This is a genomic window from Corynebacterium coyleae, assembly GCF_030408635.1.
GTDB classification, from domain to species: Bacteria; Actinomycetota; Actinomycetes; order Mycobacteriales; family Mycobacteriaceae; genus Corynebacterium; species Corynebacterium coyleae.
In genome coordinates this window covers 230687-287610 of sequence record NZ_CP047198.1, presented here as the reverse complement: position 1 = coordinate 287610, position 56924 = coordinate 230687, and the positions used below count along the sequence as shown (strand labels likewise).

55 protein-coding genes (1 of these 55 cut by a window edge) are annotated in these 56924 nt (G+C 61.9%); 20 read left to right on the top strand and 35 right to left on the bottom strand.

Annotated features, from left to right (window positions below; genetic code table 11):
• Positions 1-107 precede the first annotated feature (107 nt).
• The gene (locus CCOY_RS01305) at positions 108-926 is read right to left on the bottom strand and encodes a DedA family protein (RefSeq protein ID WP_092101336.1); all 819 of its coding nucleotides are present in this window, start codon (positions 924-926) and stop codon (positions 108-110) included.
• Positions 927-1026: 100 nt separating this feature from the next.
• On the opposite strand from CCOY_RS01305, the gene CCOY_RS01300 reads away from it, so the two are divergent.
• Entirely contained in the window at positions 1027-1341 is a 315-nt protein-coding gene (locus CCOY_RS01300) for a FitA-like ribbon-helix-helix domain-containing protein (RefSeq protein ID WP_092101334.1), read from the top strand.
• Positions 1338-1760 carry a type II toxin-antitoxin system VapC family toxin gene (locus CCOY_RS01295; RefSeq protein WP_092101332.1) on the top strand — a complete coding sequence of 141 codons (423 nt, stop codon included), beginning with the start codon at positions 1338-1340 and terminating at the stop codon, positions 1758-1760. Before CCOY_RS01300 ends, CCOY_RS01295 begins: the two co-directional genes overlap by 4 nt.
• Here the strand turns inward: CCOY_RS01295 and CCOY_RS01290 are convergent.
• From CCOY_RS01290 to CCOY_RS01245, 10 genes are all read right to left on the bottom strand, one after another.
• On the bottom strand, positions 1757-3136 hold the full coding sequence (locus CCOY_RS01290; protein WP_092101330.1) for a protoporphyrinogen oxidase: 1380 nt from the start codon (positions 3134-3136) through the stop codon (positions 1757-1759). The two genes, CCOY_RS01295 and CCOY_RS01290, sit on opposite strands and share 4 nt — an antisense overlap.
• Complete coding sequence (gene hemE, locus CCOY_RS01285; protein WP_092101328.1) at positions 3136-4185, bottom strand: uroporphyrinogen decarboxylase; 1050 nt, start codon at positions 4183-4185, stop codon at positions 3136-3138. The genes CCOY_RS01290 and hemE overlap by 1 nt, the downstream gene beginning before the upstream one ends.
• 26 nt (positions 4186-4211) lie before the next feature.
• Complete coding sequence (locus CCOY_RS01280; RefSeq protein ID WP_092101326.1) at positions 4212-6737, bottom strand: heavy metal translocating P-type ATPase; 2526 nt, start codon at positions 6735-6737, stop codon at positions 4212-4214.
• Positions 6738-7259 (bottom strand): hypothetical protein, encoded by a 522-nt coding sequence (locus CCOY_RS01275; protein ID WP_092101324.1) that lies wholly within the window; start codon positions 7257-7259, stop codon positions 6738-6740.
• 7 nt (positions 7260-7266) lie between these two features.
• A complete protein-coding gene (locus CCOY_RS01270; RefSeq protein ID WP_092101322.1) occupies positions 7267-7881 on the bottom strand; it encodes a hypothetical protein in 615 nt (204 codons plus the stop codon).
• Positions 7874-8875 carry a porphobilinogen synthase gene (gene hemB / locus CCOY_RS01265; RefSeq protein ID WP_425284111.1) on the bottom strand — a complete coding sequence of 334 codons (1002 nt, stop codon included), beginning with the start codon at positions 8873-8875 and terminating at the stop codon, positions 7874-7876. Before hemB ends, CCOY_RS01270 begins: the two co-directional genes overlap by 8 nt.
• 42 nt (positions 8876-8917) lie before the next feature.
• The gene (locus CCOY_RS01260) at positions 8918-10618 is read right to left on the bottom strand and encodes a bifunctional uroporphyrinogen-III C-methyltransferase/uroporphyrinogen-III synthase (RefSeq protein ID WP_070482066.1); all 1701 of its coding nucleotides are present in this window, start codon (positions 10616-10618) and stop codon (positions 8918-8920) included.
• 132 nt (positions 10619-10750) lie between these two features.
• Positions 10751-11632 carry a hydroxymethylbilane synthase gene (hemC, locus tag CCOY_RS01255; protein WP_092101318.1) on the bottom strand — a complete coding sequence of 294 codons (882 nt, stop codon included), beginning with the start codon at positions 11630-11632 and terminating at the stop codon, positions 10751-10753.
• Positions 11633-12958, bottom strand: a complete 1326-nt coding sequence (locus CCOY_RS01250; RefSeq protein ID WP_092101316.1) for a glutamyl-tRNA reductase — start codon at positions 12956-12958, stop codon at positions 11633-11635.
• 45 nt (positions 12959-13003) lie between these two features.
• Positions 13004-13240 carry a glutaredoxin family protein gene (locus CCOY_RS01245; protein ID WP_070772414.1) on the bottom strand — a complete coding sequence of 79 codons (237 nt, stop codon included), beginning with the start codon at positions 13238-13240 and terminating at the stop codon, positions 13004-13006.
• Positions 13241-13325: 85 nt separating this feature from the next.
• Here CCOY_RS01245 and CCOY_RS01240 point away from each other — a divergent pair, with 85 nt between their 5' ends.
• Together CCOY_RS01240 and CCOY_RS01235 are read left to right on the top strand one after the other, a co-directional pair.
• Positions 13326-14360 carry an HAD family hydrolase gene (locus tag CCOY_RS01240; protein ID WP_092101314.1) on the top strand — a complete coding sequence of 345 codons (1035 nt, stop codon included), beginning with the start codon at positions 13326-13328 and terminating at the stop codon, positions 14358-14360.
• Positions 14353-14859: a GNAT family N-acetyltransferase gene (locus CCOY_RS01235; RefSeq protein WP_070482060.1), complete on the top strand. Its 507-nt coding sequence runs from the start codon at positions 14353-14355 to the stop codon at positions 14857-14859. The genes CCOY_RS01240 and CCOY_RS01235 overlap by 8 nt, the downstream gene beginning before the upstream one ends.
• A gap of 85 nt (positions 14860-14944) precedes the next feature.
• On the opposite strand, the gene CCOY_RS01230 is transcribed toward CCOY_RS01235, so the two are convergent.
• Genes CCOY_RS01230 through CCOY_RS01220 form a run of 3 tightly spaced genes read right to left on the bottom strand, consistent with a single transcriptional unit; the run spans position 14945 to position 18143 of the window.
• Positions 14945-16519 (bottom strand): tripartite tricarboxylate transporter permease, encoded by a 1575-nt coding sequence (locus CCOY_RS01230; RefSeq protein ID WP_092101312.1) that lies wholly within the window; start codon positions 16517-16519, stop codon positions 14945-14947.
• The gene (locus CCOY_RS01225; RefSeq protein WP_092101310.1) at positions 16519-17160 is read right to left on the bottom strand and encodes a tripartite tricarboxylate transporter TctB family protein; all 642 of its coding nucleotides are present in this window, start codon (positions 17158-17160) and stop codon (positions 16519-16521) included. The genes CCOY_RS01230 and CCOY_RS01225 overlap by 1 nt, the downstream gene beginning before the upstream one ends.
• 2 nt (positions 17161-17162) lie before the next feature.
• Positions 17163-18143, bottom strand: coding sequence for a Bug family tripartite tricarboxylate transporter substrate binding protein (locus CCOY_RS01220; RefSeq protein WP_070839242.1), 981 nt, complete (start codon positions 18141-18143; stop codon positions 17163-17165).
• A gap of 205 nt (positions 18144-18348) precedes the next feature.
• On the opposite strand from CCOY_RS01220, the gene tcuA reads away from it, so the two are divergent.
• Both tcuA and CCOY_RS01210 read left to right on the top strand, forming a co-directional pair.
• A complete protein-coding gene (tcuA, locus tag CCOY_RS01215) occupies positions 18349-19836 on the top strand; it encodes an FAD-dependent tricarballylate dehydrogenase TcuA (RefSeq protein ID WP_092101308.1) in 1488 nt (495 codons plus the stop codon).
• 68 nt (positions 19837-19904) lie between these two features.
• Positions 19905-20549, top strand: a complete 645-nt coding sequence (locus CCOY_RS01210; protein ID WP_070839255.1) for a GntR family transcriptional regulator — start codon at positions 19905-19907, stop codon at positions 20547-20549.
• Positions 20550-20585: 36 nt separating this feature from the next.
• Here the strand turns inward: CCOY_RS01210 and CCOY_RS01205 are convergent, their stop codons facing one another.
• The 7 genes from CCOY_RS01205 to CCOY_RS01175 all read right to left on the bottom strand — a co-directional run bounded on the left by CCOY_RS01205 (position 20586) and on the right by CCOY_RS01175 (position 26809).
• On the bottom strand, positions 20586-21053 hold the full coding sequence (locus CCOY_RS01205) for an ASCH domain-containing protein (RefSeq protein WP_092101306.1): 468 nt from the start codon (positions 21051-21053) through the stop codon (positions 20586-20588).
• Between the two features lie 293 nt (positions 21054-21346).
• On the bottom strand, positions 21347-22663 hold the full coding sequence (locus tag CCOY_RS01200) for a hypothetical protein (protein ID WP_092101304.1): 1317 nt from the start codon (positions 22661-22663) through the stop codon (positions 21347-21349).
• An 851-nt stretch (positions 22664-23514) separates the two neighbouring features.
• Entirely contained in the window at positions 23515-23616 is a 102-nt protein-coding gene (locus tag CCOY_RS01195; protein ID WP_003855542.1) for a 30S ribosomal protein bS22, read from the bottom strand.
• Positions 23617-23827: 211 nt separating this feature from the next.
• Positions 23828-24019 carry a helix-turn-helix domain-containing protein gene (locus CCOY_RS01190; protein ID WP_070421497.1) on the bottom strand — a complete coding sequence of 64 codons (192 nt, stop codon included), beginning with the start codon at positions 24017-24019 and terminating at the stop codon, positions 23828-23830.
• Between the two features lie 181 nt (positions 24020-24200).
• Positions 24201-25013 carry a pyrroline-5-carboxylate reductase gene (gene proC / locus CCOY_RS01185; RefSeq protein WP_070421580.1) on the bottom strand — a complete coding sequence of 271 codons (813 nt, stop codon included), beginning with the start codon at positions 25011-25013 and terminating at the stop codon, positions 24201-24203.
• A gap of 11 nt (positions 25014-25024) precedes the next feature.
• Positions 25025-25855, bottom strand: coding sequence for a hypothetical protein (locus CCOY_RS01180; protein ID WP_092101300.1), 831 nt, complete (start codon positions 25853-25855; stop codon positions 25025-25027).
• Positions 25856-26809, bottom strand: coding sequence for a Ppx/GppA family phosphatase (locus tag CCOY_RS01175; RefSeq protein ID WP_070421581.1), 954 nt, complete (start codon positions 26807-26809; stop codon positions 25856-25858).
• A 33-nt stretch (positions 26810-26842) separates the two neighbouring features.
• Here CCOY_RS01175 and CCOY_RS01170 point away from each other — a divergent pair, with 33 nt between their 5' ends.
• A complete protein-coding gene (locus tag CCOY_RS01170) occupies positions 26843-27742 on the top strand; it encodes a DUF3109 family protein (RefSeq protein WP_092101298.1) in 900 nt (299 codons plus the stop codon).
• Here CCOY_RS01170 and CCOY_RS01165 read toward each other — a convergent pair.
• From CCOY_RS01165 to CCOY_RS01155, 3 genes are read right to left on the bottom strand one after another with little or no spacing between them, the layout of a single operon-like run.
• Positions 27724-28413: a response regulator gene (locus CCOY_RS01165; protein ID WP_070453179.1), complete on the bottom strand. Its 690-nt coding sequence runs from the start codon at positions 28411-28413 to the stop codon at positions 27724-27726. The two genes, CCOY_RS01170 and CCOY_RS01165, sit on opposite strands and share 19 nt — an antisense overlap.
• Entirely contained in the window at positions 28410-29594 is a 1185-nt protein-coding gene (locus tag CCOY_RS01160; protein WP_208856577.1) for a sensor histidine kinase, read from the bottom strand. The genes CCOY_RS01165 and CCOY_RS01160 overlap by 4 nt, the downstream gene beginning before the upstream one ends.
• A 10-nt stretch (positions 29595-29604) precedes the next feature.
• Positions 29605-30351 (bottom strand): phosphoglyceromutase, encoded by a 747-nt coding sequence (locus CCOY_RS01155; protein ID WP_070421582.1) that lies wholly within the window; start codon positions 30349-30351, stop codon positions 29605-29607.
• A gap of 40 nt (positions 30352-30391) precedes the next feature.
• On the opposite strand from CCOY_RS01155, the gene CCOY_RS01150 reads away from it, so the two are divergent.
• Complete coding sequence (locus CCOY_RS01150) at positions 30392-31492, top strand: chymotrypsin family serine protease (protein WP_143028447.1); 1101 nt, start codon at positions 30392-30394, stop codon at positions 31490-31492.
• Here the strand turns inward: CCOY_RS01150 and mshA are convergent.
• Positions 31489-32751, bottom strand: coding sequence for a D-inositol-3-phosphate glycosyltransferase (gene mshA, locus CCOY_RS01145; RefSeq protein ID WP_092101294.1), 1263 nt, complete (start codon positions 32749-32751; stop codon positions 31489-31491). The two genes, CCOY_RS01150 and mshA, sit on opposite strands and share 4 nt — an antisense overlap.
• A 23-nt stretch (positions 32752-32774) precedes the next feature.
• Positions 32775-33767 (bottom strand): MinD/ParA family ATP-binding protein, encoded by a 993-nt coding sequence (locus CCOY_RS01140; protein WP_244268665.1) that lies wholly within the window; start codon positions 33765-33767, stop codon positions 32775-32777.
• 48 nt (positions 33768-33815) lie between these two features.
• On the opposite strand from CCOY_RS01140, the gene CCOY_RS01135 reads away from it, so the two are divergent.
• Together CCOY_RS01135 and CCOY_RS01130 are read left to right on the top strand one after the other, a co-directional pair.
• Entirely contained in the window at positions 33816-35609 is a 1794-nt protein-coding gene (locus CCOY_RS01135) for a long-chain-fatty-acid--CoA ligase (RefSeq protein WP_342027946.1), read from the top strand.
• Between the two features lie 24 nt (positions 35610-35633).
• On the top strand, positions 35634-37355 hold the full coding sequence (locus CCOY_RS01130) for a long-chain-fatty-acid--CoA ligase (RefSeq protein WP_092102922.1): 1722 nt from the start codon (positions 35634-35636) through the stop codon (positions 37353-37355).
• A 156-nt stretch (positions 37356-37511) separates the two neighbouring features.
• Here the strand turns inward: CCOY_RS01130 and CCOY_RS01125 are convergent, their stop codons facing one another.
• Positions 37512-38513 (bottom strand): UDP-N-acetylmuramate dehydrogenase, encoded by a 1002-nt coding sequence (locus CCOY_RS01125; RefSeq protein WP_092101290.1) that lies wholly within the window; start codon positions 38511-38513, stop codon positions 37512-37514.
• A gap of 24 nt (positions 38514-38537) precedes the next feature.
• On the opposite strand from CCOY_RS01125, the gene CCOY_RS01120 reads away from it, so the two are divergent.
• The 3 genes from CCOY_RS01120 to CCOY_RS01110 are packed head-to-tail and all read left to right on the top strand — an operon-like array spanning position 38538 to position 40610.
• Entirely contained in the window at positions 38538-39029 is a 492-nt protein-coding gene (locus tag CCOY_RS01120; protein WP_070421584.1) for a DUF2505 domain-containing protein, read from the top strand.
• Positions 39029-39841 (top strand): class I SAM-dependent methyltransferase, encoded by an 813-nt coding sequence (locus CCOY_RS01115; RefSeq protein WP_092101288.1) that lies wholly within the window; start codon positions 39029-39031, stop codon positions 39839-39841. The genes CCOY_RS01120 and CCOY_RS01115 overlap by 1 nt, the downstream gene beginning before the upstream one ends.
• Positions 39842-39851: 10 nt before the next feature.
• Complete coding sequence (locus CCOY_RS01110; RefSeq protein ID WP_092101286.1) at positions 39852-40610, top strand: LmeA family phospholipid-binding protein; 759 nt, start codon at positions 39852-39854, stop codon at positions 40608-40610.
• Between the two features lie 52 nt (positions 40611-40662).
• On the opposite strand, the gene CCOY_RS01105 is transcribed toward CCOY_RS01110, so the two are convergent.
• The 7 genes from CCOY_RS01105 to CCOY_RS01075 all read right to left on the bottom strand — a co-directional run bounded on the left by CCOY_RS01105 (position 40663) and on the right by CCOY_RS01075 (position 46921).
• Positions 40663-40977, bottom strand: coding sequence for a DUF2516 family protein (locus tag CCOY_RS01105; RefSeq protein WP_083284891.1), 315 nt, complete (start codon positions 40975-40977; stop codon positions 40663-40665).
• 11 nt (positions 40978-40988) lie between these two features.
• Positions 40989-41492: a CGLAU_01105 family protein gene (locus CCOY_RS01100; RefSeq protein ID WP_070614793.1), complete on the bottom strand. Its 504-nt coding sequence runs from the start codon at positions 41490-41492 to the stop codon at positions 40989-40991.
• Between the two features lie 15 nt (positions 41493-41507).
• Positions 41508-42785, bottom strand: coding sequence for a DUF445 domain-containing protein (locus CCOY_RS01095; protein ID WP_244268664.1), 1278 nt, complete (start codon positions 42783-42785; stop codon positions 41508-41510).
• A gap of 84 nt (positions 42786-42869) precedes the next feature.
• Positions 42870-43238: a hypothetical protein gene (locus CCOY_RS01090; RefSeq protein ID WP_092101284.1), complete on the bottom strand. Its 369-nt coding sequence runs from the start codon at positions 43236-43238 to the stop codon at positions 42870-42872.
• A gap of 66 nt (positions 43239-43304) precedes the next feature.
• On the bottom strand, positions 43305-44054 hold the full coding sequence (locus CCOY_RS01085; protein ID WP_070421512.1) for a succinate dehydrogenase/fumarate reductase iron-sulfur subunit: 750 nt from the start codon (positions 44052-44054) through the stop codon (positions 43305-43307).
• A complete protein-coding gene (locus CCOY_RS01080) occupies positions 44054-46126 on the bottom strand; it encodes a fumarate reductase/succinate dehydrogenase flavoprotein subunit (protein WP_070482939.1) in 2073 nt (690 codons plus the stop codon). Before CCOY_RS01080 ends, CCOY_RS01085 begins: the two co-directional genes overlap by 1 nt.
• A gap of 21 nt (positions 46127-46147) precedes the next feature.
• Positions 46148-46921, bottom strand: coding sequence for a succinate dehydrogenase cytochrome b subunit (locus tag CCOY_RS01075; protein WP_070421514.1), 774 nt, complete (start codon positions 46919-46921; stop codon positions 46148-46150).
• 257 nt (positions 46922-47178) lie between these two features.
• On the opposite strand from CCOY_RS01075, the gene CCOY_RS01070 reads away from it, so the two are divergent.
• Positions 47179-47643 (top strand): SRPBCC family protein, encoded by a 465-nt coding sequence (locus tag CCOY_RS01070; protein WP_070421515.1) that lies wholly within the window; start codon positions 47179-47181, stop codon positions 47641-47643.
• A 250-nt stretch (positions 47644-47893) separates the two neighbouring features.
• Here CCOY_RS01070 and lpdA read toward each other — a convergent pair whose 3' ends face one another.
• Positions 47894-49306 carry a dihydrolipoyl dehydrogenase gene (gene lpdA, locus CCOY_RS01065; RefSeq protein WP_070453155.1) on the bottom strand — a complete coding sequence of 471 codons (1413 nt, stop codon included), beginning with the start codon at positions 49304-49306 and terminating at the stop codon, positions 47894-47896.
• 78 nt (positions 49307-49384) lie between these two features.
• Here lpdA and CCOY_RS01060 point away from each other — a divergent pair, with 78 nt between their 5' ends.
• The 6 genes from CCOY_RS01060 to CCOY_RS01035 all read left to right on the top strand — a co-directional run.
• Complete coding sequence (locus tag CCOY_RS01060; RefSeq protein ID WP_143028446.1) at positions 49385-50851, top strand: alpha/beta hydrolase; 1467 nt, start codon at positions 49385-49387, stop codon at positions 50849-50851.
• A gap of 304 nt (positions 50852-51155) precedes the next feature.
• A complete protein-coding gene (locus CCOY_RS01055; RefSeq protein ID WP_070482945.1) occupies positions 51156-52265 on the top strand; it encodes an alpha/beta hydrolase in 1110 nt (369 codons plus the stop codon).
• 28 nt (positions 52266-52293) lie between these two features.
• Positions 52294-53517 (top strand): M1 family metallopeptidase, encoded by a 1224-nt coding sequence (locus CCOY_RS01050; protein ID WP_092101278.1) that lies wholly within the window; start codon positions 52294-52296, stop codon positions 53515-53517.
• Positions 53514-54695: a polysaccharide biosynthesis protein gene (locus tag CCOY_RS01045; RefSeq protein ID WP_092101276.1), complete on the top strand. Its 1182-nt coding sequence runs from the start codon at positions 53514-53516 to the stop codon at positions 54693-54695. Before CCOY_RS01050 ends, CCOY_RS01045 begins: the two co-directional genes overlap by 4 nt.
• Positions 54696-54701: 6 nt before the next feature.
• Positions 54702-55682 (top strand): dTDP-glucose 4,6-dehydratase, encoded by a 981-nt coding sequence (rfbB, locus tag CCOY_RS01040; RefSeq protein ID WP_092101274.1) that lies wholly within the window; start codon positions 54702-54704, stop codon positions 55680-55682.
• Positions 55682-56924, top strand: partial view of a sugar nucleotide-binding protein gene (locus tag CCOY_RS01035; protein ID WP_092101272.1) — the 5' portion only. 53 nt of this gene lie beyond the right edge of the window; 1243 of the gene's 1296 nt are visible here — the first part of the coding sequence; it begins with the start codon at positions 55682-55684; the stop codon falls past the right edge of the window. The genes rfbB and CCOY_RS01035 overlap by 1 nt, the downstream gene beginning before the upstream one ends.

Below are 56924 nucleotides of genomic sequence, written 5' to 3'. Positions count from 1 at the left end.
ACAGGCAAGAAGATTCACTTTCCCCAGGGAAGACGGCAACCAGAACGAAAATAGTTCCACGCCCCAACCGGGAGCGTGGAACTATTTTGCGTTGGCGACCATTTTCGCTACTTGCCTGCCTCGAGCTCGTTGCCCACGGCCTCGACGGCGCGCCCTTTCTTCTTCGACTGGTTGCGGAAGATACCGAAAAACACCACGACCAACAGCGCAATTGCAACCCAGTTGGCCACCTTGGCGTACTGGTCCAGGACCTCCACGACCGGCTCACCGATCCACCAGCCCAGTCCAAGGTAGAGGAACGACCAGAGGGTTTTGGAGATGAAGTTCAGCACCATGAACTTCCACAACGGCATACCCGAGATGCCCATGAACACGAACACCACAAATGCGATCGGCAACGGAATGGGCACGTACGCCAGGAAGATACCGATCCAGCCGAGCTTGATCGCCCACCCTTCCACGCGCGCGATGTTCTTCGCCGCGCGTTTCGAGTTCGCCGCCTGCACGTCCAGGATGCCGCGACCCCAGAGTTTGCCGGCCCACCAGTAGATCCAGTCGAACTTGATATTCACCAAGGACCCGATGAGCAGGTAGATCAGCCAGTGGGGCGCCTCCCCCACCGCGGCGAGCGCACCGGTGGAGGCGGCGCCGACGCGCGAGCCGGTCAGTGCCAGCAGGACCGGTGGGTGCAGCCCGAGCAGCCATGCACGCAGCGGGATCATCGCCAGGCCGAAGATACCGACGAAGCCAAACCAGGCAAGGCACCAGTAGTCGGCTTTGGTGGGTTTGCCGTTCCAGGGCAGGCCTTCTTCTTCCCACCATTCCTTCTCGGCGGGTTCGGTGGGTGCCGCGGCATCAGCAGCGCCGGCAGCTTCGGCGGCTTCGGCAAATTCGGCGGTGTCGCGCTCGTTGGCGTGTTGTTCCATAGGTGATCAACCTAGCGGAGAACCCACATTTGCCCCTAGCCACACATCGCCCATCGGTGCTAGCATTTTGACAGCATAATTTGGATCGTAAGGAGGCAGCATGGGCGCTATCCAAAAAAGCAAAGCGACGCGCATCACGCGTCGGGCTGAGACCACGGTCGCTGAAAAGCCAGAGAAGACCGTAACGTTGACTATCCGTGGCGTCGACGAGAGAGTGCGCCACAAGATCAAACTTCAGGCCAGTATGAATGGACGGTCTATGGAGGCAGAGGTACGTCATATTCTGGAAGAAGCAGTCCGACCTGTAAAGGCTGGCTTGGAGCTTTTCGAGCTCTCCCAAGAGGTGGGAGGTATGGATGACCTCGCCGGTGTTATGGATGAAGCGGTCACCGCCCGTCGCGGTGGTCAGTCATGATCATCCTTGATACGAACGTTGTTTCAGAGCTTTGCCGGAAGGCTCCGCACGAAAACGTCAAACGATGGGCAGCCACCACAGACCCGAAGCAGTGCATTACTTCCATTACAGTCGGCGAGATTGTCCGAGGCGTTCGGAGTTTGCCGTCAGGTGCCCGACGGAACGAAATTCAGCACGTTGTCTTCTGGCAATTGTCTAATTTCGAGCAGCGCAACGGTGTCCTTGCTTTTGATACAGACGCTGCCTGGGCATTCGGCGAAATCGTCGTGGAGCGAAAAAGGATGGGTCGCCCGATCCATGACGCCGATGCGATGATCGCCGCGATTTGTCGCGCCCACGATGCCTCGCTTGCCACCCGTAACCTCAAGGATTTTGAGGGCACGGGTGTGGAGGTCATCGACCCCTGGGAGGATGCCTAAAGCAGTTGCTTGGCGACGACGCGCGCGTCCGCCACTACCGCCGGCACCCCCACGCCGCTCGCCCAGGCGCCGGTGACTGAGATGCCGTCAACCTTGTCGATGATGTTTCGGACGTTGGCCACGGTGGCGAGGTGGTGTTCGTCGAAACGCGGCAAGCCACCGAACCAGCGCTGGACGAAGATTTCTTCCAAGCCGGCCTCGCGGCCGTCGAAGCCGGTGATGGTTTTCAGGTCGTCGAGCGCCCAGTCCACCAGGTCGTCTTCGGTGGCGGTCAGGGCGATGTTGTCGCCGAAGCGGCCGAAGCTTGCGCGCACGATGGCGCCGCCACGTTCGGCGAGATGCGGCCACTTGCGGGAGGAGAAGGTGAACGCCTTGGCCTTCACGTCGTCGGCACCGGTGGCGACGAGGACGCCGGAGTTCTGCGGTAGGCCTTCGTCGGTGGCAAACCGCATGCCGACCACCGCCGAGTTGGCCAGCTTCACCGACTGCAGTTCCTGCGCTGCCTCCGGCGCGACTTCCTTGAGCAGCAGTGCCGCGGTCGGTGCGGGTACGGCGAGGATGACGTGGTCGTAGACGGTGTCCTCGCCGCCTTTGAGGCGGAAGCCGTTGCCTTCGCGGCGAATCTCCGAGATGAACGCGTCGATGTAGATGTCCGCCCCGGACTGCTCCGCGAGGGCTTCGTAGAGTTCGTGGTAGCCGTCGCGGAACGTGTTAAAGACCGCCCCCTGGCCGGTTGGCAGCTCCGCGCGGGAGCGCTCCAGGTTGGCCACGGCGGTAGACAGGTGCACCTTGCCGTCGCCGGCTTCAGCGAGGCGATCGAGTTCTTCTGCCAGTTGCGGGATGGTGGCGCGAACGCCCAGGTCATCGGCGGTACAGGAGTAGACCCCACCAAGCAGAGACGACAGGATGACGTCGACGACTTCGTCGCCGTAGCGCTCGCGCACAAGTTTGCCGACGTTCATGTCGCCGTCGGTGTCCCAGGTGAAACCTTCGCGGTTAGCTTCGTCGTCGATACGCGCTGCGGTTTCGGCGCTGACCAAGTGCGCAACCGTTTCGGAGGTAGACGGGATACCCATCACGCCGCCGGTAGGCAGACCGCGGGCCTCGCCATTGGACCAGATCAGGGAGCGCAACCCGGACGGCTCGACGAGCGAATCACCAAGACCCAACTCGGTGAAGAACTCGACTGCGTCCTTGCGGCGTGCGAGGAATGCCTCGGCGCCCATATCGGTCGGGCCAGCCTCGAACGCGACGGTGTAGAGCTTGCCGCCGATGCGGTCAGTGGCTTCGTAAACGTCGGCTTTCGCATCAGCATTACGAAGCTCGAACGCTGCAGTCAGACCGGCAAGGCCTGCGCCGATAATGGCGATGTTCATTAAATCTCCTCGTGGATGATGCGTACGGCCTCAGTGATGGCGTCCGCATCGGTGGTCGGCAGGACGCCGTGGCCCAGGTTGAAGATGTGTCCGGTGGCATCCCCCGCTTCGACCGCGCGGGCGGCCTCGTTCTTGATGCGGGCGATCTCCTCGCGCACGACATCGGTGCCGGCGAACAGCAGCGCCGGGTCCAGGTTGCCCTGCAGCACGCGCGGGGAGGCGAAACGCTTAGCGGCGGTGTCCAGCGGCACGCGCCAGTCCACACCCATCACCTCGCTGCCTGCCTCAGACATGGCGCCGAGCAGCTCGCCGGTGGCCACACCGAAGTGGATGCGCGGGATCTCTCCCGCCACTGAATCCAGGATTTCAACCGAGTACGGCAGGACAAACTCGCGGTAGTCGGCTTCGGTGAGGAAGCCTGCCCAGGAGTCGAAGAGTTGCATCGCGTCGATGCCGGCCTCGACCTGCGTGCGGAGGAACTCGGTGATCGTTGGCACGAGGCGACGCATGAGCGCGTGCCAGGTTTCCGGATCGCCGTGCATCATCGCCTTGGTCTTCTCGTGGTTCTTGCTCGGCCCGCCTTCGATGAGGTAGCTGGCCAGAGTGAACGGCGCGCCTACGAAGCCGATGAGTGCCTGGGTGTCGGTCAGTTCGTCGAGAATAATGCGGATCCCCTCGGCGACTTCCTCCACGGTGTGGTCCAGGATCGGCAGGTTGTCTACGTCCGCACGGGAGCGAATCGGAGCGTCCAGCACCGGGCCCGTACCCGGCACGATCTCCACCCCAACACCCGCTGCCTTCAGCGGCACCACAATGTCAGAGAACAAGATCGCCGCGTCCATGTCGTGGCGGCGCACCGGCTGCAGCGTGATCTCCGCGAGCAGTTCCGGCATGAAGCACGAATCCAGCATTGCAATGCCTTCTCGCACCTTGCGGTACTCCGGCAAGGAACGGCCGGCTTGGCGCATGAACCACACCGGGGTGCGGGACGGAGTGCGGCCATAGGCGGCCTCAAGGAACGGAGCGTTAACAAGGTCGCGTCTAGTCATAGTGCCTTAGCCTACCTGCGAAAAGCCTAGATCTTGAACCGGCGTGCCCGGCGCGACTTCGCCTCGATGAACAGGGAGCTGCCCAGCATGAGCAGTGTCGCACCGACGGGTGGCAGCGCTCCAGCTGCGGCGAGGACGACTGCGGTGGCGTTATACGCAACGGCGAAGGCGAGGTTGCTGTTGGCGATGCGTTTAACGCGTTGGGCGTGCTCGATGAGTTGGGGCACGGACATGACGTCTTCGCGGATGAGAACGACTTCGGCGTCGTCGCTCCAGCGTGGCTCTTTGGTGCCGGCGAGGTCGTCTTCGGCGAACAGGATGCCGGAGTCGGCCACACGCAGCGTGGGCAGGACGGAGGCGTCGCCAACCATGGCAACGTTGGAACCTTGTGTGTGCAGTGCACGCACAGCATGGGGTTTGTCCAGCCCGTGAATGCCGGCAAGCACTTGAGAGATGCCGAGGAAGTCAGCGAACCGGCGCGCCACCGGGTAGGTGTCGCGGGTGAGCATGACGGTTTCCACACCCATGGATTCCAGGCGGTCGATGGCCTGGATGGCGTCGTCTTTAGCGGGGTCGTACAGCGTGATCACGCCGCGGTCACGTCCACCCCACCGCACGACGACGGGTGTGCCGCCAGTCGTGGCGGCGACGGAGAGTTTGCCGTGGAGTTGCGACAGGTTCGTCGGGCGCCACAGCGATGCCGCAAACGTTTCGGAGCGTGCGTTTTCACCAGTGCCCCACGTTGCGGTAATTGGTCCACCGAACTCGCCGTCGGGTGAGAAGGTGTCACCGTTGGCTTCGATCCAGTCTGGGATGCGTGGGTCGCCGGAGCGGGCGTCGCGTGCTCCTCGTGCTGCTTTCACGATTGCTTTGGAGGCCGGGTGGTCCGAGTCGGCAGACAGGACGCCGGCGATGCGCAGCACCAGTTCAGTGCTTTCGCCACGTACTGCGGTGACGGTTTCCACATGCATTTCCGGTTTGACCAGGGTGCCCACACGGTTGAAGACGACCATGTCGGTGTCGGCCAGGGTGCGAAGCGCGTTGCCGTCGCGCACAAGCATGCCGTGGCGCACGGCGGAGTCGAGGCCTTGGCGCATGGCGAGTGCAGGTGAGATGGCCAAACTCACGGGTGCGACGACGACCAGGATGGCCAGCGACGTCGCAGCGGCCGTGTTGATGTTGCCGTTAAACAGCAGCCAGAGTCCGAAGTTGAGCACCGCGATGACATAGGCGGTTGGGATCAGCAGGCCCGCGGAGCGAGTCGAGACCATGGTGGCTGCGTTTTGGTGACGTGAGGCGTCGTCAAGCCAGCGCTGCACCGCCGCAAGCAGTGTGGTGTGGCCGACGCGCGCGGCGCGGACTTTGATCTCGCCCGAGGCGAGCACCGAGCCGGCGGTGACGATCGAGCCGACTTTGAGGATTTGGTCGCGGTGCGTATCGACGAGCTCCCCACCAATCCGGCCGGAACCACCAACCACTTCCCCATCGACTGGGATGATGTGGCCTGCGGTGAGCGTGACGTCGTCGCCACGCCTGATCTCTGTTGCAGGCAACGCTTCGGGGCTGGGTGTGCCGCGTTTGTCGCGGTGATCCACGTTGTAGACGTCCTCGGCGCCGGGCCTGCGGGATTCGAGTTCCTCGCGCAGATCGGTGCGCACCTGCATGGAGAAGTACCTGCCGAATAGCAGCAGCGTGGTCACGGTGCAGGACACTTCGAAATACAGCTCGGGGCTGTCTGACATGCGCAGTGGCATCCAGCTGCCGGTGGTGGTGTAGCCGATGTCGCCGACGCTGGTAAACAGCAGCATGGCAAACGACCACACATAGGAGGCCAGGATGGCGATCGAACTCGCACCGTCTAGCGCCGAAATACCGCGACGCACGCCGCCTGCCATGGCGCGGTGGAACGGGGATGCGCACCACAGCGCCACCGGGGTGGCCAGCGCGAAGCACACCCACTGCCAGCCCGGGAAGTCCAGCGACGGGATGTAGGTGAGTAGCAGCACCGGGATGGTCAGCAGCACCGCCACCACAAGGCGCGTCGGTGTGACTAGGTCGCGGGCGGTAAACAGCACGTCGCCTTCACGGCGGGAGCGGCGCGACACCGGGCGCACGAACCCTTGTGCACGGGCGAGCAGGTTCGCCTCTTCGTTACGACGATGCTTCGCCCGGCGCGGCATCGGGTGTTCCTGCCAGTAGCGGCCGTGTGCGCGACGCTGCAGGGTCGAGTCGGTCACGGTTGCGGTGACGCCGAAGCTTTCGATGGTGTCGGTGAGCTCCACAAGCGGCGTACTTGCCGGTGCGGTGACCCACGCCATCTTCGTCGGGTACACCAAGCGCGCCGACACACCTGGCAGCGCCTCAAGTGCTTCGGCGATGTCGGTCAGTTGGGGCCCGTCCTCAATGCCCTCCAGCTCGAAGGCGTAGGAGGCGTTGGGGCGGACAAGTTCCCCGTCCAGGTCCCACGTCGCAGTGCCCGGGTCAATGCCTGCTTGGCGTGCGGCGTGGCGGGCTTCCTCGATGCAATTGTCCAGGTGTTCGTGGTTGCTCACTTACGCAACTCCCCTCCACAGGTCGCCACTTCGCGTATCGACGAACACATTCGCCGCCGGCCGGAACATCCCAAACAGGGCTGCGACAAGCAGGATAACCACCACGATGGAGGCCCAGCCAGCCACGCCGATGAAGAAGCCGGCAACGTTGAGGAACACAGTTGCCCCAATGCCTGCGGCTGCAATCCTTCGCGCAGTCTTCGACCCTTTATGGAAGTAGGCCGCACTCATCGACAGCAGGATGGCCAAGGCGATGTTGCCCCACGCCAAGATGCGCAGATTGAACCGGAAACGTTCGATCAATGCTTCGTCGGCACCTTCGATCATCCAGGTATCCGGCAGCCGGTCAGGCACGCCCTTGACCAGGGTCATCAGCCCGATGACGATCATCAACACCGCACTGGCAACCACCAGGTAGTAGGCGGTACGTAGCGGTCGGGGCCACTGCTCGGTGGCCTCGCCGCTGTACCTACGGTTCTTGTCATTCGGGTCTGAGACCATCGTGGGGAACATGCCTGCCATTGGGGACCTACTGTTCCTTCTCTGTCTTGGCTGCGTCTTTCTTCGACGCATCCTTCTTGGGCGCTACCCAGTTCACGGCGTCTTTGTCCGTGGAGTAGATGATGCCCAGAATGCCGGCCACACCCAGAATGATTTGGACGACACCGTCGATGCCGTAGAACACCACCGGTATGGCGGTGGAGGCGGGCTGCATCATGAACAGCGTGATCATGCGGAGGGCGAAGAACACCCCGAAGATCTGCAGCAGCCGGTACGCGTTGCCAGCCTGGGAGCTTTTGTTCCGCACGGCGCGCAGCGCGAACACGAACAACAGCAGCACACCCAACTGGATGAGTGTCATGAGGATCAGGGATCCGTAGACGCCCATGTTGACTAGGCCGTCCGAGATTTCCTCGCCACGCTGCTTAGCTTGTTGCTTGGCGGCGTCCCGCAGCGCGGACGGGTCGACGAACGCGAATACGACGGAGAGAATCTGGTGGATTAACTCGCCTGCGATCATCACTGCCCAGCACCGCAGCATCAACTGCACGGCCTCCGGCGGGCCGCCCGGCGTCTTCTTGTCCACGGCGCTGGCGTCGACGTGGCTGGGACTCTTCGGGTTGAGTGGCGGGAGGCTAACCATTGAGCTGCTTTGCTGCTTCGATGGCGTAGTAGGTCAGAATCTGGTCCGCACCAGCGCGTTTAATGGATACCAGCGACTCCATCATGGTCTCTTCGAAGTCGATCCAACCGTTCACGCCTGCTGCCTTGAGCATCGCGTACTCGCCGGATACCTGGTAGGCCGCCACCGGCACTGGTGACATTTCTGCCACCTTGGCCAGCACGTCAAGGTACGGCAAGGCCGGCTTGACCATGACAATATCTGCGCCTTCGGCGATGTCCAGTTCGGTCTCCAGAAGGGACTCGCGCACGTTTGCGGGATCCTGCTGGTAGGTGCGGCGATCGCCCTTCAGCGACGAGCCGACAGCATCGCGGAACGGACCAAAGAACTTGGAGGCATACTTCGCGGAGTACGCCATGATGATGACGTCCTCAAAGCCCTCGCGGTCGAGTGCCTTACGGATCTCGCCGATCTGGCCGTCCATCATGCCGGACGGGCTGACCATGTGCGCGCCAGCGCGCGCCTGGGACAGGGCGAGGTCGCAGTAGATTTCAACCGTCTTGTCGTTGTCCACGATTTCGTTGCCGTGTGCACCGGTACGCAGCACACCACAGTGGCCGTGATCGGTGAACTCATCAAGGCACGTATCGGAGATGATGACCAGGTCGTCGCCGAATTCGTCGCGAAGCGCCTTGATCCCGCGGTTCAAAATGCCATCTTCCGAAACACCGATGGAGCCTGTGGCGTCCTTATCCGCTTCAAGCGGCACACCAAACAGGTCGATCGCCCGCACACCAGCCTCAAGCGCCTCGTGGCAAATTGCCTTCAGGGAATCCTCGGTGTGCTGGTACACCCCCGGCATGGAGGCAATCTCGCGCGGCGCATCAAGGCCGTCTGCGATAAACAGCGGGAGGATGAAGTCGGCCGGGTGCAGCCTCGTCTCCGCCGTCAGGGTGCGCAATGCGGGGTTCTGCCGCAAGCGCCGTGGTCGTCGGGTGAGCTCAAAATCTGCCATGCGCCACATCTTAGAACGTCACCCGACACGACCCCAGCCGTGCTAGTTGCTCGCTGCCGACTTCCGGCGCTTCTTGCGCGGCGGCGGCAACTGCCCAGCCGCACGCAGGCCAGCAACGTGCTCTGCCAAGGCGTCAATGAGCGACGGGATATCGGCGACCTCCGGGACGACGTCCACACGCAAGCCCTGCTCGCGGGCTTCTGTCTCAGTCACCGGGCCAATGCAGGCGATGATGGTGCGCGCGTGCGGCTTGCCGGCAATACCCACAAGGTTCTTCACCGTCGACGGGGAGGTGAAGCACACGGCGTCGAACCCGCCGGTCTTGATCATGTCGCGCGTCTCCGGCGGTGGCGGAGCAGCACGCACGGTGCGGTAGGCGACAACATCGTCGACCTCCCACCCCTTGGCCTCCAGGCCATCGACCAGGACGTCGGAGCCCAGGTCCGCGCGTGGCAGCAGCACGCGGCCAACCGGGTCAATGTCCTCGACGTACTCCGGGAAGATCTCCGCCAGACCAGCAGCGTTCTGCTTCGTGCGGTGCGGGATCAACTCCGGGTACATACCACGGGCACGCAGTGCATCAGCGGTCTTCTGCCCCACCGCACCCAGGTGCACGCCGGCAAACGAGCGGGCGTCCAGACCAAGCTCCTCGAACTTGTCCCACACCGCATCAACGGCATTAACAGAGGTAAACAGCACCCAGCGGTAACGGCCTTCCACGATGCCCTTGATCGCACGGTCCATCTGCGCAGGGTTGCGTGGCGGCTCAAGCGAAATCGTTGGTACCGACTGCGGGATTGCCCCGTACTGCGTCAGCCGTGCGTTCATCGGTCCGGCCTGCTCCTTGGCACGCGGCACAAGCACTCGCCAGCCATACAACGGCCGGTTTTCCCACCAGGAGTACTTCGAGCGGTCGTCCGCAACAGTGCCAAGCGTAACGACGAGCGCACCCGACAGATCCGCATCCAACTTGCCCACCGTCTGCAACGTGGCATCAAACGTGCGCTGCAGACGCGTCGTTCCGTTCGTCGTAATCGTCACCGGAGTGGCGCCTTGGAAACCGCGCTCCATAAGCGCTTCTGCCATCTCCGCGAGGTGCTCCTGGGTGGCCTGGAACACCAACGGTTGCGGCGCAGACGCCAACTGATCCCAGTCCACCGGACCGTTGGTCAGGTCAGCCTCGGTATAGGTCGAACCCAGTGCAATACCAGCGAAGGACGGCACCGTCGACGGCAAGGACATGCCCGGCACCACGTGGAACTCCAGGCCAGCGTCTGCAACGGCGGAGATCTCCTCCATCACAGCATCACGGGTCAGCGGGTTGCCGGCGACCAGACGGATCACGTCACCGTCGCCTGCCTCGCCGTCCTCGATGGACTTCGCTGCCGCCTCGAGCGCCTCGCGCAGCTTCGGCACAATGCCCTCGCCTGCCAGGTCGCACTCCTGGAGCTCCGCCGCCGTCGGATCTTCCGGCTTCGGCGGCTTACGGCGCGCACCCGCCGCCTTCGCGTCGGCGCACATCTGCTCGTAGACGGCTTTCGCCTCGTCGAGCTTGGCCTGTGGCACTGGCAATGCTGAGCCAACGAAGTTTCTGACCCCCGCCGACACTTCCGGATCGACGAGTGCGATAGCGTTAGCTTCCATCACCTCGCGGGCACGGACCGTGAGCAGTTCAGGGTTGCCCGGTCCGGCACCCACGAAGATCACCTTCCCCGGCTGGGGGGTGTGAGAGGGCAATGTCATAGAGGAATCTCTTCTAGGCACAAATAACATCCCCCACGCAGACGGATCCACTTAAGCGACCCGTTGCGCGGAGGGGTGTGAACGTATGGTATTTACACCATAAAAGGGATATGCCCCAGAACAAAACCACCGCTACTTCATAACGTCAGCGGCACCGCGTTCAAGCAACGCCTCAGCAGTGCGTCGACCGATCTCTTCCGGGTCCGTACCCTGGACATTTTCCACGAGGGAACGGGACCCATCCAGCGCAAACACGCCGGCACGCAGCTCGATGCCGTTCTCCGTCGCACGCGCGGTTGCCGCCACCGGCGCGGTGCAGCCGGCCTCGAGTACGGCAAGTACGGTGCGCTCGGCGCGGGCCTCGACGGTTGCGGTGTCGTCGATAAGTTTCGCGATTGCTTCGCGGCCAGCCGCATCGTCGACACGGCACTCGACCGCAAGCGCACCCTGGGCGGGCGCCGGGATGAACTCGTGTGGGTCGAAGATCTGGGTCGCCCGGTCGCCGTAGCCACCACGCACCAAGCCTGCGTACGCAAGCATGATCGCGTCCAACTCTCCAGATTCGACGTAGCCCATGCGGCGCTCAATGTTGCCACGCAACGGACGAATGTCCAGGTCCGGACGCATCGCGCGCAGCTGGGAAATACGACGAGGTGCCGATGTGCCCACGCGGGCACCTTCCGGCAGCTCCGCCAGCGTCAGCCCATCGCGGGCGATGAGCGCCTCGCGGTTGTCCTCACGCTTGGGCACGATGAGGTAGGAACGCGGCTCGTACGCCGTGGGCAAGTCCTTAAACGAGTGGACCGCAACGTCCACCTCGCCATTGAACAGCGCGTCGCGCAGCGCGGAGGTGAACACGCCGACGCCAATGCGCTCCACCGGCGCCTGCGACAGGTCGCCCGGGGTGACCACGATCTTTAACTCAGCTGGGTGACCAACGGCGCCGAGGTCGTCGCGGACATGGCCCGCCTGTGTCGTCGCCAAGTGCGAACCACGAGTACCAATCTTCAACATTTACTTCTCCTTACCGCGCAGTTCCTCAGGCAGCGGGAGACGCTGCGCCTCCACCGACACCGCCGGCTGATCCAGCCCGAACAGTTCGGTCACTACCTCTTCCACACTCACTGTCTCCTGCGCCGCCGCAAGTTCCTTAATCTTCACCGTCGGCGCGTGCAGCAGCTTGTCCACGACCCTACGGACCGTGCGCTCAACCTGCTCAAAATCTTCCTCAGACATATCCGGAAGCCGGGTGCGAAGTTTCTGCAGCTCCTGGCCAGAGATCTCCGCAGCGTTTCTGCGAAGCCTCGTCACCGCCGGGGCCACCCCACGCACCCGCTGCTCGGAGGAAAACAGTTTCACTTCCTCGTCGATAATCGCCTCTGCCTCACGCAGCGCGCGCGAATCCTCGTTGGTCGTGTTACGCATCTGCTCGTGCAGGTATTCAATGTTGACCAGGTGCACGCCGTCGATGTCAGTGACCGCGTCGTCGATATCGCGCGGCAACGACAGGTCCGCCAGCATCACCGGACCCGCAATGTCCTCCGGCGTAATGGTGAAGCCGTCAGCCGCCGTCGCGGACACCACAATGTCCACTCCACCCATCGCGTGCGAGCGGTCTTCAAAATCCACAACCTCCGCCGGCACGCCCGCCTCGCGGGAATGTCCAGCAAGGCGCTCGGCGCGGTCGCGCGTGCGGTTGGCAATCACCAACCCGTCAATGCCGCGCTTGCTCAAGTGCGTCGCTGCCAGCGAACTCATCGCGCCAGCCCCCAACACCAGAGCTTTCTTCCCCTTAAAGTCTTCAATCCTCATCAGCCCCATCGCCTCATCCAAGGCGGCGGTAACCATGGACGCGCCCGAGTCGTCGATAGTGGTCTCAGTGTGCACACGCTTACCGGTATGCAGCGCCATCTGCGCCAACGAATGCAGATTCGGCCCCACCGTGCCACGCTCCGCCGCATCCACATACGCCGTACGCACCTGGCCGATGATCTGCTGCTCCCCCACAACCATCGAATCCAACCCCGACGCCACAGTAAACATGTGCTCCGCAGCAGCATCCGCGTACCGCACGTACAGGTAGCGACGCAGCTCCTCGATGCCCACCCCAGACACCTTCGTCAGCACCGTCAACACGTCCTCCACACCAGCGTGGAACGCGTTGGCCACCGCGTACACCTCGAGACGGTTGCAGGTGGAGATAATCATCGCCTCGGACAACGAAGGCCGCTCAACAAGAGCCGCGGACGTCCCCTCCTGCAGCTCCGTATCCATGCTGAGACGTTCTAGTAGGGACACAGGTGCAGACCTATGCGACATCCCCACGACAAGAACACTCACAAAACCCTCCAGTCCGCGTTGGAAATCAAACTAAAGGATAGCCCCTTACGCGAGGAGCGCCGCCTCAAGGTCTGCGTTGTCCACTTCCCAGCAGGCAAACTCCTCGCCGTCAATCACGACAACCGGCACGCGATCGCCGTATTCGGCAGCGTTGTCGGGGTCCAGGTCGACGTCGACAAGCACTAGCTCCGCGCCACACTTCTCCACCACCGGAGCAATCTGCGCCGCCACCCGCTCGCACGAACCGCACGTGGACCGCACCATCAACTCCACCGTCTTCATCCGAACTCCTCTACATCGTGTCTGCGGCGCTCGCCGTTGTACGATTGCTCACGCTAACACCGCCACCGAAAGAGTCACGATCGCCATGTCAGAACAGCGGGAATTCCTCGCACAATGGTCAGTCTCTCAAGGAAACCTCCGCCGCTTCCTTGAGGACCTTGCACTGCCCCCGCTTGACGACGACGCCCAGCGCACCGCCGGCCAAGCCGCCGCCGCTGCCGCCGTTGAAGAAACCTTTGGCATCAACATCCAAGACTTCGCCCTCGGCGTCGACTCTGTCGGCGGCGCCTTCAAAACCGCGGGCCGCCAAAAAATCACCCAGCCGGACCCCGAAATTCCCCAGGACCTCGAGGCGGCGGCATTCTTCGACATCGACAACACCCTCATCCAGGGCTCGTCGCTAATCCTGCTCGCCCAAGGCCTGTTCAAGAAACGCTTCATCACCTTGCGCGAACTCGCCCCGGCCCTGTGGAAGCAGATCCGGTTTCGCGTCTCCGGCTCCGAAAACGCCGACGACATCGCCGAAGGCCGCGAACAGGCCCTTGCTGTGGTCAAAGGCAAACGTGTCGAGGAACTCAAGGAAGCCTGCCAGGAGATCGTCGACAAGCAGATGCTGAACAAGTCCTACTCGGACGTCATCGAACTGGCCTCCATGCACATCGCCGCCGGCCAGCAAGTCTGGCTCGTCTCCGCCACCCCGGTCCAGATCGGCCAGGCCCTGGCGGAGACCCTCGGGTTCACCGGCGCTTTGGGCACCGTGGCGGAAGAAGAGGACGGCAAGTTCACCGGCCGCCTCGTCGGCGACATCCTCCACGGCCCCGGTAAGAAGCACGCCGTGGCCGCGCTGGCAGCACTGCAGCAGCTCGATTTGAAGCAGTGCACCGCCTACTCCGACAGCATCAACGACCTGCCAATGCTGGAGATGGTCGGCTCCCCCGTTGCCGTCAATCCGGACCGCGCGCTGCGTCGCCACGCAAAAGCCCAAGGCTGGGCCGTCCGCGACTACCGCTCCGTTCGCCGCGCCGTGCGCCTGTCCGCCCTGCCAGTATTGGGCGCTGCGGGAGCGTTCTCGCTGTGGCGCCTGTGGAACAAGCGGCAGGAAAGGACTCACCATGCCTGATGCGTTTGCCCTGCGCACCCCGCGGCTTGAGTTGTCGGTGCCGACAGATGCGGATATCGACGCCATCTTTGCCATCCACTCAGATCCCCGCACGTACGAGCATCGCCCCGAGCTGACAATGAAGACCCGCGATGAGGCTGTCGAGCTTGCGCGCTCGTGGCAGAACAATTGGGCTGAGCAGCAGTTGGGCTACTACACGGTGCGCACCCTCGACGGCGCGACCATCGGCTTTACCGGGGTACGGCACAGCGAGGAAGCCGGCGAAGAAGTCCTGAACCTCTACTACCGTTTCGCACCAGAATCGCAAGGCCAGGGCTACGCCAAAGAAGCCGCGGCCGCTGCGATTGCCAGCGCCCGCGAGCGCTTCCCGTCGCTCCCCGTCATCGCCATCATCGACCCTGTGAATGAGGCATCGATTGGCCTAGCTTTGAGGCTCGGACTTGCGTATGTTCCCGGAGCGGGCGTCCCCGGCGACTACGAGGTGTACCGGCTTTCCTAGCTGAAATAACAGCCCTGCTCACGTCGGAATGACGTCAGCAGGGCGTTGAACGACAAAACAATGCCAGTAAACACCGGCAATTGCCTTATCCAGTGAGTGATGATGCCTCTTCGCGTTGGCTCGTGCTCAGAGAGCTTTTTTCTTCACTTTCAGCTCTTTTATCCCCTCGTAGGTGGCGAAGGTGCTGGACAACAGTTACTGCAATTGCACCAACCAGCACGATGTAGATTCCGATCGTGATCGGTGACGAGAACAGAATTGAAGGATCGCCTTCGGAGACAGCAAGTGCACGACGGAGCTCGGTCTCTGCCAGTGGCCCCAGGATGACGCCGATAAGCAGTGGCGCAATGGGCATTTGATACCGGCGCATGAGGAACCCCAAGAAACCAAGAGCGAAGAGAAGGAAAAGGTCAAAGGTGGAGGAAGAGATCGCGTAAACACCCAGCATCGCGACGATAACAATGCCTGCGTACAGGTAGTGATTGGGAATGTAGAGCAACCGAGCCCACATCGGCGCCAAGAAAAGGTTCAACGCAAGGAGCACAAAGAGGGCGATAAACAACGAAGCCAGAAGAGTCCACACCAGGTCACCGGACCGCTCAAAGAGCAAAGGCCCTGGCTGCATTCCATACTGCTGGAAAGCAGCCAGCATGATGGCGGCCGTCGCAGAAGTAGGTAGGCCCAGAGCCAGCAACGTTCCCATTGCGGTTCCCGCAGTTGCGTTACCTGCGGCCTCTGGTGCTGCAAGCCCTCGGATTGAGCCAGTGGTACCAAAATCCGTATCACCGGTGTGCTTCGCTATGCGCTTCTCCGTACCGTAAGCCAAGAATGTCGGCACCTCAGCACCGCCCGCCGGGATCATTCCAAACGGCGCACCGAATAGAGTGCCGCGGACCCAAGCCGGCAGGGCCTTCTTAAAGTCCTTACCTGAAAGCTTGGCGATGCCACCAGTTGAGAGCTTGTGCGCTTCTGGGTCCTTGCGGATCCTGGATGCGATATGGAAAACCTCTCCTAACGCCAGCAAACCGACCGTAATTACAACGATATCGATGCCGTCGAATAGCCCAGGCTGGTCGAACGTAAACCGGGACGACCCGGACGGCCCATCGATACCAACAAGTGACAGCGCGACACCGATTGCGAGCGCTCCGAGTCCCCTAATCACAGACTCTGACACCACGGAAGAGATTGCTACGAAAGCAAACACGGCAAGTGCAAAGTACTCCGCCGGCCCGAACTGCGTTGCCATCTTCACCAAGTACGGCGACATGAATACAACGATGATGGTCGAAAACAGACCACCGATGAAAGCGCCGATAGCTGCCGTCGCAAGTGCCTTAGCCGCTTGACCGTTTTTGGCCATTCGGTGACCTTCGAAAGTTGATGCAATTGCTGACGACTGACCCGGCGTGTTCAAAAGAATTCCTGCGGTGGAATCACCGAACAGCCCGCCGAAATAAACACCCGCAAACATAATGAATGCTGCTGTGGGGTCGAGGGCAAAGGTGATCGGCAACAGCAAGGCCACTGCCATAGAGGAGCCGAGTCCCGGCAAAACACCTACTGCTGTACCGAGCACCGCACCGATAAATACAAATAGAAGGTTGTAGGGCGTGATAGCGGACAAGAAGCCCTCAAACAGAAGTCCTAACTGATCCATCAGATGCCTCCAAAAAATCCGGTCGGTAGATTCAGCCCCATCAGAGCGCCAAAAATCAGTTGAATAACGGATGCCACGATGAGCGAAACCCAAATATCAAAAACTGGTCGCTCTGACCCCAGGAAATGCGCTACCAGCCAGAACAATGCAGCAGCGGCTATCACCCAACCCAAATAGGGAAGCGCGATAATGAATGCCAGAACCGATACGAGGACCGCACCGAGCGTCTTCCAGTCAGAATTCACAATCGGTCGAGCCTTTGAATCTGCCGGAATGTCAGCCTTTTCTTTCCAGCTGCGCCGATTCAACAGTTCCTCGTGCAACATGGAATCTTCGCTGTACTTCATGCCAGCAAGATCGTGAAGCATGTCGATAGACATCTCGTAGATGTCCGAGTTATCTACGGAGTCAGCACCTTTTTCAACTTCTGGCCGTCGAACAATGTCAAAAGCTAAGGCTGCTGCGAATATGGCAGTCAAGATTCCCAACAGCATGGGAGTAAATTGAGGTCCCGGCTTGCTTTCGGAAAGCACTTCCATCGTCAAGGATCCCCAGATCAGGATCCCAGCCACGACTGCCAGAATGGCAACCATGACAAATTCGCTTCTCCCGCGCAGCACCGACTTTTCGCTACTTTTCATTTCTACAATCCCAACTGTTCGATAAGTACCTTCGTGCGGGCTGTCTCTTCATCGATGTAACGATCAAGCTCCTCGCCGGTCATGTAGGCGTCGGTCCAACTGTTACGGTGAACCGCCTCTTGCCAAGCTTCACTTCGATGCAGTTCATCAACGATCTCTCGCAGTTCTTCCTCTGCTTCTGCAGGAATGCCGGGAGGTGCCAGGAACCCTCTCCAGTTGGACATCTCTACGTTGATGCCTTGCTCCTTGAAGGTGGGCAGATCAGGCGCCGTCTCAATTCGCTCACCAGATGAAATAGCAAGCGCCCTCAGGGTTCCAGCCTCGACCTGGTCGGCGATTTCGTTATAGCCAGAGATGCCGATATCGGTCGTATGGCTCAACAGCGAGTTCAACGCCTCCCCACCCCCTGAATACGCAATGTAGTTAGCGTCTTTTGGATTGATTCCAATTTCCCCGGCGATGGCCCCGGTCAACAAATGATCAATTGACCCAAGCGACCCTCCCGATATCGAGAATCCTTTCGGATCGGCCTTCCATGCAGTAACAACGTCATCGAGCGTTTCATATTCAGAATCTGCAGGCACCACCAAAGCTGAGTAGTCATCCGACAGACGAGCAAGCGGCACTACATCCTTAAGCGTCGCTCCACTCCCCTTTAGCTCGATGGCGCCGATCATGACACCACCCGTAGTCATGATTGTTGATTCTTCCCCCTGCATTTGCACAAACTGCGAAAGCCCGATCGTCCCACCGGCGCCGGGAATGTTCACGACTTTTGCGTTATTAACAATGCTGTCTGCACGCAAAACCTGTTGGGCTTCCCTAGAAAAACCATCCCAGCCTCCACCAACCGCTGCCGGAGCGATGATGGTTAAATTCGCACGAGCCTCCCCCGTACTCGCACTGTTAGCCGACTGATAGATAGCTGCTCCCGATAAACCAATAGCAACGGCTGCGGTCACAACTTGCAACGCTTTAACCATGGCGCCTCCTTTCGTTGCGAACATCTACATGACATTGTTCTGCAACACTTACAACCACTAAATGTGAACTGTGTCATGTTTCCAATCTTTCTACACTAAAAACATTCTGAACATAAGGGGTTGATTACTGTTTCTAGTTGTGCTTAGTTTGTTTTATTCTCAGTACATTGAGATGCAGCACACTTTCAATGCCGAAAGGACACTTATGTCAGACAACATTTCAACAGCGCGCCAGGACATCGATGCAGACGTCATCGTGATCGGAGGCGGAAACGCCGGGTTCAGTGCCGCCCATGCTGCTGCAGAACGCGGACGCAAAGTCATCCTTCTCGAACGCGGCGAAGGTGACAGAGCAGGCGGAAATTCCTACTTCACCGCCGGAGCAACCCGAATCGCTCACGGTGGGTTGGAAGACCTTAAGGATCTCGTTGAGTTTGACGAAAGGCACGAAAATACCGTCGTGCCTCCCTATTCGGCAGATGAGTACCGTGCTGACCTGGAGCGTGTCACCGAAGGTCGGACAGATGCTCGTATGGCAGAGATCCTGGTCAATGAATCTGCCGATGCCCTTCGCTGGCTCAAGTCCTTGGGATTGAAGTACCGCTTGATGTATGAGCGTCAGGCGTACAAACGTCCAGATGGTTCATACCTCTTCTGGGGCGGCCTGCATGTTGGAAATGTAGACGGTGGCGTAGGCCTCATCGCTGACCACACACGCGTTGCTCAGGAAAACGGCGTTGATATTCGATACGGGGTGCGCGCGCTAGACCTTCTCCTTGAAGACGGAAAGGTATGCGGGGTCATCGCAGAAAAGGATGGTCAGCAGTTCACGCTCCGCGCCGAATCCACAGTGATTGCCTCGGGCGGTTTTGAGGCCTCCCCCGAAATGCGTGCTGAGTACCTGGGTGAGCGCTGGGCGAACGCTAGGGTCCGTGGCACCCTATACAACGTTGGCGACATGCTCCGCGCTGCTCTGAAGATCGGTGCCGCGAAGGGCGGAGACTGGGAGACATGCCACTCAGTTCAATGGGATGCAAACCCCGAGATCAACGAATCCAATATCGAACTCACCAACCGCTTGACCCGTCAGTCGTACTTCTTGGGCCTGCTCATCAACAATGAGGGCAAGCGCTTCCTCGACGAAGGAGCGGATTTCCGAAACTACACCTACGCAAAGTACGGAAAAGTAATCCTTGAGCAGCCCGACTCAATCGCTTATCAGATCTTTGATGCTGATCTCCGCCCAACGCTTCGCACCGAAGAGTACGACATGCCAGGAATCTCCGAGGTGAAGGCAGATTCTCTGGAAGAGCTCGCAAAGCAGATTGGTGTAGACCCAGACACATTCGTTGCGACGATTAACGACTTCAACGCGAACGTCAACGATGCAGAGTTTGATCCCACAGTCAAAGATGGAAAGGCGTCCTCTGTAACTCCGCCGAAATCCAACTGGGCAACGCCTATCGATAAGGCACCGTTCTATGCCTACCCGGTTACTTGTGGCATCACTTTCACCTTTGGCGGTCTGAAGGGCGACGACAACGGGAGAGTTCTCAATGAATCTGGCGAGATCATTCCAGGACTGTTTGCTTGCGGCGAAGCTCTCGGCGGACTGTTCTCCACGAACTACCCTGGTGGATCTGGACTTGCAGCGGGATGCGTCTTTGGTCGCCGTGCAGGTAGTGTTGCATAAATAGCGGAACACTGGTGTACAAACTAGCCCGGCCCTTCGGCCGGGCAATTTTTACGGAGGCTCTCAAAATGCGCGATGACATATTCACCCAACTTCGCAACGAGATATTGAATGGCACGCTTCTGCCCGGCACTCAACTGAAAGAAGTCCAGCTGGCTAACCGCTTTGGCGTTTCTCGTACACCGGTCAGAGATGCACTTTCCCGTTTAGAAGACTTGGGGTTGGCAGAACGCGTTAATCGAGGTCTCGAAGTGCGCGGTTTGGATCCAGAACAAGTTATCCAAGTCTACGACATGCGGATCTTGCTCGAAGTCGAAGCGTCCGGCCAAGCTGCTCAGAATCGGAACCTGAACGATATCCTCACGCTTGAAGCACTCCTGGAAAGAGATAGGAGCTTAGAAAATCCGACGGATGCCGAGCTCATCCAAACCAACCTGGAATTTCACCGTGCAGTCTGGAAAGCGACCCAAAATCCTGTTCTTATCGATCTACTAGAGCGCCTCATGACCCATTTGGTTCACGCTCCTACATCCACGCTTAGCGTCGACGATCGACAAAACGAGGCCCTGAATGAGCACGCTAAACTCATAGAAGCAATTAGCGATCGCAATACTGCGGCCGCTCGAGATATTGCCAAGCAGCACTTCAGCACAGCGCGCGAAATCCGGATGAACCTACTCCGAAAAGCTGCTCTACGAGATGCCACTCAGTAGAGGTTCACAACCCTAAGATCCCAGATCCCGGACTGCTCATACCAACGAGTCCCATGGCTCTATCGGCCTGATCGGGTACCGCTCATCAACGGTAAAGCGTTGGCACACCACCTGCGTGTCGTCGTCGATATCAAGCTCCCCGATGTATTCCACAAATTCTGGCGAGCGCCAATAACGTTCATGCCCGGCACGCCATTCGCCGGCATCCGTGTAGCCCTCCCCCTCGGCGATGGCATGCTCGTCGCTCACGTCCGCCAACCGGTAAATCTGAACCTCAGTCGTGCGGATGACGCACACCACGTTGTCATGTGAGTCAAGGACGGCCTCGAGGGCACCCACTTCCTCATGCGGCTGATAGTCGTTGGGGTATTCAGCCAGCAAGGATGCTGTCGCAGTTTTCGTGCCGTCCAGGATGGCGTTGACAAGAGCGTCACGGAGCGGGCCTGGAAAGGCGAACTCGCCACGAGGCAACTCCGAAATGGGCTCTAAAGCATCCCGATTCATACGTTCATATTAGGCAGCGAGACTCACCGTCCTTGGTATCGCACTGTTATGCCTCGTAGTTTTGGGTTCCCGCAATCCTGGCCTGCTGTTTTCCGCTGGTCGTCTAGCTCGGTGGTTGTGCAACCAGACGATGAGCTCCGTATTGACCATGGTGGTCGTTATCACCTGGAGGTTTGTGAAGGCGGTTTCGAGACCGTCTAGCTGGGTTTGTGGTCGTGCTAGACGATCAGGGGCAGCAACGAAAAGAGTGTGCCCTCATTGGGGCACACTCTTTGTGGTTTGGGTGTTTGGTTTTAGAGCATCATGTTGGCGAAGGCGAAGCCGATTCCGACGATGGCTAGCAGGGCGACGATCGGGGCGACGATGGCGACGATGTTGCCGTCTGCTTCTGCAGGCTTGTTGTCTGCCTGCTTGTTGGCGTTGTCCACCTTGGCCGGTGCTTCCTGCTCCTCAGCGTTTGCCTTGTTGTCGTCAGCGTCTGCCTGGTCTTGTACCTGCTCCTCGGCCTTGTCGTTAGCCTTGTCGGCCTGAGCCGGGGCTTCTGCTTCGACCTGTGCTGGTGCTTCTGCCTTGTCGTCAACCTTGGCGGGTGCTTCTGGTTTGTTGTCGATGATGGCACCTGCCATGGCACTGAAGTCGCCGATTTCAAGGTTGTCAGCAGCAATACGCGCAGTATTGATCTTTAGTACGTCCCAGTCGGCGGGGACAACCGCGTTGCCGTTGGGGGTTTCAAGCAGGTATGGCTTTTCCGAGTAGTTGAACTTGCCAAACTGGTACAGGTAGTTCATCACCGAGTCATACTCCGGCGCCATCGGAAGGGAAACACCTTTCATCAACTCGCCGACGGTGTCGTTAGCACCCCAGTGGCGAAGATCTAGAGTGTGGCCTAACTCGTGCAGGATGGTGTTGCGCAGTTTTGCATCCGATCCCATCAGGCGGTTATTCGCGATGAAAAACGAGTTATCACCAACCAAGGAAATACCCGAGGCGTAGTTACCTTGATCAATCTGATCACCGATAACCCCGATACGGAAGATGTTGTCACGCTCACCTAAGAACTCCTCGATGTTGTCGAGCAGTTTGTACGCCTGGATTTCATCCTTGAAGTAGTAGCGGTTGTAGTCGACGGTTTCCCCACCTTGTGGGGTGTAGTTGGGGATGTTGGTAAACAACTCGCCTGCGTCGATGTGCAGGTTAATGCCGTGGTCGTCGAACAGGTCGACCATCTCCTTGAGCATCTGTGCCGATGGGCCAAGGTTGCGCTTGTCAGCGAAATCACAAGCGTCAACGTAGGTGTCTTCGCAGCCAAGGCTGCGGTATTCGGACGCCATCCAGTTCAGTTGCAAAAACAGATCCGGACGATTCACATCAGCCCCATAACCGGGAAGCGGTACTGCAGTGCCGTCAGACAAGATGACACCGTGTTGTTCCCATACGTCGGGAAGGCCGTCGCCGTCAGAATCAACCAGGTCGAGCCCAGCGCCGAAATCAACCGGGGCGATCAATGCTTGCTCATCGCAAGCGTCGCACGCATTGGCGGGGGTGATACCGGCAATGGCCATGGTGGCAGTCAGTGCTGCTGCGATGGTGTTGCGGATTGCGTTGCGCATTGGTGGTGCTCCTTGGTGATTTCTTGTTTCGCTGATCAGGACCTGTTCTTCCTGACACGCTTAAGGTTATGCAGTTTGTATGCGCAGGTAAAACGGTTGCTGGACACATTGTTTTTTGGCGGGATTGTTCAACGTTTTTTCTGGATTGTTCAACGCTTTGCCCCTGGTTAACGTCTGGATTGTTCACCAATCCAACCCACATTCCAGACCGAGGCGAAGGGTTGTTGAACGATCTGATTTGCCTTGGGTGCACTTCGTTGAACAATCTTTATGCATGCATAGTATGCGGTTTAAGGGTGTTTTCAGCCAACACCCGCCCGTTTGAATCGCGACCTGGGGAAATGCCGGAACAGCACTTCAAAACAGCCCTAAAATGGTCGGAAGGATTGTTCAACGACTGTGAAAACGGCTCGAAATGGGTGTGACGTGCGGATTGTTCAGCAATCCGCACCACCTGCTTACCCCCGGAAATTACCCCCGTTTTACGAGCACACACGCAACAATAGCCTTCGAGACACGAAAACAGGGCGTTTCAACCCCACGAACACACCAGCCCACCACCCCAACGCTCATCGTCTAGCTCCCTGAAACACCAGCTAGACGATCAGCCCCATAACGACAAACACCCCCAACACCACCAGGGCAAACACAGAGGCCAAAACGAGACCGTCTAGCAGCATCACAAGCCCAGCTAGACGATCAGCCCACAGACCAGGAGAACACCACCCCACCATCCGCCCCAACCCCAATCCGACGCCATATATAGGGACACACCCACACCCCACCATCCGCTCCACGGAAGGCAAACAAAAAGCCCGCCTCCACAAAAACGGAGGCGGGCGGCGCTTGGCTTACTTGCCGAGCTTACGACGCTGCACACGAGTGCGGCGGAGCATCTTGCGGTGCTTCTTCTTCGACATACGCTTGCGGCGCTTCTTAATAACTGAACCCATAAGGCTTCCTCTTTTCTAACGTTGCTTCGTACGTACGTGGTCGGCACGACCGCTTGCGCGGAACAGTGGGAGGTGCACACTCCCACAGGTTGTGGCCAACCTGAACACGCCAAGCATACAGGCGTGCAGACCAGCAGCCAAAAACCGAAAACGCCCGTTCCCCCACTGAAATCAGGTGGGAACGGGCGTTTCGTAGGGGTCTGGAGTGGTTTTACCCCACGTCGTAGACGGAGGACTCCAGGTATTCGTTCACCGCGTTTTCGTTGACACGGAACGAACGGCCTACGCGGACGGCAGGCAGTTCGCCGGAGTGAACGAGGCGGTAGACGGTCATCTTGGAGACGCGCATAATCTCCGCGACTTCGGCGACCGTCAGGAACTTTCCTTTATCTTCATTAACCACTTAATTCTTACCTCTCGGCACGCAAACGCGCTGCAGGCTTCCCCTCCCGCAGGACGAACACGCACGTGCTCCAACCACCCTAACGTGAAACATGGGTTGAGTGCGACTTAAGGGAGAGAATTTTTTCAGAGTGCAGGTAGTGAACACACAGCATCAGTTGTGACGGGTGTGACTACCGGGGTTATTCCTCGCCAAGTTCCTTCGACCGGCGCGCACAGGCCTCCATCGCGCGGTAGAACGCACCACGCAGACCGGACTCCTCCAACTCGCGGATCGCACGCGCGGTTGTGCCTGCCGGGGACGAAACGTTGGCACGCAACTGCACGGGCCCATCCTCGCCTTCCAGCATCGCGCCTGCACCGGCCGCGGTGGCCTTAGCCAGACGCTCCGCAAGGTCGCGCGGCAGGCCGAGGGACACGCCCGCGTCCACCATCGCTTCGGTGACAAGGAAGAAGTACGCAGGGCCGGAGCCGGACACTGCGGTCACTGCGTCGATCTGCGGTTCGGTGACGGTGACAACCTCGCCGGCGGCGGCGAGCAGTTCATCGACGGTCTGCCGCTGCTCGTCGTCAACGAAACGCCCGTAGGTCACCGCAAGCACGCCCTTACCGACGAGCATGGGCGTATTCGGCATAACGCGCGCGATCGGGGCGCCTGCGAGCGCCACTGCCTCTTCCATCGCTGCCAGCGTGATACCTGCTGCCATGGAGACCAGGACCGGGGTGTTGTCGGCGTCGCCAAAGCCTTCGCCAATTTCGGCGATGACGTCGAGGATGCCCGCGGGTTTCACGCACAGGAACACGACGTCGGCGTGCTGTACGGCTTCGTGGTTGTCGTTGGTGGTGCGCACGCCGTAGCGCTCACGCAATACTTCGCTGCGTTGCGACGACCTATTCGTCGCCGTGATCTTCTCCGGGTCGTAACCGGACTGGATCAGACCCGACAGGAGCGCTTCGCCGATATTTCCGGCGCCAATAATTGCGATGTTTGCCATGGTTGCCATGTTTAGATCAACGCGGGCCCAAATGCCATAACTGCTGCAGCGATACCTGCAAGCGCCATGTTCAGACCATCACGTCCGGTGCGCATCGCACGCACACCGAAGACCACGCCGACCACTGCGACGATGCCAAGCAGCACCGCGACAACTGGGATGACGTGCGCCCACAGCCACTTGAATGCCAGGAACCCAAGCACACCCAGCAGCACGCCCAGGCCAACGAGCAGCACCATCAGAATCGGGTTGATGGAGGCGTCCTCGACTTCGATGTCGCGGACGTCCTCATCAGGCAGGTCGTTCTCGAACAGGTCGAGCTCCGCATCCTGCTTATCGACGACTACCTCCTCTACCGGCTTCTCCTCCGACTGAGGAGCCGCCACAGCAGCCGCAGCTGCCGCAGGCGCCGCCGGTGCCGTGGCCTGTGCTGCAGGCTTCTCCGCAGGCTTAGCAGCAGGTTTCTCTGCCGGCTTTCCTGCCGGCTTGGCAGCGCCTTCGCGCACGACCGGAATGACGTGGGTGTCGTCTTCGGCAGGCGGAGCCTGAGTCGGCTTCGCCTTGGCCACTGCCTCTTCAGGCTTCTCCTGCTTGGCAGGCTTCTCCGCAGGCTTCTCCTGCTTGGGGGTCTTTGCCGGTTCGGCGGGGGCGTCGATAGGCACGCTCGAGTGCTTCGCCTCGACAGGTTTGACGTTGACCTTCTTAAAGGAGTCGGTGAGCTCGGCGACCGAAACGCCACCGTCTTCGAGGCTGCGGCGGCGCCGGGGGCGTCGTGTGGCCGAAGGATTTTCCTTCTCGGCGCGCGCGAGGAGCTCGGCTACCGTGAGCTGCTTGTCGGCCATTTACTCGTCGTCTCCTTTATCGGCATTCAAACCGCCCTGGTCGATGCGTTTCAGAATCACGCCTTCACGCAAGGCCCACGGGCAGATCTCCAACTTATCAATATTTAGTGCGCGCATTGCAGCCTCGGCAACGAGGGCACCGGCGACGATCTGGTGGGATCGGTCCGCATTGATGCCTTCGAGCTCCGCACGGTCCGCTGCTGTCATGCGTGAAATGAACGCGATGAGCTGGCGCAAACCGGGTGCGGTGAGGGTGCGCTGCACGAACGGACCTGCCGACGATGGTGCTGCACCGGTAAGGCGGGCAAGGGAGCGGAACGTCTTCGACGTACCCACCGCCAGGCCTACCTCGCCGAGTGCTTTAAATTCTTCGGCGGGGCCGGCGAGTTCCGCGTCGATGTAGTCGCGCAGCATGTTGATCTTCTTACGCTCTGGCGGGTCGGTGTCGAACCACTCGTGGGTCAGACGGCCAGCGCCGAGGTCCAGCGACACTGCCAGGTCCGGCATTTCTTCGGTGCCTGAGGAAATCTCGAGCGAGCCACCGCCGATGTCCAGGTTGGTGATGCGGCCGGCGGACCAGCCGTGCCAGCGGCGGGCAGCGAGGAAGGTCAGGCGTGCTTCCTCTTCGCCGGAGAGGATCTCTAGGTCCACGCCGGTTTTCTTCTTCACCTGCTTCAGCACGTCCTCGGAGTTCGTCGCGGAGCGCACTGCCGAGGTGGCGAAGGCAAGGACCTCTTTGCACTTGAGATTGTTGGAGAGGTCGGCTGCTTCCTGGCAGGCGTCGACAAGTTTGTCGATGCCTTTTTGTTCGATGTTGCCTTTCTTATCCAGCAACTCGACAAGCCGCAGCGGCTGCTTCCAGTCACTCATCGGGGTGGGGCGTCCGCCACCGTATGCATCGACCGCCACAAGATGGACGGTGTTGCTTCCGACGTCTAATACACCTAATCGCACCACCTCAGCGTAACGGGTCTACGGTGTGCAAGTGTGAATCAACCAGCCCCGAATCCTGTTTTTCTTGGCTTTCCGGCAGATTCCCCGGCAGGTCGCTCCATTGCGGCAGGCAGGGAAACGGCCCAGGAATTCCCGCGCGAATGGTTTGAGTTTGTCCACCCGGAGGACCCTGACCACACGTTTTCGCTAGATCTGACCTGGCTCGAGTCCACGTGGTCATGCCGCTTTGGCACGTCACAGTGCCTGGGTATCGACGAATCCAACCAGGCGGTCGGCTGCTGCATCCACGGCGCATACATTGCCGACGAAGAAGACCGCGACACCGTATATAACTCCGTTGCGTTGATGCCGGCGAAGTACTGGCAGTTGCGTCCGGCCGACACGGATGAGTTCTTCAAGGCCGACGACCCCACGTGGCTCGAGCCGTGGCTGGAGTGGGACGACAGCGATGAAGAGGACGACGGCCCGCACATCAAGACAAAGGTGGTCGACGGCGCCTGCATCTTCGCCAACCGCCCCGGCCACCCGACCGGTGCGGGCTGTGCGCTGCACCAGTGGGCGATGGCGGAAGGCCACAACATCGTTGGCACTAAGCCGGAAGTGTGCTGGCAGGTGCCGTTCTCCCGCGAAGACGAATGGCAAGAGCGTAGCGACGGCCACGAGATCCTGCGCACCACCATCGGCGAGTACGACCGCCGCCAGTGGGGCGACGGTGGCGAGGATTTCGACTGGTGGTGCACCGCCTCACCGCAGTGCCACACCTCAAACAACGGCAGCCTCAAGCCGATTTGGCAGTCCATGAAGGACGAGTTGATTGCGCTGATTGGTGAGGTCCCGTATGCGATCGTCGCAAAGCATTGCGAGGCTCGCACGAACCTGCCGCGGGAGGCGAAAGCCACCCACCCCGCGACGGATCAGGCCTCGAACTTGTAACCCAAGCCGCGCACGGTAACCAGCTGAGTGGGGCGCTTCGGCTCCGCCTCGATCTTGGAGCGCAGGCGCTTGACGTGGACGTCGAGGGTCTTCGTGTCGCCCACGTAGTCGGCGCCCCAGATGCGGTCGATCAACTGGCCGCGGGTGAGCACGCGGCCGGCGTTGCGCATGAGGTACTCGAGCAGGTCGAACTCTTTGAGCGGCATGGGCACCGGCTGGCCGTCCACGAGCACCGTGTGACGGTCGATGTCCATGACCACCCGGCCGCCCTTCAGCAGCTGGTCGTCGGCATCCTCCGCACTTTCCGCCTCCGGGCCGCGGCGCAGCACCGCGCGGATGCGGGCGACGAGTTCGCGGGTGGAGTACGGCTTGGTCACGTAATCGTCCGCTCCCAGCTCCAGGCCGACAACCTTATCGATCTCACTGTCACGCGCCGTGACCATAATGATCGGCACCGACGACTCCGCACGCAGCTTTCGGCACACCTCCGTGCCACTCATCCCCGGCAGCATGAGATCCAGCAGAACCAGATCGATGTCTTCAGAGTCGAAGAGCTGCAGCGCCGTCGGACCGTCCGGCGCGATCTTGGTCTCAAACCCTTCCTTGCCCAGCAAAAACGCGAGCGGGTCCGATAAGTTCTCTTCGTCCTCGACGATAAGGATGGTCGTCACTGCTGCTCAAGTTCCTTTCTGCCAGCAGAGGCGTGAACAGATTCCGGGTCAAAGATCGGCAACTCAATGGTGAACGTTGAGCCGGTGCCGGGCCTAGACCACACGGTTATGTTACCGCCATGGTTGGCAACCACGTGCTTGACAATCGCCAGCCCCAGGCCAGTGCCACCTGTCGAGCGGGAACGGGCCTTATCCACCCGGTAGAACCGCTCAAACACGCGTTTTTGGTCCTCGGGCGCAATGCCGATGCCGCGGTCCGTGACACGAATCAGCACCGCTTTGTCGCGCACCGTTTTCTGCGTGATGCTCACCGGCTGCCCATCCGGCGAGTAGTTGATCGCGTTGGATATCAGGTTGGCCACCGCCACTGTGAGCATCGACTTGTCGCCGAGCACGTACAGCCCAGTGGGGGCGCCACGGTTGATTTCAATCTTGCGGTTTTCGGCGGTGACGTGGTTGCGGATGACGGCTTCGTCGATGATGTCGTCGACACGCACTGGCGCCATGTCGGGCAGCGCTTCCGCGCCTTGCAACTTCGACAGCGCAATCAGGTCCGTGATCATCTCCCCCATGCGGTGCGCTTCCTTGTGCAGTTTCCCGCCGAAGTATTCGACCATCTCCGGGTCAGTCGGATCCTGCAGAAGCGCCTCCGCCAGCAGCGACATGCCACCGACGGGGGTTTTGAGCTCGTGCGAGACATTTGCGACGAAATCACGCCGCGCGTGCTCCATCCGCACATTCTCAGACTCGTCGGAGCCGTAAATGATCACCGACGAGTTATCCGTCAGCGTCAACGGAGCAACTACCGCGCGCACGTTACGGATGCGGTTACCGGTGGTGCGCTGTGGCATCTCCATGTCGATGACACGTTGCTCCGCATCGTCCATCACCTGCTCCGCAACGTCGAGTACGCGGGGGTTGACGGTGCCGTCGTGCACAAGCGACATGTCGTGGGCACGCGCGTTGGACAGTTGCACCTTGCCATTTCTTCCAACGACGACGATGCCGGTGGGCGATCCCTGTGTCACCAGGTGCAACATATCGCTGACAGTGCTCACGCCAGTGTCTTCATCGTGGTCGTCCACACTGTTTCGGGCATACCAACGCAATGCCCGCCGCCCGAGATGGGCAGCGGGGACGGCGACGAGCGCGCCGAGAATAAACGCAAGAACTGGCGACACAGCCTAAGCGCTACTTCTTGCCCTGGTTAGCCACAGCGGCAGCGCCAGCAGCGGCAGCCTCCGGGTCGAGGTAGGTACCGCCCGGGTTGAGCACCTTGCCGCGCTCGCCGATTTCGTACAGCAGCGGCATGCCGGTCGGGATGTTCAGCGCCGCAATGTCCTCGTCGGAAATGCCGTCGAGGTACTTCACCAGCGCACGCAGGGAGTTACCGTGCGCCGCAACCATGACGGTCTTGCCCTGCAGCAGCTGCGGCAAGATTGCCTCCTCGTAGTACGGCAGGAAGCGACGCACAACGTCCTGCAGGCACTCGGTGCGCGGCACCTCCGGCAGGAACGCGTAGCGCGGGTCGTTGGTCTGCGCGTACTCGTTATCGATGTCGATCGCCGGCGGCGGAGTGTCGTAGGAACGACGCCACTCCATGAACTGCTCATCGCCGTACTTGTCGCGGATCTCCGCCTTGTTCAGGCCCTGCAGCTTGCCGTAGTGGCGCTCGTTGAGGCGCCAGTTGCGCACAACCGGGATCCAGTGGCGGTCCGCTGCGTTCAGCGCAATGTTGGCGGTGCGGATCGCGCGACGCAGCAGCGAAGTGAACACGATGTCCGGCAGGACACCCTTTTCAACCATGAGCTTGCCGGCGTTGACGGCTTCGCGCTCGCCCTGCTCTGTCAGGTCGACGTCCACCCAGCCGGTGAACTGGTTCGACTTGTTCCACTCACTTTGACCGTGACGTACAAGAATCAACTTTCCGTTACCCATGACTTTAAGCATGCCACGAAAGAGGTTTAGTGTCGTGGGCATGCTCAAGGTTTTTCGCTACGCCGCCGCGGTTGCTGTCGCCGCGGCACTGACCACTGCCCCATCTGCTGCCGCAGCGCCTGCGCTTGCCGCCCCCGGCGCGCCTGTGGCCACACTGTTCGAGGGCTCTAATTCGTTTGCTAACACGTCGCGCTGCAGCCAGGGTCCTTCCGGTGTGGTGCGCACCCCTGACGGGCAGACGAAGCGGATCATGATCACCGCCGCGCACTGCTTCGATGTGGACGATAAAACGGTGCGCCCGGAGGTGTACGCACCGGTGCGAGAAGGTGGCGGAGTGCGCTACCCGCACGTGGGCACCATTGATACGCAGCGCAAGAAGTTCGAGCTGGGCAACGGCGAATTGATGGACTTCTACCGCATTATCGACGAGCCCGACTGGGCCATGGTCCGCCTCGACCCAGGCGTTTCTGCCTCCGGCTGGTCCACCTCCCGCGACCAGTGGGGTTCTGCACCTTCCCGGAACGTGGCGATCACCGGCGTGAAGGATTACCGCAGCCTGGGCAACGAGCTGATCAGCTTTGACAACTTTGGCCAGCCCATCTGCAAAGACGGCATGCGCACCGGCCGCTCGTGCGGCACCCAGGTGTTTCGTACCCAGAACTTCATCTGGCACGTTGGGTTGAACTACGCCTCGGGTGATTCCGGCGGCATCAACTACGACCCGCGCACCGGCGAAGCGATTGGCCTGACGGTGATCGGTTTCGGCCCGTTCGGTAACTCTCAGCAGGTCGACCGCGCCCTCGAATCCGCCTACGGCATCCCCGACGGCCAGGTCAACCAGGCGTTCACTCCGGCGAAGCCTGCTCCGCGTGCGGAGTTTGCAACGCTTCGCGACGAAATCGCCCAGCACAACCCAGCCGCCGCCAAGAAACCCGCGCCGGCACCGACGAAGTTCCACAAACTCACCGGTGCGGTGCACAACGCGCAATCCGACGCGGCCCGCTTCGCCGGCGAGGCACAACGTCTCCCTCAGGCACAAAACCCAGTCGCTGCAGCGCAGGACCTTGCCGGACGTGCGGGCGCCGCAGCCAACCAGCGTGCAGGTGAGATCAGCGCCGCCGTGAACGCGATCATCCGCTAGTTGCCGCCGGGGATCCGGGGAGCCTCACAGGGGTCGTAACCGTCGAGCGCTTGCTTATAGACGCCCGCGAGCTGGTCTGCCGACGCCGCCCAGCTAAACCGGGCCGCGTGGCGGACGGCGGATTCGCCCATGTGGATGCGCGTGGAGTCGTCGATAAGCAACCGCTCCAGCGCGTCCGCCCACTCGTTGGTGTCGTGACTGCCCGCCAGCAGGCCGGTCTCCCCGTCACACACCGCGATCGGGAGCCCGCCGACCTTCGCCGCCACCACCGGCGTACCTGTGGCCTGCGCTTCCACGGCGACCAGGCCGAAGCTTTCGTTGTAACTCGGCACCGCCACAATGTCCGCCGCCTGGTAGATGCTGACAAGTTCCTCCGGCGGGCGCGGGCCAAGGAAACGCACGGTGGCACCCAGCGCCTCCTCGTCCGCGATCGCACGGTAGTGCTCTACTGAGGAGCCGGACCCGCTCGCCCCACCACAGATGATCACGCGCAACGGACCTTCGACGCTGCCGCGGCGCACGACCTCCCCCATCGCACGCAACAACACCTGCGGACCCTTGAAGTCCTGCAACCTGCCCACGAACGCCACCACCTTCGCATGCAACGGAATGCCCAGGTGGCGGCGCGCAAGTTCCGTGTTGCGGTTCGTGCCCGGGGTAAACAACTCCGTATCTGCACCAGGGCTGACCACGGAGATCTTCGACGGGTCCACGTCGTAGAAGCGGGCAAGCTCGCTGGTTTCATCCTCGGTGTTGACCACGAGCGTTTCGGCGTTGTCCACAAGTTGCTGCTCGCAAATACGGCGCGCCTCCGACTCCGATCCACCCACCCCGTAGGCGTTTTTCACCGCCGCCCACGTGTGCCCGGTGTGCACCAGTGGCACCCCGGCAAGATCTGCAAGCAACCACCCCACCTGGCCGGAGAGCCAGTAGTGGGAATGGATCAGGTCGTAAGAGCGCTCGTCTGCTCGGCAGAACTGCACCACCCCGCCGGAGAACGCAGCGAGTTGGGTCGGCAGGTCTTCTTTCTCCAACCCCTCATACGGCCCGGCGACGATATTGATCACCCGGTAGCCGGGCTCGACCTCAACAACCTCGCCCTGGCTGGGCCGCGTCGCACGGGTAAACACATCCACCTGCGTGCCCTGGCGAGCCAGTTGGGTCGCAATGTTGTGAACGTAGACGTTCATGCCACCGGCATCACCTATCCCCGGCTGCTCAAGCGGAGATGTGTGCATTGAAATCATGGCGACGCGCATGCGGGCCAGACTAGCGCGGCACATTACAACGCGTGCCGGTGCCACGCACCGAAGTCCGCAGCTACCGTCGCCGCCAGGTGCTGGTAGGCCTTGAGCGTCGCCGGGGCCATGCGTTCCAAATCGACGACCGCACCTTCCGCCAAGTGCCTGTCGTACGGGATCGTGTGCACCGCCCGCGTGCGCGAGGCGAAGTGTTCGGTGACCTTGCCCATATCGATGGTCGGCTTGCCCGGTGCGGATGAGGAAACGACCACGACAGCGTTGGCGGCCAACTGGTCGTAGCCGTGGAGGTTGAGCCAGTCGAGGGTCGCGGATGCGGACTGCGCGCCGTCGAGAGCAGGTGAGGTGACCAGCACAAGCGCGTTGGCCAGGTCGAGCACGCCCGCCATCGCGGAGTGCATCAGGCCGGTGCCACAGTCGGTGAGAATGACGTTGTAGTGGTGCTGCAGGATGTCGATGGCGTGGCGGTAGTCGGCTTCCGAAAACGCCTCGGAGACCGCCGGGTCTCGCTCGGAGCCGATCACCTCGAGCCGCGATGCTGCCTGGTTAGTAAAGGCACTGACCTGCGGGTAGCGGTGCGTTTCCGGCGCGTGGAGCAGGTCACGGATGGTGGCCGGTGGCGCGGTTGCTGCGCGTTGGGCAAGTGTGCCCAGGTCCGGGTTGGCGTCGATGGCGATGACGCGATCCCCACGGGTCTGTGCGAACACGCCTCCAAGGCCAACGGTGGTTGTGGTCTTACCGACGCCACCTTTCAGGCTCATCACCGCAATGCGGTAGTCGCCGCGCAGGGGCGCACGGATGGCGTCGATAAGCTGCTGCTCCTCGAGTTCTTTGCGCGAACCGCCCGGGTTGATGCGACCACGAGTGGCGGTGTGGATCATTTTGCGCCAGCCCTGTTTCGGCGGCGATTTCACCGGATCCACCAGGTTGGTTTGATCGAGCACCTCAGGTGGTGTGAGTTCAAGCTCCGGCATGGCAACAGCGTCGCGAAGCGTGGCGTCATGGAACGTGGTCATGAAAAATCCCCCCGTATTTCCCCAAATATGTGATGCGGGCAAGTGTAGATGATCAATTTCTTGCGCGCACCCATTCACAACCTACGCAAGGGTAAGTTATACTCCGCAACACGTTTAGTTACACATGACCATAACCGAGAGGATGCAATGGGCGCCGCAGACACACAGGCCTGGATAGAGCAATACGCCGAATGGACGAACCCGCGTCCCGAAATCGGCACAGATACGCTCGTGAGCTGGTTCAACCGGGCCGTGGCCACCCAACCGCGCAGCGCCGCAACGTGGTTCATGGGCAAGGAGCTCACCTACGCCGAGCTCAACGATCACGTCGGCAGCGCGGCAGCCGGCTTGGTCAAACTCGGCGTCCAGCCTGGGGACCGCGTTGCGGTTGCGCTCCCCAACTGCCCGCAGCACGTCATCGCAGTCACGGCGATCCTGCGGCTGGGCGCGGTCGTCGTCGAACACAACCCGCTCTACACCGCAGACGAGCTCGAGCCACAGTTCAACGACCACGGAGCGAAGATTGCGATTGTCTTCGACCGTGAAGCGGACACCTTCCTCTCCCTGCGCGGACGCACCCCGCTGGAAACCGTTGTGGCCGTCAACATGATCGACGAGATGCCAACGCACCTCAAGGCATTGCTCGCACTGCCAATCCCGCCGGTAAAGAAGAAGCGCGCCGAGCTCAGCACCCCCGCCCCAGGGACCATGAACTTCACCGACCTGCTGCGGACGCGTTCTCGCACGGTGCACCTGCCACCGATCGAACCGGAAACCACCGCCTTTATCCTCTACACCTCAGGCACCTCCGGGAAACCTAAGGGTGCGCCACTGTCGCACCGCAATATCGTCTCGGTCCTCAAGGCGGGCATCGAGTGGCTGGAGGACTGGGGTGCGGTGCGCGAAAAGGTGCTCGCCGTGCTGCCGATGTTCCACATCTACGGCCTTGCGTTGAACTACGGCCTGCCACTGACGGTCGGCGGGCAGATCGTGCTCGTGCCCGCACCGCAGCCGCAGTTGTACCAGTCGGCGATCCTGAAAACGCGGCCAACGATGCTGCCGGGCGTGCCCACGCTGTACGCCAAAATCATCGAATGGGCGAAGAAAGACAACGTCGACCTTTCCTCGATTCACACGTCGATCTCCGGCGCATCCACCCTGCCTGCAGAGACGATCGAACTGTGGGAAAACACCACGGGCGGGCGCCTCATCGAAGGCTACGGCCTGACGGAAACCTCGCCGATCCTCGCCGGCAACCCCCTCGACGGCACACGTCGTCCGGGCTACATCGGTCTCCCCTTCCCCAATACGGAGATCCGCATCGCTGACCCGGACGACCCCTCTCGCACCATGTCCGACGGCGAGCCAGGCGAGCTGCTCGCCCGTGGCCCGCAGGTCTTCGCAGGCTATTTGAACAACCCGGAGGCGAACGAGAACGCGTTCCACGATGGCTGGTTCCGCACCGGCGACATGGCCGTCATGGAGCCGGACGGCTGGATCAAGTTGGTGGCGCGCATCAAGGAGATGATCATCACCGGTGGCTTCAACGTGTACCCGGACGAGGTGGAGGGCGTACTTCGCCGCCATCCGGATATCGACGACATCGCAGTCGTCGGCCGCCCCCGCGAGGATGGCGCCGAGGACGTTGTCGCGTGCATCACACTTGTCGACGGCGCCGCGCTCGACCCCGAAGGCCTCAAGGCCTACGCCCGCAAGCACCTGACGCGCTACAAGGTGCCGCGCGAGTTCTACCACTTCGAGGAGCTGAACCGGGACCAGACAGGCAAGATTCGTCGCCGTGAGGTTCGCGACACTCTCGTCAGTCTTCTTACCCAACCGTAGGTAGATGGGCGTAGGGTGGTCACCATGACTTCACCCTCCCCAACCAATGGAGACGCCCCCTGGCTGCAGTACTACCCCGAGTGGACCGCCCACTCGCTGGAGTACGGCAACCGCACGCTGAACGATCTTTACGACGACAACCTGGCCGCCAACGGCAACAACACCGCCACCAGGTTCTTCGGCCGCACCCAGACGTTTAGCGAGCTCGATCGCGAGGTGCGCCGCGCCGCCGCAGGTCTGAAAGCCTTCGGCGTTCGCCCGGGTGACCGCGTGGCGATCATGCTGCCGAACTGCCCGCAGCACGTCGCCGCCTTCTTTGCTGTGCAGAAGATCGGCGGTGTTGTCGTCGAGCACAACCCGCTCTACACCGCCCACGAGCTGCGCCCACAATTCAAGAACCACGGCGCCCGTGTGGCAATCGTGTGGGACAAGGCCGCCGACACGCTTGAGCAGCTGCGCGCCGACACTCCGCTGGAAACCGTGGTCAGCGTGAACATGATCAAGGCCATGCCACGCGCCCAGCAGCTCGCGCTGCGCCTGCCGTTGCCGAAGGTGATGGAGGCCCGCGCAGCGCTCACCGGCCCGTGCAGCAACACGGTGCCATGGGAGTCATTGACCAGCTCCGCCATCGGTGGGCTGGGCACTGACCTGGAACCCCCAGCGGAGATCACTCCGGAAAGCCCCGCAGTGATCCTGTACACCTCCGGCACGACCGGCGCGCCGAAGGGCGCGGCACTGTCACACGCGAACCTGGTTGCCAACCCGCTGCAGGGCCAGGCGTGGGTAAAGGAACTCCAAGAGGGCAACCAGCGCATGTTGGCAGCCCTGCCGTTCTTCCACGCCTACGGCCTGACGTTCTCGCTGACGCTGACCATGCTGATCGGCTCCGAACTCGTGCTCCTGCCGGCCCCGCAGATGCCTCTTGTAATGAAGGCGATCAAGAAGACCCCGCCGACGTTCATCCCGGGTGTGCCCACATTGTTTGAGCGCATCCTGCAGGCTGCGGAGAAGAAGAACATCGACCTGTCCCCGATTCAGATTGGCTTCTCGGGTGCGTCGTCGCTGCCGAAGGAGATTATCGAGGGCTGGGAGCGCGCCACCGGCGGTCGTTTGGTCGAAGGCTACGGTCTGACGGAGACGTCACCGATCATCGTCGGCAACCCGCAGACCGCGGACCGTCGCCCCGGCTACATCGGTATCCCCTTCCCTGACACCCAGATCCGCATCGTGGACCCGGACAACCCGGACCAGGACATGCCCTACGGCGAGGCCGGCGAGATTCTTGCCAAGGGCCCACAGGTGTTCTCCGGCTACTTCAACAACCCCGAGGCCACCGAGAAGGTCTTCCACAACGGTTGGTTCCGCACCGGCGACATGGGTGTGATGGAGGAGGACGGCTTTATCAAGCTCGTCTCCCGCATCAAGGAGCTCATCATCACCGGCGGGTTCAACGTCTACCCGGCGGAGGTTGAGGAGGTCATCCGCACCCACAAGGACGTCGAGGATGTCGCCGTGGTGGGCCGTCCGCGCTCCGACGGTTCGGAGGATGTTGTCGCCTGCGTCGTGCTTCGCGACGGCGCCGCCCTCGACCCCGACGGCCTGAAGGACTTCGCCCGCGAGAACCTCACCCGTTACAAGGTGCCGCGCACCTTCTACCACTTCGAGGAGCTGGCCAAGGACCAGATGGGCAAGCTACGCCGCCGCGAGGTCCGCGAGGACCTGCTGTCCAAGCTCGAGCAGCGCTAAAGGCTCGGTCCGGACACCCGCGCTGCTTTGTTGGTCTCGCGGCGGCCATCCGCCGCGCCGCCCCACAGATGGTGAGAACCTAATGGTGAGCTCGGCAAAATTTTGGCGTTCTCCCCGTTTGATTCTCACCATTTGCGCGTGCGGCGGGGGTTCGCGCTAAAGGCCCACCCAGACCGGCTCGGGGTGCAGCTCAACGCCAAACTGCTTGTCGACGACCCCCTGCACCCGCCGGGCCAACTCCACGATGTCGTCCGCCGTGGCGTTACCCCTGTTCGTCAGGGCGAGGGTGTGCTTGGTGGACAGGCGCGCTGGCGCGTCCTCGCCGGGGAATCCGCGGGGGCAGCCGGCGCGCTCGATCAGCCACGCCGCAGACAACTTCTCTTGGCCCTCACCAGCGGCAAAGCGTGGCATGTGGTCTTCGCCGACCTTGGCCTCGATCTCATCCGCCAGTGAGGTGGGCACGACCGGGTTGGTGAAAAACGAGCCCGCGGACCACGTGTCGTGGTCGCCGGCGTCGAGCACCATGCCCTTCGCCCGGCGCGTCTCAAGCACGGATGCACGGGCCTCCGCCAGCGACACACGCTCCCCGCCCAGGTGGCGCAGCGGGATCGACTGGTCGGTCTTCTCCAGCGCCAGCTCGATCTCCAGCACCACGGCACGCGAGGTGAACTTCAGGTTGGAGTAGCGATACGCCAACTCCAGTGACTCGGCGGACACCCACTCGTCCGCACCCGTCTCGCGGTTGTAGAGACGCACGCGGGTGAGCACGTCCGAAATCTCGGAGCCGTACGCGCCGACGTTTTGCACCGGGGTGGCACCAGCGGAACCCGGGATGCCCGACAAGGCTTCGATACCGCCCAGACCATGGTCTACAGCAAAGGCAACCACGTCGTCCCAGACGGTGCCGGCTTGGATGCGCAGCGTGGTGTCGTCGACAAGCGAGATGCCCTCGTTGCGCACCAACACAGCAGAAAGATCGAGCGCACCTTCCGCAACAAGCAGGTTGGAACCGCCGCCGACAACAAGCAGCGGCGAACCGGCGCGATCAAGGCGCGCAACGGTCTCGGCGAGTGCTTCAGCGCTGGTGCACTCGATGATCTCGGCCGGCGAACCGCCGACGCGCAACGTGGTCAGAGAGGCAAATGATGGGGTTGACACGCCAACAACGGTAGTCTGTGATCCATGACTGCACGTAGTGAGATCACTGTGACCATCAACCAGCCGATCGAAAAGGTCGCGCAAGCCTACGCCACGCGCGAATACTGGGAGTTCATCGCAGAGAAACTCTCCCCGGAACCGGGCGAGCTCAACGAGTTCGCGGACAACACCGCAACCCTCTTTGAGATTCTGCCGACCTCTATCCTCCCGCCGGCAGCACAGGCGATGGTGTCCCAGGACCTGAAGCTCAAGCGCGTCGTCACCGTAGGCGCGCTCGACGGCGACACCGCCAAGCACACCATGACCGGCGACGTCAAGGGCACCCCGGTGGACCTCGGCGCCGAATACACCGCAACCCGCGACGGCGACAACACCAAGCTTGACTACGAGCTCGAAGCCAAGGTCAACATCCCGTTTATGGGCGCTGCCCTCGAGCCGAAGGTCGCCGAGGCACTCGAGGAGATCGTGGAAAACGAAGCGAAGCTCACCGAGCAGTGGATTAGCGAGAACCTCTAATCCCCCACTATCACAATCTCCGCGCTGATAACCCGGGTGCGGCGGGCAAACCCTACGGGGTGATCACCCGCGGCACGACCGGGTTTAATCGTCTGCGCAGATCTGATCGCTGGACCCGCTTTCACCCGCGGGTCCAGTCCCTGTTGCGCGCCGTGCCCAATCCGCTGGCCGTGGACGTAGGCTACGGTGCCTCCCACGCCACCACCGTCGAGTGGGCCGGGTGGCTGCGCCAGATCCGCCCCGACATCGAAGTCGTGGGACTCGAGATCGACCCCGAACGCGTCCTGCCGCCCCGCGACGGCGTGCGTTTCGAGCTCGGTGGCTTCGAACTTGCTGGCTACCGCCCCCACCTCGTGCGCGCCTTCAACGTGCTGCGCCAATACGACGTCGACCAAGTCCCCGACGTGTGGGACACCGTCTGCTCACGCCTTGCGCCGGGCGGCCTGTTCGTCGAAGGCACCTGCGATGAAATCGGACGCCGTTGCGCATGGTTGCTTCTCGACGACACCGGCCCCGTCTCCTTATCCCTCTCCTGGGATCCCTTCCACACCGCAACCCCCTCAGAGGTGGCGGAGCGCCTCCCCAAAGCGCTGATCCACCGCAATGTGCCCGGCGAGGCCATCCACGCATTTCTTACCGACGCCGACACCGCCTGGGAACACGCCGCCGGATGGGAACCCCACGGCCCGCGCGTGCGCTGGCGCCACGCCCTCGACGACCTGGCCGCAAAATGGCCGATCACGCCCCAGCGGCGCCGCTTTTCCGACAATTCCGTGACCGTCGAGTGGAACGCCATCGCCCCAAGTTCCTAAACTGGCCCGCATGACCAAAGCCTGGAAAGTCACCCTCTCCATCATCGTCGGAGTACTCCTCCTGTTCGCCGTTGCGGAAGGAGGCATCCGCGCGTTCGTGTCCCACCAGGTCACGTCCGAAGCCCCGGAAGGCACCTCGGTGTCCTTCGGCTCGAAGCCAGTCACACTCGGCTTGCTGGGTGGAAAGTTCCCCCACATGAAAATCGACCAGGACTCCACCCTGGTTGTGGACGGCAACACCTTCACCGGCGCGCCCGCCGCCGTCGTGGAGATGGACAACGTCCACATCACAGGTGGCGACCCGGTCGCCGAAACCCTCCACCTGACCTCCGATCTGCCCACCGAGTACGTCCGCGCCATGCTCAACCAGCAGTTGGAGCAGCAGATGGGCGAGGACGCCGGATTCCTGGCCAACTTCATCACCGTCAGCGACGTCACCGTGAACCCCGAGGCCGGAACCTTCACCGTCGAGTTCAGCGGCGGTGTCGCAGGCATCGATCTGCGCCCCTCCATGCGTGACGGCCAACTCGCGCTCGAGGCCGAGAACACCTCGCTGTTCGGCTTCGACCTGCCCGACGGTGTCGCCGACGCCATCAGCGGCGCCCTGTCCAACGGCATGGCCCAGGAAGCCAACAGCACCATGCGTATCGACGACTTCCGCGTCATCGACGGCGGCCTCCAAGTCTCCATGGTGGGCACCGACGTGAACTTCAACGAACTGCAGATGATGCAAGAAAACCCCGCCGGGTTCACGACCCAGCAGGGTTAAGCGGTGCCGCTGCGGCGGCGCGGGCGGTGGCGCTGCGGCGGCGCGGGCGGTGTTACCAGCCGCCGTTGCCCTCCAGAATGTTCTTGATCTGGGGGCGGATGTCGAAGTAGTAGATACCGATCGCCACCGCACCAAACCATGCGATGAACGGCAGGCCGAGCATGCACGCCACCGCAGACAGCGCCAGGATGCCAATCCAGGCGCCCTTCGACTGGCGGCCTGCTGCTTCGAACGCGTCGGGGCGGGTCGTCGCCACGAGCCCGGCAGCCACAAGGCCTGCGATGCCGACCGCGAAGAGCATGAGGAAGCTCGCGCGTGACGGGAGCGTCGTGATGAACTGGATCTGCTCAAGAGCCGCGGTATCCATATCCCAACCTTCTAGTTAGCGGTGTTGTTGGAGTCGGTTTCGTCCGTCTCCAGAATCTCGCCGTCGATAATATCGCCGTCGCCGGTGGTGTTGGTGAACTGGTCTTGGAGGCGCTCCACCAGGCCGTCGAAACGCGAGCGGACATCGCTCATAACACCCTTGTCGTCGACCCCATCAAGAGCCTTATCCAGACGTTCGTTGAGCGCAGCGCGCACCTCATTTACCTTCGTAGTCACAGTCTCCTTGAGGTCGTCGGAGATCTGCAGGTCGCGCTCACGCAGGGAGTTGAAGAGCTTCTCCGCCTCGTCGACGAAGTTGTTGGCCACGTTGCGCACGTCGCCCTCCGACGTCGCCGCGTTCAAGTTTGTGCGAGCCTCATCGGACGTGGATTGGAAACGCTCAGAGAGCTCGCCGGCTACCTTGCCCAGCGCCGCACCGAGGGAAGAACCTGCCAGCAGCAGGGCCTCGCCAGCGTCGCGCAGGTTGTTGCGGATCTCGCCATTGTTGTCAGCCATAGTTTTACCTTTCATCTAAAAGAACAAGAGCTGTGTCACAGTGTAAATAACCAAACCGGCCAGTGCACCGACCACAGTGCCGTTCAGACGAATGAACTGCAGGTCACGGCCCACCATCAGCTCGATCTTCTCCGCTGCTTCCTCCCCGTCCCAGCGCTCGATCGTCTCCGCGATGATGCCCACGATCTGTTCCGCGCCGTTCTCGGCCGCGTAGTGGGTGATCTTTTCCAGGCGTGCTTCGGCGTCGGCGCGGACTGTGGGGTCGTCGCGAAGCTTGGTGCCCCATTCCATCGACGCATCCGCGACCTTCCTGCGCAGCGTGCTCGACGGATCCGAGGCCGCCTCCACCAACGCTGTGGACAACTGCGCCCACATCCCGGCAGACGCCGAACGCACCGCGTTCGACGCCATAATGTCGCCCTTCAACGCCTCCACGCGCGAGATCATCTCCCCATCAAACTGCAGGTCCTGCGCGAAGTCGTTGATCTGTCGGCGCAGCGCCCTGCGCGCCTCGTGCTGCGGGTCCGCGTCCACGTCCGCCATGAACGACACCAACTCGTCGTACACGCGCTGCCCCACGAGGTCTTTGGCGAATTGGGGTGCCCAGCGGGGCATACGTTCGTCGATAAGTGAAACGACCGTGTCCTCCATGCCATTTACTTTGCGACGACCCCACGCCACCATGTCATCCACCACCGGCTCCACCTTGCCATCCGCAATCAAACCCTCCAGCGCACGGCCCAGCGGCGGGCCCCAAATCGGCTCCGCAAAGCGGTCGATCACCTGCGAATCGATGAACCGCTCCGCCTCCTTCGGGTCGATGCCCTCAACCATGCGCACCACGAACGTGCCCACCTCTTCGCTGACACGCTCCGCGTTCGCTGGCTGCGCCATCCACGTGCCTACCCGCTCCGGGATGCCCGCATCCATCACCTTCTGCGTAATCGTGCGCGCATTCAGGAAGTTCTCGCTGACAAAGTCGCTGAGCGCACCCGCAACCTGATCCTTCTTGTTCGGAATGATCGCCGTGTGCGGAATCGGAATCCCCATCGGGTGCTTAAACAACGCGGTCACCGCAAACCAGTCGGCCAAACCACCCACCATGCCGGCCTCCGCCGCAGCACGCACGTAACCAATCCACGCCGCCGTTGCGCCTTGGGATTGCGCCCACGAGCACGCAAGGAAGATCACCGCAGCAACCCCAAGCAAACTTGTCACCGCGATCTTGTGGTTTCGCAGGACGCGGCGCCGCTCCGCCTCATTGGTTGGGCTTGGCATCAACTGATCAGTCATGCCCCCGATTAAAGCAGCCCGGCCGACATGAGCACGAAAAATGCCCCCTCCGCCGAAACGAAGAGGGCAAAAGCGTCCAGCGCGTTAGTTCACGCGGCCAGTGCGCTTGCGGTACTCCTTGTAATCCTTCCGGCCAAGGCCGATGAAGATGAAGGCGAGCACCGTGGTGATCACTGCTTCAGCGACGCCCAGGATGAGCAGACGCTCTGCCAGGCCGTGAGTCTGCGAGCCAAAGCCGTAGACCATCGCACCCCAGCCCCACACTGCCAGGCCAACACCGAACAGTGCGGACAGGAGCAGACCCATCGCAACCCAGGTGATGTTGCGGTTCAGGGACGAGTGCGGCGCACCCAGGGATACCGGGTCGTAGCCCTCGATGTACGTGTCCTCAATCCTGTTCTGGTACTCAGGGAAAGACTCGCTGTGGATATCTGCAACTGCATGAGAACCCATGATGATGTTTCCTTCTACTACTGCTGGTTCTACCAGGACTCCAATACCTCGGAGTATACGGCAGATCTAGTCGTCGCCACCCTTGAAGGCAGCACGGGCACGCTCAGCGTTGATCGCACCGACTGCATCAAGCGGGATACCGGCCGGGCAAACATCAGCACACTCGCCGTACAGCGAGCAGTGGCCGAAGTTCGTCTCCAGCTCATCAACCATGTTGCGGGCACGGCGGCCGCGCTCCATCTTGCCCAGCGGCAGCAGCTTCAGGTGCTTGAGCTTCGCGCCAGTGAACAGGTGCGCAGCACCGTTCGGGCAGGCAGCCACACAAGCGCCACAGCCGATGCAGGCTGCGTAGTCAAGCGCGGTCTCTGCATCCTTGTGGTTCACAGCCAGCGTGTCAGCATCCGGAGCGGTACCGGCGTTGACCGAGACGTAGCCACCCTGCTGCATGACGCGGTCCAGAGCGGAACGGTCCACAGTCAGGTCCTTGATCACCGGGAATGCACCGGAGCGGAACGGCTCAATCTTGAGCGTATCGCCGTCGTTGTAGTTAAACAGGCGCTGCAGGCAGGCCGTCGTGTTCTGGCCAGCACCGTGGGGGCGACCGTTGACCAGTACGCCACAGGTGCCGCAAATGCCTTCGCGGCAGTCAGAGGCGAACACGAACGGTTCTTTGCCCTCTTCGACGTAGTTGTTGTTGACGTGGTCGAGCAGCTCCAGGATGGACATCTGCTCCACAGCGTCGTCGACCTGGACGGTCTCGAAGCTGCCCTCAGTGTCAGGACCAGCCTGGCGCCAGATTTCAAGTGTCAGTTTCATTACTTGTAGTTCCTTGCCATCAGCGGGATCGAATCGAAGTACAGGGGTTCAGCGTGGCGGATGAACTGGCCTTCGCCGGCCGGCTCCCACGCGGAGACGAAGCACCAGTTGTCGTCGTCACGCTCTGCCTCGCCGTCATCGGTGAGGTGATCCATACGGTAGTGAGCACCGCAGGACTCGTCGCGGTCAAGAGCGTCGATGCACATGAGCTCGCCGAGGTTGATGTAGTCAACCAGGCGCAGCGCTGCCTCGAGGGTCTGGTTCATGTCATCCGCGGTACCCGGGATGTGAATGTTGGTCCAGAAGTCCTCGCGCAGTGCACGGATCTTACGGATGCCCTCTTCCAGGCCCTCCACGGTACGGGCAACGCCGCAGTGCTCGTAGAGGATGTCGCCGAGCTGCTCGTGGAAGTGCTCCGGGCCGTGCGGCTCCGGGCCACGGATGGACATGATGCGCGCGATGCGCTCCTCCACCTCAGCAACAACGTCCTTGGCTTCCTGGGAGTCCTCGGAGAGCTTCTCCTCACCGAGGTGGTTTGCCAGGTAGTTCGGGACGGTGAACGGCAGGGTGAACCAGCCGTCGACGGATGCGGACAGCAGCGAGTTAGCACCCAGACGGTTTGCACCGTGGTAGGTCCAGGAGCACTCACCGGCGGCGAACAGGCCGTCGATGGAGGTCATCTCGTTGAAGTCGGTCCACAGGCCGCCCATGGTGAAGTGGACGGTCGGTGCAATACGCATCGGAGCCTTGTACGGGTCGTCGCCAGTGGAGTCCTCGTACATCTCGAACAGGTTCGAGTAACGCTCACGGATGGTGTCCTCGCCGAGGCGCTCAATCGCGTCGGAGAAGTCCAGGTATGCGGAGTTGTGCAGCGGGCCAACACCGTAGCCGGCATTGAGCTGCTGGGAGATCGCACGGGACGCAACGTCACGCGGCACCAGGTTGCCGAAGGCCGGGTAGCGACGCTCCAGGAAGTAGTCACGCTCGTCTTCCGGAATGGTGTTCGGGTCGCGGTCGTCGCCCTTTTCCTTCGGGGTCCAAATGCGGCCGTCGTTACGCAGCGACTCCGACATCAGCGTGGTCTTTGCCTGCCACTTCGCGTTGACCGGAAGACCGGTCGGGTGGAACTGGACGAAGCACGGGGACGCCAGGTAGGCACCACGCTCGTACGCACGCATCATGGCGGAAGAGTTGGAGTTCTTCGCCAGCGTGGTCTTGTGGTACACGTTGCCGTAACCGCCGGTAGCCAGGATGACTGCGTGGCCGGTGAACGGCGTGATCTCACCGTTGATCAGGTTACGGGTCACAATGCCGGAGCAGTGCTTCTTGCCGTCCTTCTCGGTGATGATCAGATCCATCAGGTCGTGGTGAGTGAAGATCTCAACGTTGCCCAGGTGGATCTGGCGCTGCAGAGCCGAAGCGGTGGACAGCTGCAGCTGCTGGCCTGTTTGGCCACGGGTGTAGTAGGTACGGGAGACCTGCACGCCACCGAACGAACGGGTGGCCAGGGTGCCGCCGTACTCACGAGCGAACGGAGCGCCAATGGCGTTCATGTGGTCGATCACGCGGACCGACTCGACAGCCAGGCGCCAGCAGTCGGACTCGCGGCAGCGGTAGTCGCCGCCCTTCACGGTGTCCTTGACGTGGCGGTAAGCACCGTCGTTATCCACCTTCTTGCCGCGGGCGGAGTTGACGCCACCCTGTGCAGCAATGGAGTGCGCACGACGCGGAGCATCGTGGTAGGTGAAGGACTTGACGTTGTAGCCGAGCTCGCCAAGTGCCGCAGCAGCTGCGCCACCGGACAGGCCGGTACCAACAACGAGGACGGTGAACTTACGACGGTTCAGCGGCGACACCAGGTTCATGTGGTCCTTCTGGAACTCCCACATGTCCTTCATGCGCACTTCGTCGCGGTTCGGCTCGTTGGACTGCAGGATCTCACCCGGGGTGACACCAGCAGCAGCCGACTCCGGCTGACGGAACGCCTGGGCCTGGGCCTGGCCAGCAGCCGGCGTCTCGGTGGAGGCCTGCTCGCCGTGCGAACCCTGATTCGAGGAAATAGAGGTAGTCATATTGTTTCTCCTATTTGGCCATTACCGAACGAAGTCCGGGACCCAGCCGGCCGCAAGAGCGATCGGCATGATGACGTTTCCGGCGACGACGATGAACGGGAGGATGTACGCGAGCACGACCATGAGGCCCTCACCGCGCTTGCCCAACCAGCCAAGGTCAGACACAGCGAGGTAGATGCCGTGGGTCAGGTGCAGCAGCAGTGCCAGGTTCGCGACAACGTAAACCAGGGTGACCCACCAACGACCTGGGCCGAAGGTAGCCAGCAGGTTGTTGCGGACTGCGCCGTGGACGAACTCGTCGGAAGCCACAGCAACACCCATGGTGAGGTCCAGGATGTGGAACACGATGAACAGCAGCAGGATGACACCCGTGACCAGCATTGCGCGGGTCGCGGTGGACTGCCAGCCACCCATCAGGCCCGTGCGCTTGAAGCGACCGCGGGACTTCTTCGAACGGCCGTGCAGGGCGAATGCTCCCCAAACGTGCAGCACCAGGCAGGCGAGCAGCACGATGCGAATAATCCACAGGAAGCCCTCACGCGGGAACAGCGGCTCGCCGATCGTGCGGAGGAACTCGCCGTAGTCGTCGATCGGCGCGGAGCCGTCGGCGTGCAGCGGCATAAAGATCTTCAGGTTGCCCACCATGTGGCCAAGCACGAAGAGACCGAAGATGAGGCCGGTGATGGCCATGGTCAGCTTGATGGCCCATGTTGGGTAGGACGGCCGCTCGCGCAGCGGCTTTTCAGTAATTTTTCCGTGACGAATGGCTTCACGGTCTGCGTTTTGTACAGTCATGGCACCTCCAGTGTCGCTAATACTCTATGAGAATCGCGCCGGTTACACACACCTGAATTGCAGGCCGATCCATGTTTTTCCCAAGTTTCAACCGACACTTGACCCCTCTCCCCAGTACGCACCGCACTTTGTGACCTTCCTCACCGCGAGGCATTGATGGTGGATAGCCAACAATCCTCACCCCGTTAAGTGTCAATCTTTGGTTGGTTAGTTTCACCTAACTGCCAGCTCGGGGCGAAATCGGTACGCTGGCCCCCATGGCTATTGACAAGAACACCGAGAACTCTGCAACCCGTCAGATTGATGCCCCTGCGGCCGCGATCTTCGACATCCTGTCCAACCCCGAGCGCCACGCCGAGACCGACGACTCCGGCATGGTTGTCTCCGCCGACCAGGCCGAGCGCCTCAAGGCAGTCGGCGACACGTTCACTATGAACATGACCAAGGAGGACGGCGACTACCAGACCGTCAACGAGGTCTTCGCCATCCAGCCGGACCGCATCATCGGCTGGAAGAACGTGGAAAACACCACCGCCCAGGTGAAGGTTGGCGCGAAGTGGCTCTACGAGCTCGAGCCGATCGACGCCGACAACACCACCGTGAAGCTCACCTACCAGCGCGATGAGCTGGAGGAGAACCTGCTGGGCATGACCGAGAAGTTCAACGACGACTTCCTGGCCAAGTCCCTGGACAAGCTCGCAGCAGCAGTCGCAGGCGCATAAGCACTCGCTTTTCGACGACCCCACGCGGCGCCCCGCCAGCCGGGGCGCCGCGTTCTGCTTTTGCTGATCGTCTAGCTTCCTTGGCAGCACAACCAGACGATCAACGCACCTCGCCCGCGTTTTCCCAGGTGATAACGCAACCCATGTTCAATATGGTGCGGATCGTCTAGTGGCAGCTAGACGATCCGCACCACAACATAAAAAAGGGGCGCGACCTGTGCGGTCGCGCCCCTTTTTATGCGGCGATCAATTAAAGGTTGATCATGTGGCCTTCGACGCCGTGGGCAACTTCCTTGAGCACCTCAGACAGGGTCGGGTGGATGTGAATGGAGCGAGCGATCTCACCAGCGGTCAGATCGAAGCGCTGTGCAAGCACAACCTCCGGCAGAAGCTCGGAAACGTTCGCGCCAACGAGGTGGGCGCCGAGGATCTCGCCGAACTCCGCGTCGGCAACGAGCTTGCCAAAGCCAGCGGTCTCAGCCAGGCCAACTGCCTTGCCGTTTGCGGTGAACGGGAAGGTCGCGACCTTGATGTCGCGGTCCGGCCACTTCTCCTTGGCCTGCTCCTCGGTGTAACCCATGGATGCAACCTGCGGGTTACAGAAGGTGGCGCGCGGGGTCATCATGTAGTCCTCGATTTCGAGGGTCTCTGCACCCGCGATGGTCTCGGCAGCGATGATGCCCTGCGCCTCTGCGACGTGGGCGAGCTGGAGCTTCGCGGTGACGTCGCCGATGGCGTAGATGTGATCGACGTTGGTGCGCATGCGCTCGTCGATAGCAATGGCGCCACGGTCGGTGAGCTCGACGCCGGTGTTCTCCAGGCCGTAGCCCTCGGTGCGCGGGGCGAAGCCGACGGAGATCATCACGCGGTCAGCCTTGAGGGTCTCGGTCTTGTCGGAGCCGTTCTTCTTTACGTCGACCTCGACGGTGTCGCCGTTGTCGCGCACCTCGGTGGTGGCGTGGCCGGTGAGCAGCTTCACGCCAAGCTTCTTGTAGGCCTTGGCGATCTCCTTGGATACGTCCTTGTCTTCGTTCGGCAGGACGCGGTCCTGGTACTCGATGACGGTGACGTCAACGCCGTAGTTGGACAGCACGTAGGCGAACTCCATGCCGATGGCACCTGCGCCGACGATGACCATCTTCTCCGGAGCCTCAGGGTTGAGGATCTGCTCTTCGTAGGAGACGACGTTCTCGGACAGTTCGATGCCCGGCAGGGTGCGCACGACGGCGCCGGTGGCGATGATGCAGTCGTCGAAAGTGACGGTCTTGCCCTTGTCGTCACCCTCGGTGATCTCGATGGTCTTGGCGTCCTTGAAGGAGCCCAGGCCGTTAATCTCCTGGATCTTGTTCTTCTTCATCAAGTAGTGCACGCCGCCGACGATCTTCTGGGAGACCTGGCGGGAGCGCTTGTGGGCGTCGGTGTAGTCAAACTCCACGTCACCCTTGATGCCGAAAGTTTTTGCTTCGTGGTTGAAGATCGAAGCGACTTCAGCGTTCTTGATCAGCGCCTTGGATGGGATGCAGCCTACGTTGAGGCAGACTCCGCCCCAGTACTGCTTCTCAATGACAGCAACTTTCTTACCCAGCTGAGCTGCACGGATGGCGGCGACGTAGCCACCGGGGCCCGCGCCGAGGACAACAACGTCAAAATGTTCTTTACTCACGATGCATATGGTACGTCCCCGTCTGGCAAAATGTGGCGGAGGATCTCCCCAAGTCTTTAGGAAAGCGAGCACAGTTCCGTGAAACTCACGCGTCCGGCCATCGCCGCAGCCGCTGTCGCCCTTGTTACAGCAGGTGCCGTTCCCGTTATCCATTACGCATCTTCGCTTGACGACGACACCCCCGCCGTCCTCAGCGCTGCCCAGTCGACAGTGAATACAACACTGCCCGAGACCACCACCTCGGAGACGACCGAGCCGACTGAGAAGTCGACCACGTCGGAAACGTCGACAACGTCGACCTCGAACGAGCCCACCCCAACCACGTCCGAGCTGGTGCCGGAGGGCTCCAGCAAGGACACGACCAACGAGGACCTCACCTCGAAGGACGGGAAGGACGACTCAGCCGCTGACGCGGATGCGGACGCCACGGTGCTTTCGGAGGATGCGGCGAAGCTGAACCCGATGGGCGAGGATATGCAGCAGCACCCGGCAATCAAGGAACTCGGCGAGGTGCCGAAGACGATGAGCGGCGCGGACCAGCGCTGGGTCAAGCGTCTGGCCGACAACCAGCACGTGTGGAAGAACGAAGCGCTGCGCGTGCACTCGGAGTCGATGGAACGCGACATCCCGGTCGCGGTGTTCTACGCCACCAACGACAAGGGCGAAACGGTCGAGAACGCCCCGACGGTTTACCTACTTAACGGCGCTGGTGGCTCCGAGCAGGACACCGACTGGGTTTCCCAGGCACTCGAAGAAGTCCACGAGGTCTACGGTCACTCGGGCGCGAACGTGGTCATCCCGATGGAGGGCGCATTCTCGTACTACGTCGACTGGGCTGCAGAGCCGCCGACGGAGAACAACGTGTTTTACAAGGGCAAGCAGATGTGGTCGACGTTCCTGGCCAAGGAACTGCCGCAGACCATCGAGCCGTACATCAAGGCTGACCCGAACCGCCGTGGCGTGATCGGCATGTCTATGTCCGCCACCTCGTCGCTGCTGCTCGCTGAGCACAACCCGAACATGTTTAAGGCCGTCGGCTCGTTCTCCGGCTGCCCGGCAACGTCGCGTCCGCTGCCGAGCTTCTTCATCAACCTCACCGTGGACCGTGCTGCACCGGGTGTCATGACGCCTGAGTACATCTTCGGCCCGATGGGTTCGGACTACAACCGCCGCTACGACGCCCTGGTCAACGCACCAGCTCTGGCGGGCACTGACACGAAGGTGTACATCTCCACCGGCACCGGCCTCGCAGCGGAGACCGACATGCCGGGCACGTTGCGGAAGCGCCTCGAAGATGCGGGCCTGGACTCCTCCGACGCGTTTGTGAAGGGTTCCGCGAACGCCGCGACCCTCCTGGTCGAAGGTGGCGCGATCGAGGCTGCGATGAACGCCTGCACCCACGACTTCCTGGTCAAGGCGCGTGCCAACGGTGCGGAGGTCGCTCACGCTGAGCTGCGCCCGGTGGGCACCCACTCCTGGCCAGTGTGGCGCGACGACCTGAAGCGCTCCTACGAGACCGTGTTCAAGTCGGCGCTCGGCCTGTAACCGCGCCTGTAAAAAACAGGCAACAAAAAAGAGGCACCCTGCCACAGGGTGCCTCTTTTTCTAGCTTTTAGAACATGCCCAGGCCGTAGGCGATCGTGGAGGACGTCGAGGAGCCGAAGTGAATGAGCTGGCCGAGGACCTCGTTGATCTGCAGCTGGACGGATTCGATCGGGTTCATGTCGCTTTCCTTTCAAAACGTGGAACATCTGTAACAATAGCCACAGGTTTAACGTATGTACCGTACAATGACGCTTCGAATGTCGTCAGGCAACACACTTTCGTTACAGAAACGGGGACCCGCCTCATGAAGACCTTGAAGAAAGCTGCGCTCGCAGCACTCACCGCCGTCGCCGTCGCATGCGGTACGACTCCCGCGGTGGCGCAGCCGGTTGGCGTGGTCAAGGCGTGGGACGCCACGGCAAACCCGCCGACTGTCATCCACACCGGCAAGCCGCAGTCCTGGGTGAAGCAGGTCGACCACAAAACGGTCCTGTCCTACAACGTGTTCTCCCCGTCGATGAACCGTGACATCCCGGTTGCCGTCATCCCCGCCACCAACCCAGCCGGCCAGCGCGTCCAGGGCGCGCCGACGCTCTACCTGCTCAACGGCGCAGGCGGTGCGGAGCAGGACCAGGACTGGATCCACCTGCACACCACCAAGGACTACTTCGCCGGCAAGGGTGTCAACGTGGTCATCCCGCAGGCTGGCGCTTTTTCGTACTACACCGACTGGGTCGCCCCAACCGTGCGCTCCCGCTACCTCAACGGCCCACAGAAGTGGGAGACGTTCCTGACCAAGGAACTGCCTGGTCCGATTGAGCGCACCCTCGGTGCAAATAACAACCGAGCGATCGCCGGGTTCTCCATGTCGGGCACCTCGGCGCTCGTCCTGCCGCAACACAACCCGGGCATGTACAAGGCGGCGGCGTCGTTCTCCGGCTGCGCGGCGACATCCTCGCCAGCCGGCTACAACTTCGCCCGCATCACCGTGAACCGCGCGTCGGCCACCCAGGACTTCAAAACCGTCACCCCGGAGATGATGTGGGGCCCAATGGGCGGACCGTACAACCGCTGGAACGACGCCCTGCTCAACGCCGAGAAACTGCGCGGCCTGAAGCTCTACGTCTCCGCGGGCACCGGCCTGGCGGGGCGCAGCGACCAGGTCAGCTACCTCATCGGCCTCGGCGCACCGGACCCGATCGCACACATCGGCGCGGCAACGCTGCAGGTAGAAGGCGGAGTGATCGAGGCTGCGATCAACACCTGCACCCACGACCTCAAGGCAAAGCTCGACGGGTTGAACATCCCGGCGCACTTCGAGCTGCGCAACGTGGGCACCCACTCCTGGCCGTACTGGCGCGACGACCTGGACAAGGCCTGGCGCACCACTATCGCACCGGCACTCGGGGTGTAAGCCCGCGCTGGACTAGACTTCGCAGGCGATGAAACGCCGCAGCGACAACTACACGGGCGTGGAACCCAACCGTGGGTTCCACGTCACGCATTACGACCTGGATTTCGACTACATCGTCGGACCCAACCGGCTCAACGCCACCGCAACGTTGACGCTGACCACCACCGAAGCCCTGCACCACCTGACGTTGGATGTGGCGGAGGGGCTTGCGGTTCGGCGCGTGGAGTCGTCGATAAGCAGTGGCATCAAGCGCTTCCGCCAGTCGGGTGGAAAATTGCGCATCTCGCTTCACGACGACCTCCCGGCCCACACCGAATTCACCCTCACCATCCGCTACGGTGGCAACCCCCGCCCGCGACGCACCGCGTGGGGTGAACTCGGCTGGGAGGAACTGGACAACGGCGCGCTGACCGCCAACCAGCCCAACGGCGCGCCCACCTGGTTCCCCTGCAACGACACCCCCGACGAGAAGGCGACCTACACGTTTAACGTGCGCACCGACCGCGACTACGTCGCCGTGACCAACACCACCGCGCACCCCATGCCGACGTACCTGGCCACGGTGCAGGTCGGCCAGTTCCAACGCGTGGAGCTCGGCCGCAACGTCGTCGCGTGGCTGCCCGGCGCGCAACCCGGCGACCTAAACAAACAGCAGGCGATGCTGGACTACTTTGAAACCGTCTTCGGGCCATACCCGTTTGAGAACTACCAGGTAGTCGTGCACGAGGAGGCGCTGGAAATCCCGCTCGAGGCGCACGGTTTGTCCATCTTCGGCATCAACCACCTGCGCCGCAACCAGCGGCTGATCGCGCACGAGTTGGCGCACCAATGGTTCGGCAATTCGCTCGGCATCGGCCACTGGCGCGACATCTGGCTCAACGAGGGTTTCGCCTGCTACGCCGAGTGGCTGTGGGCGGATCACGCAGGACAGATGCCTATCGACGACTCCGTGCGCACCCACTACGACAAACTCACCCCCATGCGGTTTACCCTGGCGGATCCGGGCCCGCGCGACATGTTCGACGACCGCGTGTACAAACGCGGCGCGATCACGCTGCATGCTTTACGACGAAGCGTCGGCGACCCAGTCTTCTTCAACACGGTGCGCGATTATGTGGCTGCGAACGCGGACGGGATCGTGGATACGCAAACGCTCATTGACGCCTTTGCCCGCAACGGCGCCGACGCCGCGCAGGTCACAGGGATTCTGGACGCCTGGGTACAGCACGCCGAACTGCCGGAGTGCCCGTGAAACACCTCTCGCTGGCGACAGTGTTCGCCGCCATCAGCGGGCTGGTCGTCGTCTGGGTCGCCGGGTGGGCGCTGGACGTAGAAACCGGCTACCGGTACTTCCTGGCCTACTGGGGGCTGTTCTTCGCGTGCGCCGGGATCGTGGACGGCATCACCCACGAAACCACCCGCGCCGTCGCCGCCGCCCGCGAGGACGGCACCCACGGCAACGCCAACCCGTGGCGCATGGGTGCGGTCATCGGCGGGGTGGCGCTGGCGCTCGTGGCGGTGTTCGGCCTGTTCGGCATGGGTACGATCGTCCCCTCCGACCCGACGCTGGCCACCGCGCTGCTGGCGTTCGGCCTGCTGTCCTACGCGTTCCAATCGGTGCTCTCCGGCGTGCTGTCGGGTGCGGGACTGTGGGAGCGCTACGCCGCGCTCGTGGCGTTGGACTCCGGCGCGCGCCTGGTCCTCGCCGTGCTCACGCTGCTGCTTGGCGGTGGGCTTCGCGAGTTCCTCATCATCACCGTCATCGGCGCCCTGAGCTGGGTGGTCATCCTCGCCGTCGACCCGGTGCGCGTCGCCTTGGACGTGGACCGCGCCACGTTCGTGCGCCGCGTCCTCTCCGCCATGACCGCCTCAGGCGCCTCCGCAGCGCTGATCACCGGCTTCCCCACCGCCGTCAGCGCCGCGTTTCCCGACGACCCGCAGACCTCCCTGACCGTCGCCGCGATCTCGAATGCCGTCATGCTCACTCGCGCACCCGTGCTCGTGCCGCTGCAACGCTTCCAATCGGCGCTGGTGGTGCGGTTCGTGGAACACCGCGACCGTATTTACAAGGCGCTGGCCGCCCCCATCGGCGCGGTGCTCGCCCTCGGCGTGGTCGGTTTCGCCGCCGCGTGGCTCATCGGCCCATGGATCCTGCGCCTCGCGTTCAAACCGGAACTGTTCGTCGCCGGCATCACGCTCGGACTGCTCACGTTCGCCTCGGCGTTTATGGGCATGCTCATGATCACCGGCGTGGCAGTGCTCGCACAGGAGCGGCATGCGTTTTACGTGGCAGGCTGGGTCGCGGCGACGCTGATCGCCTTCGCGGTCCTCTTCATCGCGCCGTGGGGCGTGGCCACCTCGGTTACCGTCGCCCTGTTCGTCGGGCCGGTTGTCGGTGCGCTCGTGCACCTCGCAGGCCTTGTAAGGTAACGCGATATGGAATCTTTGCTGGTCACCGGCGGCGCCGGTTTCATCGGGTCGAACTTCGCACGCATGGCGGCGCAGCGCTACCGCGTCGTCGTGGTGGACAAACTCACCTACGCCGGCAACCGCGCCAACGTCCCCGAGGGCGTCGAGTTCGTCCAGGGGGACATTTGCGAGCAATCGCTTATCGACGACCTGGTCAACCGCACCGACGCCGTCATCCACTTCGCCGCAGAATCCCACAACGACAATTCCCTGCGGGACCCAAGTGCGTTCGTGCAATCCAACGTGGTGGGCACCTTCACCCTGTTAGAAGCCGTGCGCAAATTTGATAAGCGCCTCCACCACATCTCCACCGACGAAGTCTTCGGCGACCTCGAACTCGGCGGCACCGACGCGTTTACCGAAACCACCCCCTACAACCCGTCGTCGCCCTACTCCGCCACCAAAGCCGGCTCCGACCACCTCGTGCGCGCATGGGTACGCTCCTTCGGCATCAAAGCGACCATTTCGAACTGCTCCAACAACTACGGCCCCTACCAGCACGTAGAGAAGTTCATCCCCCGCCAGATCACCAACATCCTGTGCGGCCAACCCGCGAAGCTCTACGGCACCGGCGCCCAGGTGCGCGACTGGATCCATGTCGACGACCACAACGACGCCGTCCTCACCATCCTCGAGCACGGCCGGCTCGGCGAAACGTACAACATCGGCGCCGGTGATGCTCGCTCCGCTCACATCACGAACAAAATGGTCATCGAAACAATCTGCGAAATCATGGGCGGCACCTACGAACACGTCGCCGACCGGCCCGGCCACGACCAGCGCTACACCATGGATGCCACCAAACTCCGCACCGAACTCGGCTGGACACCCAAGCACGACTTCGACACCGGCCTGCGCGACACCATCGACTGGTACCGAGAGAATCGTCGGTGGTGGGAGGACGGTAAGGGTGTCGTCGAGAAGCAATATGCGCAAAGGGGACAGTAATGATCGCAGGACTTGAAATCCACGACCTCACACTGCACAAAGACAACCGCGGCTGGTTCAAAGAAAACTGGGCCGGCCAAGCACTCGTACCGCAGCAACAAAACGTGAGCTACAACGCCCGACGCGGCACCACCCGCGGCATGCACGCAGAACCCTGGGACAAATGGGTCTCCGTCGCCACCGGACGCGTCTTCGGCGCGTGGGTAGACATGCGCGCCGGCTCCGAAACCTACGGCGAAACGTTCACCTGCGAAATCGGCCCCGACACCGCCGTGTTCGTCCCCCGCGGCGTAGCCAACGGCTTCCAGGCTTTGGAGGACGACACCACCTACATCTACCTGGTCAACCAGCGCTACAGCCCCGGCGGCGCCTACTGCTCCTACCGCGAGATCGACTGGCCGCTCGAACCCACCGAACTCTCCGCCGCCGACCAAGCACACCCCATGCTTGCCGACGCCACCCCACTACCACCCCGCCGCATCCTGGTCACCGGCGCCAACGGGCAGTTAGGCCGCGCGCTGCGTGCGATCTGGTCCGACGACGAGGCAGTGTTCGTCGGCCGCGACAAGTTCGACATCACCGCGCCACCCGCGATGGACTGGTCCGAGTACTGGGCCGTGGTCAACTGCGCCGCATACAACGACGTCAACGGCGCCGAAACCGACCGCGCCGCAGCCTGGGCGACCAACGCCGCCGCCCCCGCCGCGCTCGCCAGACTTGCCGACGAGCACGACCTCACCTTCGTCCACGTCTCCTCCGACTACATCTTCGACGGCACAGTCGAGGTCCACGATGAGGCCGAAGTACCCTCGCCGCTGTCCGCCTACGGAGCCTCCAAAGCCGCCGGCGACACCGCCGCCCAAACCGCCCGCAAACACTACGTCGTGCGCACCTCCTGGGTCTTCGGCGACGGCGCCAACTTCATGGAAACCATGGCCCAACTCGCCGAAAAGGGCGCCACGCCGAACGTGGTCTCCGACCAGCGCGGGCGCCCCACCTCCGCCGAAGACTTAGCGAAGGGCATCGCGCACCTGCTTCGCACCGGCGCCGAGTACGGCGTGTACAACATCACCTCCGACGGCGACACCGTCGGCCGCGACGAAATCGCCATGGCCGTCTACATCGCCATGGGCGGCGACCCCGCCGACGTCCACCCCGTCACCACCGAAGAGTACGGCCTCGACGCCGCCGTGCGCCCCCGCGAATCCACTCTGTCGCTGGACAAGATCAAGGCCACAGGGT

Coding starts and splice junctions, on each gene's coding strand:
- proC (WP_070421580.1), bottom strand. CDS start 25,013: ATGGCAAACATCGCAATTATTGGCGCCGGAAATATCGGCGAAGCGCTC.
- CCOY_RS01295 (WP_092101332.1), top strand. CDS start 1,338: ATGATCATCCTTGATACGAACGTTGTTTCAGAGCTTTGCCGGAAGGCT.
- hemC (WP_092101318.1), bottom strand. CDS start 11,632: ATGTTGAAGATTGGTACTCGTGGTTCGCACTTGGCGACGACACAGGCG.
- hemB (WP_425284111.1), bottom strand. CDS start 8,875: ATGGCAGATTTTGAGCTCACCCGACGACCACGGCGCTTGCGGCAGAAC.
- CCOY_RS01110 (WP_092101286.1), top strand. CDS start 39,852: ATGACCAAAGCCTGGAAAGTCACCCTCTCCATCATCGTCGGAGTACTC.
- CCOY_RS01075 (WP_070421514.1), bottom strand. CDS start 46,921: ATGACTGTACAAAACGCAGACCGTGAAGCCATTCGTCACGGAAAAATT.
- CCOY_RS01270 (WP_092101322.1), bottom strand. CDS start 7,881: ATGGTTAGCCTCCCGCCACTCAACCCGAAGAGTCCCAGCCACGTCGAC.
- CCOY_RS01095 (WP_244268664.1), bottom strand. CDS start 42,785: ATGACTGATCAGTTGATGCCAAGCCCAACCAATGAGGCGGAGCGGCGC.
- CCOY_RS01275 (WP_092101324.1), bottom strand. CDS start 7,259: ATGGCAGGCATGTTCCCCACGATGGTCTCAGACCCGAATGACAAGAAC.
- CCOY_RS01245 (WP_070772414.1), bottom strand. CDS start 13,240: ATGAAGACGGTGGAGTTGATGGTGCGGTCCACGTGCGGTTCGTGCGAG.
- CCOY_RS01235 (WP_070482060.1), top strand. CDS start 14,353: ATGCCTGATGCGTTTGCCCTGCGCACCCCGCGGCTTGAGTTGTCGGTG.
- CCOY_RS01205 (WP_092101306.1), bottom strand. CDS start 21,053: ATGAATCGGGATGCTTTAGAGCCCATTTCGGAGTTGCCTCGTGGCGAG.
- CCOY_RS01055 (WP_070482945.1), top strand. CDS start 51,156: ATGAAGACCTTGAAGAAAGCTGCGCTCGCAGCACTCACCGCCGTCGCC.
- CCOY_RS01140 (WP_244268665.1), bottom strand. CDS start 33,767: ATGACCACGTTCCATGACGCCACGCTTCGCGACGCTGTTGCCATGCCG.
- CCOY_RS01210 (WP_070839255.1), top strand. CDS start 19,905: ATGCGCGATGACATATTCACCCAACTTCGCAACGAGATATTGAATGGC.
- CCOY_RS01290 (WP_092101330.1), bottom strand. CDS start 3,136: ATGAACATCGCCATTATCGGCGCAGGCCTTGCCGGTCTGACTGCAGCG.
- rfbB (WP_092101274.1), top strand. CDS start 54,702: ATGGAATCTTTGCTGGTCACCGGCGGCGCCGGTTTCATCGGGTCGAAC.
- CCOY_RS01085 (WP_070421512.1), bottom strand. CDS start 44,054: ATGAAACTGACACTTGAAATCTGGCGCCAGGCTGGTCCTGACACTGAG.
- CCOY_RS01225 (WP_092101310.1), bottom strand. CDS start 17,160: ATGAAAAGTAGCGAAAAGTCGGTGCTGCGCGGGAGAAGCGAATTTGTC.
- CCOY_RS01220 (WP_070839242.1), bottom strand. CDS start 18,143: ATGGTTAAAGCGTTGCAAGTTGTGACCGCAGCCGTTGCTATTGGTTTA.
- CCOY_RS01130 (WP_092102922.1), top strand. CDS start 35,634: ATGACTTCACCCTCCCCAACCAATGGAGACGCCCCCTGGCTGCAGTAC.
- CCOY_RS01150 (WP_143028447.1), top strand. CDS start 30,392: ATGCTCAAGGTTTTTCGCTACGCCGCCGCGGTTGCTGTCGCCGCGGCA.
- CCOY_RS01260 (WP_070482066.1), bottom strand. CDS start 10,618: ATGACATTGCCCTCTCACACCCCCCAGCCGGGGAAGGTGATCTTCGTG.
- hemE (WP_092101328.1), bottom strand. CDS start 4,185: ATGACTAGACGCGACCTTGTTAACGCTCCGTTCCTTGAGGCCGCCTAT.
- mshA (WP_092101294.1), bottom strand. CDS start 32,751: ATGCGCGTCGCCATGATTTCAATGCACACATCTCCGCTTGAGCAGCCG.
- CCOY_RS01050 (WP_092101278.1), top strand. CDS start 52,294: ATGAAACGCCGCAGCGACAACTACACGGGCGTGGAACCCAACCGTGGG.
- CCOY_RS01105 (WP_083284891.1), bottom strand. CDS start 40,977: ATGGATACCGCGGCTCTTGAGCAGATCCAGTTCATCACGACGCTCCCG.
- CCOY_RS01120 (WP_070421584.1), top strand. CDS start 38,538: ATGACTGCACGTAGTGAGATCACTGTGACCATCAACCAGCCGATCGAA.
- CCOY_RS01155 (WP_070421582.1), bottom strand. CDS start 30,351: ATGGGTAACGGAAAGTTGATTCTTGTACGTCACGGTCAAAGTGAGTGG.
- CCOY_RS01300 (WP_092101334.1), top strand. CDS start 1,027: ATGGGCGCTATCCAAAAAAGCAAAGCGACGCGCATCACGCGTCGGGCT.
- CCOY_RS01305 (WP_092101336.1), bottom strand. CDS start 926: ATGGAACAACACGCCAACGAGCGCGACACCGCCGAATTTGCCGAAGCC.
- CCOY_RS01080 (WP_070482939.1), bottom strand. CDS start 46,126: ATGACTACCTCTATTTCCTCGAATCAGGGTTCGCACGGCGAGCAGGCC.
- tcuA (WP_092101308.1), top strand. CDS start 18,349: ATGTCAGACAACATTTCAACAGCGCGCCAGGACATCGATGCAGACGTC.
- CCOY_RS01180 (WP_092101300.1), bottom strand. CDS start 25,855: ATGGCCGACAAGCAGCTCACGGTAGCCGAGCTCCTCGCGCGCGCCGAG.
- CCOY_RS01195 (WP_003855542.1), bottom strand. CDS start 23,616: ATGGGTTCAGTTATTAAGAAGCGCCGCAAGCGTATGTCGAAGAAGAAG.
- CCOY_RS01100 (WP_070614793.1), bottom strand. CDS start 41,492: ATGGCTGACAACAATGGCGAGATCCGCAACAACCTGCGCGACGCTGGC.
- CCOY_RS01090 (WP_092101284.1), bottom strand. CDS start 43,238: ATGGGTTCTCATGCAGTTGCAGATATCCACAGCGAGTCTTTCCCTGAG.
- CCOY_RS01240 (WP_092101314.1), top strand. CDS start 13,326: ATGTCAGAACAGCGGGAATTCCTCGCACAATGGTCAGTCTCTCAAGGA.
- CCOY_RS01070 (WP_070421515.1), top strand. CDS start 47,179: ATGGCTATTGACAAGAACACCGAGAACTCTGCAACCCGTCAGATTGAT.
- CCOY_RS01135 (WP_342027946.1), top strand. CDS start 33,816: ATGATCAATTTCTTGCGCGCACCCATTCACAACCTACGCAAGGGTAAG.
- CCOY_RS01200 (WP_092101304.1), bottom strand. CDS start 22,663: ATGCGCAACGCAATCCGCAACACCATCGCAGCAGCACTGACTGCCACC.
- CCOY_RS01230 (WP_092101312.1), bottom strand. CDS start 16,519: ATGGATCAGTTAGGACTTCTGTTTGAGGGCTTCTTGTCCGCTATCACG.